Here is a 55,910-nt window from a genome sequence, read left to right as displayed (position 1 = left end):
GGGCCAGACCGGCGGCATGAACGTGCTGACCCTGGTCAAGGGCACGAAGAACGAGGCGCTGGCGCTGAAGTTCATCGATTACTGGCTGTCGCAGGAGGTGCAGACGAAGCTGGCCATGGACCTGGTCGACAGCCCGGCCAACACGTCGGTCGAGGTGCCGGCCGAGACGGCGGAGGCGCTGACCTACGGCGCCGAGACGGCGGCCAGCCTCAGCTTCATCAAGCCCGCGGCGATGCTGGAGAACCGTGAGGCCTGGGTCGCCGGCTGGAACGCCAAGGTCGCGCAGTAGGCCGGGGCCATGGACAGGCTCAAGCATAGGCGCTCCGAACAGGAGGCTTTCTCTCAGCTGTCATTGCCGGGCTTGACCCGGCAATCCAGAGGGTGTCGAGACCTTCTGGATGCCAGGGTCAAGCCCGGGCATGACAATCTTTTATTCAGTTTAGAGTTCTGAGCGCCGCATGTTCGAGAAGCGAGGCATCGGCCTGGCCTTGATGGCGCCCGCGGCGCTGTTCGTCGCGGCCGGCTTCCTGCTGCCGGTTGCGATCCTGCTGGCCGGCAGCTTCCACTCCGCCGCCGGCTGGGGGCTGGAGAACTTCACCGAGTTCTTCGCCAAGCCGCTGAACCGCGACGTGTTCTTCCGCACCTTCCGCCTGGCCCTGACGGTCACGGCGGTGGCGGCGGTGGTCGGCTATGCCGTGGCGCTGGTGATCGTCGACGCCTCGCCCGGGGTGAAGGGCAAGCTGGTCGGCCTGCTGGTGCTGCCGCTGATGATCTCGCCGGTGGCGCGCACCTATGCCTGGCTGGTGATCCTCGGCCGCACCGGCATCGTCAATGTGGCGCTGACCGGGCTCGGCCTGTCGGACGAGCCGATCCGCTTCCTGTTCAGCGAGACCGCGATCTTCATCGGCCTGATCCAGCTGTTCTTCCCGCTGATGGTACTGCCGCTGGTCAGCGCGCTGGAGAACCTGCCGGCCGACGTGGTGCCGGCGGCCCGGGTGCTCGGCGCCTCCTGGTGGACGGTGTTCCGGCGCATCCTGCTGCCGCTGACCCGCGAGGGGCTGGTGGTCGGCGGCACGCTGGTCTTCGTCGGCTCGCTCACCGCCTATGTCACCCCGGCGATCCTCGGCGGGTCCAAGGTGCTGATGCTGGAGACGCTGATGTACCAGCGCGTCTCGGTCGCCAACGACTATGCCGCCGCCGGGGTCATCGCCGTGATCCTGATCGGCATGAGCATCGTGACCCATAGCGGGCTGAAGCGGCTGGCCACGGGGCGGCGGAGGGCCGGCTGATGCGCCTCGCCGGCCACACCCTGCTCGCCGCCGTGATGGTGTTCCTGATCGGCCCGTTCCTGCTGATCTGCATCGCCGGCCTGTCCGCCGGCGAGACCCTGGCCTTCCCGCCGCAGGCCCTGTCGCTGCGCTGGGTCGAGAAGGTGTTCGAGGTCGAGAGCTTCCGCTCCTCGTTCGCCCTGTCGATGGCGCTCGGCCTCGGCGCCACCGGGGCGGCGCTTCTGCTCGGCATCCCCGCGGCTTACGCGCTGGAGCGCTACGATCTGCCGGGGCGCGAGGCGGTGCGCGGCGTGGTCACGGCGCCGATCATCGTGCCCGGCATCATCGTCGGCCTGGCGCTGCTGCGGCACCTGGTGATCCCGGCCGGCATCCCGGTCATGGCCGCGCTGTTCGTCGCCCACACGGCGCTGCTGGTGCCCTATGCCGTGCGCATCACCTCGGCCAGCCTGAAGAACCTGCGGGTCGACCTGGAGGAGGCGGCGGTGCTGCTCGGCGCCAGCCGGGCCGGGGCCTTCTTCCGGGTGGTGCTGCCGAACATCCGCAACGGCATCATGGCCGCCTTCGTCATCGGCTTCGTCACCTCCTTCAACCAGGTGCCGGTGTCGCTGTTCCTGTCCGGCCCTGGGGTCTCGACGCTGCCGATCGACATGATGTTCTACATGGAATTCAACTACGACCCGTCGGTGGCCGCGCTGTCGGGCCTGCTGGCCCTGATGTCGCTCGCCATCGTGCTGGTCGCCGAACGCCTGCTGGGGCTGTCCCGCTATGTCTGACGCCTTCCTCGATATCAACGGGCTGACGCTCGCCTATCACGGCCAGGTCGCGGTCGATCGGCTGACCGTGTCGATCCGGCGCGGCGAGCTGGTGGCGCTGCTTGGTCCCTCCGGCTGCGGCAAGACCACGACGATGCGCGCCATCGCCGGGCTGATGGCCCCGGCCGGCGGGCGGATCACCCTGGCCGGGCGCGACATCACCCGGGTGCCGGCCAACAAGCGCGGCGTCGGGCTGGTGTTCCAATCCTACGCGCTGTTCCCGCATCTGACGGTGGCCGAGAACGTCGCCTTCGGCCTGCGGCTGAAGAAGCTGCCGGAGAAGGAGATCGCCGCCCGGGTCGGCGCGGCCCTGGCCAATGTCGGCCTGTCCGGCTTCGCCCAGCGCCTGCCCAAGGCCCTGTCCGGTGGCCAGCAGCAGCGCGTCGCCCTGGCCCGGTCGATCGTGGTCGAGCCGCAACTGCTGCTCCTGGACGAGCCGCTGTCCAACCTCGACGCCCGGCTGCGGCTGGAGATGCGCAGCGAGCTGAGCCGGCTGCAGCGCGAGCTCGGCATCACCATGATCTACGTCACCCACGACCAGGCCGAGGCGCTGGCCCTGGCCGACCGGATCATCGTCATGCGCGCCGGCCAGATCGAGCAGATGGGCCGGCCGGACGAGATCTACGAGGCGCCGCGCTCGCCCTTCGTCGCCCGCTTCATGGGCTTCGAGAACACTTTTGCGGTGGAGGAGGGCAGGCTGGCCACTGCGGGCGGCAGCCTGGCGCCGGGCTTCGCCCTGCCGGCGGCGGCCAAGGCGCTGGGCTGGCGGCCGCAGGCGGTGGCTTTGGGCGCCGGGCCGCATCGCGGCCGGGTGCGCGGCGTCTCCTATCTCGGCCAGACCGTCGAATACCTGCTGGAGACGCCGGCGGGGCCGATCAAGGCCGAGGTGCCGGCGGCCGCGCCTCGGCACGAGGCCGGGGCCGAGATCGCCTTCGACCTGCCGCTGGCGACCGCTGCGGTGATGGAGCGGGCATGATGCGCCGGGTCTGGATCGACACCGATATGGGCTTCGACGATGCCGTCGCCATCGCCATGGTGGCGGACGCGCCGGATGTCGCGGTCGCCGGCCTGTCGCTGGTCGCCGGCAACGCCCCGCTCGACCGGGTGGCGCAGAACGCCCGCGACGCCGCCGCCTTCTTCGGCTGGGCCATGCCGATCCATCCTGGCCGCGACCGGCCGATGCTGGGCGACCTCGTCACCGCCGCCTATGCCCTCGGCGACGGCGCCATGCCCACGGTCGGGCGCACCCTGCCCGAGGCCGACACGCCGCTGTCCGGGGAGCCGGCGCTTTCGGCCCTGGTCCGGTACCTGGAGGAGGGCGGGTCCGAGATCCTGGCACTGGGGCCGCTGACCAACATCGCCGCCCTGGTGCTCGCCCGGCCCGATCTGGCGGCGCGGATCCGACTGGTCTGGATGGGCGGCAGCGCCGGCCCCGGCAATCACACCGCCGTCGCCGAGTTCAACGCCGCGGTCGACCCGGAGGCGATCCAAGCGGTGATCGATGCCGGGGTGCGCATTTCCATGGTTGGGCTCGACGCCTGCCGTCCGGTCACGGTCTCGGTCGCCGATGCCGACACGCTGCGCGCGATCGGCGGCGACCGCGCCACGGTGCTGGCCGACCTGCTGGAGGGTTATGCCTCCATCGGCCAGCCGGGGGTGCCGCATCCGCTCTACGACCCGGTGGCGGCGGCCGCCTGGATCGAGCCGCAGACGCTCGGTTTCCGCCCGGCCCGGCTGGACGCCGAGCTGTCCGGCCGGCTGACCCGCGGCATGACCGTCATCGAATGGCGGGTGCCGCGCAAGGCCGCCGCCAATGCCGACATCGCCACCGTGCCGGATGTCGAGCGCATCCGGGCGATGGCGCTCGGCGCGCTGGAACGCACCGCCCAACCCAAGGTCCAGCCATGACTCGCGAGCCCCACGACCTGGACGAACCCGGCCTGCGCGACCGCGCCGTGCGCGCCGCCCGCGGGATCGAGCCGTTTGACGTGCTGATCACCGGCGCCCGGCTGGTCGACGTCGCCACCTCGGAGATCCGCGCGGCCGATATCGGCCTGGTCGGGCCGCTGGTCGCCAGCGTGCACGCCCCGGGCAGCCGCGGCGATGCCGGCCGGGGGATCGATGCCGCCGGCCGCTTCGTCGCGCCCGGGCTGATCGACACGCATATGCATGTCGAAAGCTCGATGGTGACGCCGCGGCGCTATGCCGAGGTGGTGGTGCCGCAGGGCACGACCACGATCTGCTGGGACCCGCACGAGGTCGGCAACGTCGCCGGCCTGGCGGGGGTGCGCTGGGCGGTTGAGGCGGGGCAGGGGCTGCCGCTGCGGATCCTGACGCTGGCCCCGTCCTGCGTGCCCTCGGCGCCGGGGCTGGAGGTGGCGGGCGCGGAGTTCGGCGGCGGCGAGATGGCGGAGATGCTGCGCTGGCCCGAGATCGCCGGCGTCGCCGAGGTGATGAACATGCGCGGCGTGCTCGAGCGCAGCGAGCCGATGCAGGGCGTGGTCGTCGCCGGCCTCGCCAGCGGCAAGCTGGTCTGCGGCCATGCCCGCGGGCTGGAGGGCGCGTCGCTGCAAGGCTTCGCCGCCGCGGGCATCCAGTCGGACCACGAGATCACCTCGGGCGACGACCTGCTGGCCAAGCTGCGCGCCGGCTTCACGGTCGAGCTGCGCGGGTCGCACGACTACGTCCTGCCTGGCACGGTGCAGGCGCTGGCCACCCTGCCGCACCTGCCTCAGACCCTGACGATCTGCACCGACGACATCTTTCCGGACGACCTCGTCGCCGTCGGCGGCATCGCCGACGTGCTGCGGCGGCTGATCCGCTACGGCATGCGCCCGGTCGATGCGATCCGGGCGGCGACGCTGAACGCGGCGATGCGGCTCGGCCGCCGCGACCTCGGCCTGGTCGCGCCCGGCCGCCGCGCCGACCTGGTCGTGCTCGACGGGCTGAAGACGCTGGGCGTCGAGCGGGTCTTCGCCTCGGGCCGTGAGGTCGCGGCGGAGGGACGCCTGACCGCGGGGCCGCTCGGCCGCCCGGCCGATGCCTTCCACAACAGCGTGAAGGTGCCGCCGCTGACCGCCGAAGATTTCGTCCTCCGCCTGCCGGGCCGCGGCACGGCCGTGGTCAACTCGATCTTCCGGCCGCGCTTCACCGAATGGCGCGACCTCGCGGTCGAGGTGAGGGACGGCGCGGTGGTGCTGCCGGCTGACCGCATCCTGATGGCGGTGATCCACCGCCACGGCCGGCGCGCGGCCGTGCCGCAGATCGGCATCCTGGATGATTGGGGCCACTGGCGCGGCGCGCTGGCCACCACGATCTCCCACGACAGCCACAACCTGACCGTGTTCGGCCGCGATCCGGCCGACATGGCGGCGGCGGCCAATGCGGTGATCGCGGCCGGCGGCGGCATGGCGGTGGCCGAAGGCGGCGCCGTGACCGCGCTGGTGGCGCTGCCGGTCTGCGGCCTCTTGTCCGACGCGCCGGCGTTGGAGGTGGCCGCGGATTTCGCCGCGGTCAAGGCGGCGGCGGACCGCATCGTCGACTGGCAGCCGCCCTACCGCAGCTTCAAGGCAGTGGTCGGCGCCAGCCTGGCCTGCAACCCCGGGCCGCATGTCACCGATCTCGGCCTGACCGACGGCACCACCGGCGAGATCCGACCTCTGGTGGCAGCGGGCTGAGTCGCGAGAACATCTTGCGGATCAGGCGCCTCTATACCGGAGCGCATCGACGACGACCTCGAATGCAGGCGAGTTCTGGCGCCTGCTCGGGTAGTATATGTAGTATCCCTCGAAGCTCGGTGACCAGTCTTCGAGCAGTAGAATCAGCCGCCCATCGGCAACCTGCGGTGCCACGAGACTTTCGGGGACATAGGCGATCCCGTAGCCATTCAGGGCCGCATCGACCATGGGGTAGGAGCTGTTGAAGGTGAACTGCCCATCCACCCTGACCCGAAGATCCTTGCCGTCCTTGGCAAACTCCCATGCGTAGAGGCCTCCCGCCGTAGCCTGGCGCATGTTGATGCAATCGTGCGCGATCAGGTCTTGCGGATGGTTCGGCACGGGATGGGCCGCAAGATATCGGGGTGAAGCGACGGCGATCATGCGCCAGTCCGGCCCGACCCGGACCGCGATCATGTCCTTCTCGACGCTCTCGCCCAGCCGAATGCCGGCATCGAAGCCGTCCTCGACGATGTTGCGGAGCCCGTTGTCGATGCTCAGCTCGAGCTTGATGTCCGGGTAGGAGCTCAGGACCGGCCGCAGCTTCGGCCACACGACGCTCTCGAAGGCATGGTCCGACAGGGTTATCCTGACGGTCCCGGCCGGCTTGTCGCGAAACGCCATGAGCGCGGCGATTTCCGCCTCGATCTCGGCGACGCGCGGCGCCAGTGACTGCCGCAAGCGCTCTCCTGCCTCGGTCGGCGCGACGCTTCGCGTCGTCCGCGTCAGGAGCCGGATACCCATGCGCGATTCCAGGCCCTTTATGGTGTGGCTGAGGGTCGACTGGGCAATGCCGAGCTTCGCGGCTGCCCTGGTGAAGCTGCGCTCTTCGGCGACCGCCAGGAACCACAGCAGGTTGTTGAAGTCTTCCCTGGCCATCGGCGCTCCTTGCGATCATCGCACAGGATTTATAGCTCATATCGATAAATTCAAGCGAATTGTGGCCTCTAATCCATAGGATCCGCCACTGCTAGCTTCAGCGCGTACACGCGGGTGAAAGGCGCAACATGCAATCGACCTATGACGAGACGCTGGTGAGGCCGCGCGCAGCCTGGGGCGCGGTGACGTCCATGGCGCTCTGCGTCGCGGCCCTTATCGCGTCCGAGTTCATGCCGGTGAGCCTGCTGACGCCGATTGCGAACGATCTTGGGCTCGCCGAAGGCCAGGCCGGGCAGTCGATCTCGATCTCGGGCCTCTTCGCCGTGCTCACCAGCCTGTTCATCGCGGGGCTGACCCGGCGCATCGACCGCAAGATCGTCCTGGCGTCGTTCTCCGTGCTGCTGATCGCCTCCGGGACGATCGTGACCTTCGCCCCGGATTACCCGATCCTGATGCTCGGTCGCGCGCTCTTGGGCGTCGCGATCGGCGGGTTCTGGTCGATGTCCACCGCGATCGTCATGCGGCTGCTGCCGGAGGATGCGGTGCCCCGGGGCTTGGCGATGCTCAACGCCGGCAATGCCGTCGCGGCGACGATCTCGGCCCCGCTCGGGAGCTTTCTGGGGGCCTATATCGGCTGGCGGGGCGCCTTCTTCCTGGTGGTGCCGCTCACCTTGCTGGCGCTGATCTGGCAGTGGATAAGCATGCCGTCGCTGCCGCCCCGGCGGCGGGCCGGCCGGGGGAATGTGTTCCGGCTGCTGCGGCGCCGCCAGATCGCCCTGGGCATGACGTCGATCTTCCTGCTGTTCATGGGGCAGTTCGCGCTGTTCACCTATTTGCGGCCGTTCCTCGAATCCGTCTCCGGCTATTCGGTTTCGGCGCTGTCGCTGGCCCTCCTGCTGATGGGGCTTGCGGGTGTCGCGGGCACCTGGTGCATCAGCCGATTGCTTCGCACGCGCCTCTATTCGATCGTGATCGCGATTCCTCTGGTGATGGCCGGGATCGCGATCCTGCTGATCGCCATGGGCTCCATGCAGGTGCCGACGGCCCTCCTGCTGGTCGCGTGGGGCTTCTTCGGCACCGCTGCGCCGGTGGGCTGGGGAACCTGGCTGAGCCGCGTCCTGCGCGACGACGCCGAAGCCGGCGGAGGCCTGCAGGTCGCCATCATCCAGCTTGCGATCACGGTCGGCGCGGCAATCGGCGGCCTGCTGTTCGACTGGACAGGCTGGCGGAGCTCCTTCGCATTCGCGGCGGTCCTGCTGCTGGGATCGTCGCTGGCCGCGGTCGCGGCATGGTTCGAATGGGAGCTCTCGCATGAAGCCTGAACCTCGATCGTTCGGGCGCCGAGCCCTTCTCGCGGCCGCTCTCGTCGGCACCGTCATGCCATACGCGGTACCGGCTCAAACCGCGCCGCGCAACACGGCTGACCTGGGAGGAACCGAGATGAAGATACGGATTGCCTTCAACGGCCGCGACTTTACGGCCACCCTCGACGACACCCCGTCGGCCCGCGACCTTGCATCGATGCTGCCGCTCGATCTCACCATCGACGACTACTCGACCAACGAGAAGATCGCGTATCTGCCGCGAAAGCTCACCGAGGACGGCAGCGGGCCGTTCACGAACGAGGCCCCGGGCGACCTCTGCTATTACGTCCCGTGGGGCAACCTGGCGTTCTTCTACGCCGGCTACCGCTATTCGAAAGGGCTGATCCGGCTCGGCCGGCTGGACGGAGGCATCGAGCCGCTGCTGGTCCGCGGCGAACTCCCGCTCCGCGTCGAGGCCCTGTCCTGACCGTCACCGCCTGCCGATGGTCGAGGACAGCGCCGCGCGGACGATCTGCCAGGCGGCTTCGACCAGCCCGGCGGTGACCCGGCCGGCGGCCGGGGCGTCGCCGCGGCGGATGGCGTCGATCATCTGCTGGTTGGCCTCGATCGCGATCGCGGTCATCTCCACCGACACGCCATAGGCCAGGTGGCGGTAACGCAGCGCCGGCCTCTGCACGATGGCCAGCAGGCGCTGCAGCACGGCGTTGCCCGAGGCCTCGTGCAAGGCCTCGGTAAGCGCGACATTGGCGTCGAAGCAGCGCTCGACGTCGCCGGCCTCCAGCGCCGACCGCATCGCCGCGAGGGCGACTGACAGCTCGCCGGCGACCGCGACCGGGTTGGCCGACCGGGCCGCACCCTCCGCCGCCAGCGCCTCCAGCTTGACCCGGCAGGAATAGATCTGGTCGAGATCGGCCAGCGACATCGGCGCCACCCGCACGCCCTGGCGCGGCCGGCGGATCACCAGGCCGGTGCCCTCCAGCAGCCGCAGCGCCTCGCGCACCGGCGACCGGCTGATGCCGTAGCGCTCGCACAGTTCCTCCTCCACCAGCTTGGTGCCGGGAGGCAGCTCGCGCAGGATGATCTTGCGCTCGAGGAAGGCGAGCACCGTCTGCGACAGCACCGGCCGGCGCGGGACGCCGCTATCTTCGTCCGGGGTTTCCATGGTCGCGGGTCAGAACCTCTGGATCTTGAGGCCGAGCACCTTCTCGGTCACCACCACGACCAGCAGCGTCATGACGATGCTGATGGTGGAGACGGCCGCGGCCTCCGGCGTGAAGTTCAGGCGAAGATAGTCGAACAGCTGGATCGGCAGGGTCGAGGTTCCGACGTCCTTCAGCAGGAACGAGATCGCGAAGGTGTCGAAGGAGATGATGAAGGCGAACAGGCAGCCGCCGATCAGCCCCGGCTTGATCAGCGGCAGGGTGATGCGGACGAACACCCGCCACGGCCGAGCGCCGAGGCTGCGCGCCGCCAGCTCCCACGACCGGTCGAAGCCTTGCAGCGAGGCCGAGACGTTCATGAACACGAAGGGCAGGGTGATCAGCACATGGCCGGTCACCAGCGCCACCAGGTTCCGCGTGCCGATGCCGATCGCATAGAAGAAGAACAACAGTGCGATCGCCGTCAGCACCTCGGGCAGCAGCAGCGGCGCCAGCACGGCGATGCGGATCGCCTCCTTCGCCCGGCCGGCATGGCGGGCGTGGTAGAGGGCGGCGGCGGTGCCGATCGCGGCGGAGACCACGGTGGCGATGGTGGCGACCTGCAGCGAGGTCCAGATCGCCGTGACGAACACCTCGTTGGCGAAGAATGCTTCGTACCAGCGCAGCGACAGCCCCTGCGGCGGGAAGGCCAGGAAGGCGCCGGCGCTGAAGGAGGCGCCGACCACGACCAGAATCGGTGCCAGCAGGAAGGCATAGACCAGCCCGCAGAAGATCGGGAACAGGATCGGGCGGCGCTGCTTCATGCCGCCCACCGCATGCGCGTGGCCCGGGCGAACAGGACGACGCAGAGCCCGCCGGCGACGCTGAGCATCAGCGCCAGCGCCGAGCCCAGCGGCCATTGGAAGGCGTCGGTCAGGGTGTCGACCACGGTCAGAGTCATGGTCTTCACCCGCATGCCGCCGATCAGCACCGGGGTGACATAGGCGCTGAGCGCCAGCACGAAGACCAGGATGCAGCCGGACTGGATCCCGGGCAGGGCCAGCGGCAGCACGATGCGCCGGAACGTCACCCGCCTGGGGGCGCCGAGCGACCGGCCCGCCGCCTCCAGCGCCGGGTCGATGGTCTGCAGCGCCGCCATGACCGGCAGGATCATGAAGGGCAGGAAGACATGGGTCAGGGCGATGACGATGCCGAGCGTGTTGTACATCAGCGGCAGCGGCGCCAGGGTCAGGCCGAGCGACCGCACCGCCTTGTTGAGGACGCCGTTGTTGCCGAGCAGGATGGTCCAGCCGAAGCTGCGGACCACGATCCCGACCAGGAGCGGCGACAGCACGATGCCGTACAGCACCGGGCGCCAGCGCGACCGGCTGCGGGCCAGTTGCCACGCGACCGGGAAGCCGACCAGAAGCGTCGCCGCGGTGGTCAGCAGCGCGATCCACAGCGTGCTGCCGAGCTGGCCCAGGTAGTAGCCGTCGGCCAGGGCGCGCTGATAGTTTTCCAGCGTCAGCCCCGGCCCGTAGGGCGCGCCGATGGCGGGCGGCCGGAAGCTCATCAGCACGATGTTGAGATAGGGCACCAGGAGGAACACGCCGAGCAGCACCGCCGCCGGCGCGATCAGCAGCCAGGTCAAGGGCAGCCGTTTGCGGGTCATGGCGCCTCCGGGACGACCCAGAGCGGGGCGGCGGGCGGCCGCACCGCGACGCGCTGCCCCTCGGCGAAGCGGGTCTGGGTCAGGCTGTGGGCCTCGACATCGCTGCCGTCCGGCAGCCGGATGCGGTAGTTGACCATGGCTCCCAGATAATAGCGGCCCTCGACCACGCCCTCCGTGGCCGTGGTGCCGATGCCGGCGGGGGCGAGGGTGATCGCCTCCGGCCGCAGCAACGCCCTGACCGAAGCGCCCGGCGCGGCGCCGTCCAGCCCGTCGGCGGCGCAGTCGCCGAACACGGTGCGGATCTTGGCGTCGGCGCCGTTGGCCACGACGATGCCCGGCAACAGGTTGGCTTGGCCGACGAAGCTCGCCACCCTGGCATCGGCCGGCCGCTCGTAGATCGCCTCGGGCGCGCCGGCCTGGGCGATGCGGCCGCCGAACATCACCACGACGCGGTCGGACATCGTCATCGCCTCGGCCTGGTCATGGGTGACGTAGATGGTGGTGATGCCGACCCGCCGCTGCAGGTCGCGGATGAACACCCGCATCTCGTCGCGCAGCCGGGCGTCGAGATTGGCCAGGGGCTCGTCCAGCAGCAGGATGCTCGGCTCGATCACCAGCGCCCGGGCCAGGGCGACGCGCTGCTGCTGGCCGCCGCTGAGCTCGCGCGGATAGCGCTCGTCCATGCCGCGCAGCTGCACCATCTCCAGCACCCGGGCGACACGGGTTGCGATCTCGGCCCGGCCCACCTTCCGCATCTCCAGCCCGAAGGCCAGGTTGCGGGCCACGGTCATGTGCGGGAACAGGGCGTAGGACTGGAACACCATGCCGATGTCCCGCCGCTCCGGCGGCAGGGCCGAGACGTCGCGCCCGTCGAAGGCGATGCTGCCGTGCTCGGCCTCCTCGAAGCCGGCGATCAGCTTCAGCGTGGTGGTCTTGCCGCAGCCCGACGGGCCCAGCAGCGAGACGAACTCGCCGCTCGCGATCGACAGCGACAGCCGGTCGACCGCGCGGGCCGCGCCGAAGCTGCGGGTCAGCTCTGAAATGACGACTTCGGTCACTGGAAGGTCCGGTTCCAGCGTTCCGTCATCTCGGTGGCATTGGCGTTCACCCAATCCCAGTCCCAGGCGAGGATGCGGCTCATCTGCTCGCCATAGACCGGCACGTCGGCGCGCAGATCCTCCGGCACCTCGACATTGCGGTTGACCGGAGAGACGAAGAACTCCCGCGCCAGCATCAGCTGCGTCTCCGGCGACAGGATGAAATCGATGTATTTGTAAGCCAGCTCCCGCGCCGGGGCGTTGGCGCAGATGCTGAAGGTCTGGTCCCACATCAGCAGGCCTTCCTCCGGCACGATGCACTCGACCGGCAGCCCCTGGTGCTTCAGCCGTGCGATCTCGCCGAAGTCGTAGGGCGCGACCACGATCTCGCCGGTCGACATCAGGGTCGACATGTTGAAGTCGGTCTGCAGCACCGGGGCCAGCTCGCCCAGCTTCTCATAGGCCTTGTCCAGGTCCTGCGGGCCGCTGCCGAACAGCTTGCCGGTCAGCATGACCATCGCCTTGCCGGCCGAGTTGACGATGTTGTAGAGGCCGATGCGGCCCTGGAACTCCGGGTTGGTCCACAAATCCTTCCAGGATTTCGGCGGGGTCTGGACCAGGTCGGTGCGGTAGCCGAGGCCGAGCGGCGAGATCATGCCGACCGCGGCCCAGCCGTCGCCGGTCTGGGCGATCGGGTACAGATCCTTGTAGTGCGGCACCAGCGAGAGGTCGAACTTCTCGAAATACCCCTCCTTGCGCAGCAGCGAGGCGAAGACCTCGTTCATCATCACCATGGAATAGGGCGGCTGGTCCTTGCCGGCCGCGCGCAGGGTCGAGGTGAAGGTGCGGCCGAAGCCGATGTCGAGCTTGGTCCTGGCGCCGGTTGATGCCTCGAAGGCGGGCACCAGGCTCTTGCGCCAGAACGCCTCCCAGACCCCGCCATAGGTGGTGATCACCAGTTCCTGCGCCGCGGCCGCCAGGGCCGGGAACCGCAGCATGGCCGGGCCCATCAGGGCCGCGCATGCCATGACAACCTGCCGTCGAGTGGGCTGCATGTCCTTGTCTCCGCTGTTTGTGAACCGCCGACCGGGCGGCGCCTCCCCATGGGACCTCTGCCGGGGCCCTTGGCGTTCTCAGGACGCCTTCTTGCGGTACTCGTAGTTCTTGTTCAGCCGATCCAGGAGATAGTCGCCGTAGCGCACCGGCGGGTGGCGCGGCGCCTCACCTGTGGTCAGGATGGCGGCGGGGCAGTCGACCACCGAGTCCATCGACGGGTCGTAGAAGAAGGGCTGCGAATAGCGCTCGCGGCCGCTCAGGTTCAGCACCCGGTGCGGGGTCGAGGCGAAGCGGTCGTTCGACCAGCGCGCCAGGATGTCGCCGACATTCATCACGAAGGTGTTCGGGATCGGCGGCGCCGGGATCCAGTCGCCGGCGCGGTTGCGGACCTCGAGCCCACCGACCGAATCCTGCGCCAGCAGGGTGATGAAACCGTAATCGGTGTGCGGGGCCGATCCGAACAGCCCTTCCTCGCGCTGCTGCTCGGGATAGTGCAGCAGGCGCAGGAACAGCGTCGGGCGGTCGAAGTGCGGCAGGAAATAGGTCGGCGGCAGGCCCAGCGCCTCGGCGATCGCCACCGCCATGTCGCGGCCGAGGGCCGACATCGCCCGCATGTAGTCGAGCGCCGCCTGCCGCAGTTCCGGGATCTCCGCCGGCCACTGGTTCGGGCCCTGCAACGGCTCGCCCAGCGCCGGGTCGTCCGCGGCCAGGTCGTGCATCACCATCAGGGATTCGCTCTGATTCGGCTTGGTGACCGTGGCGACCGAGGAGGTGACGATGGTCGAGGTGCTGAACGGCATGTAGCCGCGATGCGCCCCGTTCATGCGGATGCGCAGCTTTGCCTCGGCCGGCAGGTCGTGGAACTGCACCGACAGCCGGTGCAGCCGCTCGCCCAGCTCCGGCGGCACGCCGTGATCGGCCAGGTAGACAAAGCCGATGGTCTCCAGCGTCCGGCGCAGCTCGGCCACCGTGCCGGCCCGGTCCTCCGGCCTGGCGGCGCCGCGCAGCGGCGACACGTCGAGCACCGGGATGTTCGAGAATTCTCCCCGACCCATGCGCAAGCTCCCCTGTTTGGGATATCTGTATACAGAAACTCATTTCTGTATACATTTTTCTTGCGAACGAGGAGGTGAGTTTGACCGAAGCCATCATCATCGACACCGATCCGGGGCAGGACGATGCCTTCGCCATCCTGCTGGCGCTGGCGTCGCCGGAGCTCGAGGTGCTCGGCCTCACCACCGTCGCCGGCAACGTCCCGGTCGCGGTCACCGCCGCGAATGCCCGGCGGGTGGTGGAGCTGGCCGGCCGGCCGGAGATCCCAGTACGGGCCGGCTGCGAGCGGCCGCTGCTGCGCCCCGCCCGCTTCGCCGAGGAGGTGCACGGCAAGACCGGCCTGGACGGCTGGGACTTCCCGGCCCCGGCGCGGCCGCCGGAGCCGGGCCACGCGGTCGACTGGATGGTCGAGACGCTGCTGGCCCGGCCGGACGACGCGACCACGCTGGTGCCGGTCGGCCCCCTGACCAACATCGCCATGGCGCTGCGCCGCTGCCCGGCGATCGCCCGCAAGATCCGCCGCATCGTGCTGATGGGCGGCGGCTTCTTCCAGGGCGGCAACATGTCCCCGGCGGCGGAGTTCAACATCCTGGTCGACCCCGACGCCGCCGCCATCGTGTTCGGCGCCGGCATCGACCTCGTCGCCGTGCCGATCGACTGCACCTATGCGGCACCAACGCCGGACAGCTGGATCGCCGACCTGGAGGCGCTGGGCACCCGCGTCGGCGCCGCCGGCGCCGGGATGATGCGGTTCTTCCAGCGCTTCGGGAACGAGAAATACGGCACCGCCACCCGGCCGCTGCACGACGCGCTGGCGGTCGGCTTTCTGCTGTGGCCGGAGCTGTTCACCGGCCGGCGCTGCAATGTCGAGATCGAGACGGCGTCGCCGCTGACCCTCGGCATGACCGTGGTCGACTGGTGGGGCATCTCCGGCCGCCCCGCCAATGGCCTGTGGCTGACCGGATGCGACGCTCCGGCCTTCTACGGGCGGATGCTGGAGCGGCTGGCCCGGCTGGGCTGATGCTACAGCGGCGGCGCGGCCAGCGCGTCCTGCAGCGCCGCGAGGAAGGCCTGCGCGGCGAGAGACAGCGGCCGGCGCTTCGGCACGATCAGGCCGATCGAGACCGGGATGCGCGGCGCGAACGGCCGGATCGCGATGCCCGGCGCCGCCGCCGCATCCCAGACCGAGAACTCATCGACCAGGGCCAGGCCGCGGCCGCGCTCGACCAGCCTGCGCACCACATGGCTGTGATTGGCCGAGAGCGGGTTGCGGATCTGCACGCCCTCATCGGCCAGGGTCTTGGCGATCGCGGCGCCGAAGGGCAGGGTCTTCGGATAGGTGATCAGCGGCAGGCCGGCCAGGTCGGACGCCTTGATCCCGGCCTGCCGCGCCAGCGGATGCGCCGGCGGCATGATGCAGACCATCGACCCGGTGCGCAGCGTCTGCGCCATCAAGTCCATCTCCTGGCTCGGATGATGGACCAGGCCGAGGTCGTAATTGCCGCGGCTGACGAAGGAATGGATCTTGTCGGAATCGAGGATGTCGATCTGGACGAACACCTCCGGATAGCGGGTGTTGAAGGCCTCGACCACCAGCGGCAGCAGGGCCACGCCGAAGGTGGCCAGCGTGGCGACCTGGACGAAGCCGCTCTTCAGCCGCGCCAGGTCGACCGACAAGGTCTCGAAGAAGGTCAGCTCCTCCATCAGCCGCGCCGCATGGGTGAACAGGATCTCGGCCTCCGGCGTCGGCTGCAGTCGGCCGCCGCTGCGCTGGAACAGCGAGATGCCGATCGAATCCTCCAGCTGCTTCAGCGATTTACTGGCGTTCGGTTGGGTCGTGCCCAGGGCCGCCGCGGCCTCGGTCACCGACCCGGTCTTCATGAACACCATCAGGGTCTCGAGGTGCCGGATCTTGATCTTATGCATGGCAGCCCCTGCTCATTCCGTTTCGGAATGGAAAACTCGAATAAATGAATTTTCCATGACGGCGCGAGGCTGTCTAGCATCGTTTCGCGATTGCCGGACGGTCCAGGCACCGTCGACCCACCCCGTTTCGCTACCCGCGCTTCGCCAAGGCCTCGCTGCGGGCTGCGGCCCAGGAGGCGCGCGATGGTCTTTCGTTCTTCGGTTTCGTGAGGTCACCTCGCATGGCTTGGCGCATTGGTGTGGATTCCGGGGGGACGTTCACCGACGTCTGCCTGTTCGACGATGCGAGCGGGCGGCTCGACGTCTGGAAGGTCTCCTCGACCCCGGACGACCCGTCCCGCGGCATCGTCCAGGGGGTGGAGGAGGGGGCGGCCCGGGTTGGCGCCGCGCCCGGCGAGATCGGCTATTTCGGGCACGGCACGACAGTCGGCACCAACGCGCTGATCCAGCATCGCGGCGTCCGCACCGGGCTGCTGACAACCGACGGCTTCCGCGACCTGCTGGAGATCGGCCGGCAGAAGCGCCCGGACCTCTACGACCTGCAGGCCGACAAGCCGGAGACGCTGGTCAGCCGCGACTTGCGCATCGACATCCCGGAGCGCATCCGCCACGACGGGACGGTCGAGACCCCGCTGGACGAGGCGGCGCTGCGCCGGGCGGTGCGGGAGCTGCGCGCGGCCGGGGTCGAGGCGGTGGCGGTCAGCTTCCTCTACGGCTTCGTCCGCAGCGAGCACGAGGAGACGGCGCTGCGCATCCTGGCCGAGGAGTTCCCGGAGGCCTTCGCCTGCGCCTCGCACGGCGTGGCGCCGGAGTTCCGCGAATATGAGCGGGTCTCGACCACCGTGGTGAACGCCTATCTCGGCCCGGTGATGCGCGGCTATATCGAGCGGCTGGGGCAACGGCTGGCGGAGATCGGGGTCAAGGCGGCGCCGCGGCTGACCCAGTCGAATGGCGGCGTCATCAGCTTCGAGACCGCGGCGCGGCTGCCGGTCCGCACGGTGCTGTCCGGCCCCAGCACCGGCGTGGTCGCGGCCCAGGCGATTGGGGCGATCGCCGGCTTCCCCGACCTGATCACCTTCGACATGGGCGGCACCAGCACCGATGTCGCGTTGCTGGCGGGCGGCCAATGCCGCCTGGCCGGCGAGGCTGTGGTACATGGCTACCCGATCAAGGCGCCGATGCTGGACATCCACACGGTGGGCGCCGGGGGCGGCTCGATCGCCTTCGTCGACAGCGGCAGGCTGCTCAAGGTCGGGCCGCGCAGCGCCGGCGCCTTCCCCGGGCCGGTCTGCTACGGCCACGGCAATGACGAGCCGACGGTGACCGACGCCAATGTCGTGCTGCAGACGCTGAATCCGGTGTCGCTGCTGGGCGGCCGCATGGCCGTGCGCCGCGATTTGGCCGAGGTCGCGATCGGCCGGCTGGCGCAGCGGCTGGGTCTCGGGCCGATGGAGACGGCGCAGGGCATCCTGACCGTGGTCACCGCCAACATGGCCAAGGCGATCCGCGTCATCAGCGTGCAGCGCGGCCACGATCCGCGGGACTACACGCTGATGGCCTTCGGCGGAGCCGGCCCGCTGCACGCCGCCCGCATGGCCAAGGAGCTCGACATCGGCCGCATCCTGGTGCCGCAGACTCCGGGAATCCTCTGCGCCATGGGCCTGCTGCTGACCGATCTGCGCGCGGATTTCGCCGCCACTCGCCTGACCACGCTGGACCCGGCGGCGCTGCCCGCGGTCGAGGCCGCCTTCGGCGGGCTGCTGGTCCGGGCCGAGGCGTGGTTCGCGCAGGAGGAGGTGCCGCAGGCCGCCCGGCGCATCACCCGCACCGTCGACATGCGCTATGCCGGCCAGAACTACGAGCTGCCGGTGGCGCTGCCCGACGGGCCGGTCGGGCCGGCGACGCTGGAAGCCCTGGCCGCCGGCTTCGCCAGGGCGCATGAGCGGCAATACGGCTTCGTCGCCGCCGGCGAGCCGGTGCAGCTGGTCACCTTCCGGGTCGAGGCCGCGGGCGTCGTCACCAAGGCGAGCTTCCAGCCGCAGCCCGATGCCGGGCCAGAGGCGGGCCACGCCGTCACCGGCGCGCGCGAGGTCTGGCTGCCGGAGGCGGGGGGCTGGGTGTCCTGCCCGGTCTATGACCGCGCCCAGCTCAAGCCCGGCAACTGCATCGCCGGTCCGGCCGTGGTCGAGCAGATGGACAGCACCACCATCATCCTTCCGGGCATGACGGCCCATGTCGAACCCTATCTCAACCTGGTCCTGGAGGTCCGATGAGCGTCGCCGTCCCGCAGCGGAGCGAGACCGCGCTCGACCCGATCACGGTCGAGGTCATCGGCAGCGCCTTCGCCTCGATCGCGGAGGAGATGGGGGAGGCGCTGGTCCGGGCCAGCTACTCGACCAACATCAAGGAGCGGCGCGACTGCTCCACCGCGCTGTTCGACCTGGCCGGCAACACCCTGTGCCAGGCCGAGCACATCCCGATGCATCTCGGCAGCTTCATCGGCATCATCCCACACATCTTGAAGCGCCACACGCTGGACCGGATGCGGCCGGGCGACGTGTTCATCGGCAACGACGCCTATGAGGGCGGCGGCACGCACCTGCCCGACATCGTGCTGGCCGAGCCGATCTTCGTCGACGGCCGGATGGTGGCCTGGGCGGTCAACACCGCCCACCACGCCGACTTCGCCGACCGCGGCCACGCCCATATCTACCAGGAGGGGATCCGGATCCCGCCGATCCGGCTGTACCGCGCCGGCGAGCTGCAGGCCGATGTGCAGGAGCTGGTGCTGCTGAACTGCCAGGTCCCGCGCGAGCGGCTGTCCGACCTGCGGGCGCAGATGGCGGCCAACCGCCTCGGCGTGCAGCGGATGACGGCGCTGTGCGGCAAATACGGCGTCGACGTGGTGCTCGCGGCCGGCGCCGCGCTGCAGGACTATGCCGAGCGCAAGATGCGCGCCGGCATCGCCGCGATCCCGGACGGCACCTACCGTTTCAACGACCGTTTCGACAACCCGGAGCTGGACGGCGAGCTCGACTTCGCGGTCGAGATCATCGTGGCCGGCGACGAGATGCGGCTGCATTTCGACAGCCCGCCGCAGGTCCGCGGCGGCCTCAACGTCGTCTACACGGCGCTGCTGTCGACGGTCTATTACGCGGTCAAGACCGTGGTCGACCCGACCATCCTGCCCAATGCCGGGCTGGCGCGGCCGCTGACGGTCACGGCGCCGGAGGGCACGGTGCTGAACTGCGTCCATCCGGCGGCGGTCAATGGCCGGGTGGCGACCTGCCAGCGCATCGCCGACCTGATTCACGGCGCCCTGGCCCAGGCGGTGCCGGAGCGGTTGACCGCGGCCAGCAACGGCTCCTGCGCCTCTGCCACCTTCATGGGGCGCGACCCGAAGACCGGCGGCCTGTGGGTCTATCTCGAGACCATCGGCGGCGGCAGCGGCGCCCGGGCGGGCAAGGACGGGCTCGACGGCGTCCATGTCCACATGACCAACACCTCGAACCTGCCGGCCGAGGCGCTGGAGCTGGAATATCCGCTGACCCTGCTGCGCTACGAGCTGGTCGACGGTTCCGGCGGCCCGGGCACGCAACGGGGCGGCATGGGGCTGCGCCGGGTCTACCGGGCCGAGGCCGACTGCCGGGTGCATATCGACGGCTCGCGCCTGCGCTCTTCCCCCTGGGGCCTGGAGGGCGGGCAGGAGGGTGGCCGCGGCGGCTTCGTCTTCGGACCCGGCGTTGCCCCGTTCGACCACGGCAATGGCGACCTGAAGTGCGGCGACGTGATCGAGATCATCACGCCGGGCGCCGGCGGCTACGGCCCGCCGGCCGGGCGTTCGGCCGAGGCGGTCCGGCGCGATCTCGCCGAAGGAAGGATCGACAGGGAGACGGCGCAGAGGGTGTACGGCACCGTGCTCTGACCACGACACCAAACAGGGAGAGGCCATCATGCTGTTGTCCCGTCGCACATTGCTTGCCACCGGGCTCGCCGCCGGCGCCGTGCTGCCGGTGCTGCGCCGGACGGCCTGGGGCCAGGCATCGCCGGACACGCTGCGTTTCGGCCTCTCCAGCTATCCGCCGAACCTGCAGCCCTGGATCAATTCCGGCGGCGCCGCGGGGTCGGTCGCGGCGCTGCTCCACCGTGGCCTCCTGTCCTACGCCGCCGACGGCAGCCTGCAGGGCGAGCTGGCCGAAAGCTGGCAGCCGGACGGCGACAAGGCCTGGGTCTTCCGTCTGCGCCAAGCCTTCTTCCACAATGGCGCCCCGGTCACCGCCGCCGACATCCAGTGGAACATCGAGCAGGTCGCCGGCGAGAAATCGACCGCCTATCTGCGCACCCAGCTGCAGGGGGTGGAGCGGGTCGAGACGCCGGACGACCGCACCGTGCGCCTGATCATGAAGCAGCCGACCGTCTGCGTGCCGCACTGGTTCGCCAACTACTACATGCCGATGGTGGCCAAGGGATCGACCGCCGAGGACCCGCTCGGCATCGGCGCCGGGCCCTTCGTGCTGCAGGGGCAGGAGCGTGGCGTGTCGCTCGACCTCGTCGCCTTCGACAAATACTACAAGCCGGGCCTGCCGAAGCTGAAGGCGGTCAAGGTCATCGCCTATCCGGACGAGACCCTGCGGGTGGCGGCGCTGCAGGCCGGCGATGTCGACCTGATCGACTATGTTCCCTGGCAGTCGATGCCGTCGATCGAGGCCGACCAGAACCTGAAGCTGGACAACCAGCTTGGGCCCTTCATGTACCTGACCTTCAACGGCAGGCCCGGCCCCTTCGCCGATCCGCGCATCCGCAGGGCGGTGGCCCTCGGCATCAAGCGCGACGAGATCGTGCAGGCCGCCTTCTTCGGCCGCGGCGCGCCGCTGGAAGGCCTGCCCTTCCCGCCGGAGACGCCCTTCTACGACGAGGCCGCGGCGCATGGCTGGCGCCATGATCTCGGCAAGGCCAAGGCCCTCCTGGCCGAGGCCGGTGTGGCCGACGGCTTCTCCTGCACCCTGCTGTCCACTGCCCAGTACGGCATGCACAAGAGCACGGCCGAGGTGATCCAGCAGAACCTGGCCGAGCTCGGCATCCAGGTCGAGCTCAACATGCCGGACTGGCCGACCCGGGTCAGCCTGGGCAACCGCGGCCAGTACGAGTTCGCGGTGATGGGCACGGCGATGGAGAGCCCGGATCCGGAAAGCCTGTCTTCCTTCGTCGATTCCTCGCTGTCGCCGTCCTACATCCGCAGCACCGGCATCACCGTGCGCGGGCTGAACGAGCTGCTGGCGGCGGGACGAGGGGAGTTCGACGCCGTGAAGCGCAAGGAGATCTACGCCAAGGCCGGCCAGCTGGTGCTGGACCAGGCGCCGATGGTGACGCTGGCCTACCGCGCCCAGGGCTTCGCCATGCGCAAGGCGCTGCAAGGCTTCCGCAACCTGCCGGGCGGCCTCAGCTTCTATTCCGCGACCACGCTGGACCAGTCCTCCTTCGGCTGAGGGGGCGATCACGCTCAGCGCGGTTGACCGCACAAATTCGTCACATGTCACTTGACTCTGTCCATAGTGGACGATCACAATCATAATCTCAGTTGCCAAGAAGCGATCTGTCTTGAGATCGGTCTCAAAACCGACCTTGTCTGATTGTGTGCTGTTGCATCAAGTTCTGGTGAAAAAGAAGGCATGATGCGCCTGCGATAGGCATTCTGCGTTCTCTCATCGGAATTGTGTCAGTTCTTCCAGGATGAGGAGGACATGATACACAAGACACCACTTGAGCCGTCGCTGTGGTTCGCCACGGCGGCCGCACCGCCGGAGACGACGGTGCTGGACGGCACGGTCGACGCGCCGGTCTGCGTGATCGGCGCCGGCTACACCGGCCTTTCGACCGCGCTGCATCTCGGCGACCGCGGCATCGGCGCGGTGGTGCTGGAGGCGGAGCAGATCGGCCATGGCGGCTCCGGCCGCAACGCCGGCCACTGCACCCCGACCTTCCATGTCCACGAGATCGCCACCGTCCGGCGCATCCTGGGCGAGCCCTTCGCCGAGCGGCTGATCGAGCGGCAGACCAACGCCGCCAACCTGGTGTTCGACATCATCCGCCGCTACGGCATCGACTGCGAGGCGGTGCAGACCGGCTACATCCACGCCGCCCACGCCACCGCCGCTTTGACGAAGCTGGAGCGGCGCTGCCGGGAATATGCCGCGGTCGGCAAGGCCAGCCGGATGCTGGACCGCGACGAGGCCCAGCGCCTGACCGGGTCGCCGCGCTTCTGCGGCGGCTGGATCCATCCGGAGGGCGGGCACCTCAACCCGCTCGGCTATGCCCGCGGCCTGGCGCGGGCGGCGATCTCGCGCGGCGCCCAGGTCTTTACCCGCTCGCCGGTCACCGCGATCCGGCCGCAGGGCGGGCGCTGGCGGGTCGAGACGCCGACGGGCGCCGTGGTCGCCGACAAGGTGGTGTGCGGCACCGGCGCCTACACCGACGGCTACTGGCCGGGGCTCGAGCAGAGCTTCGCCCGCCTCGGCGTCGCCGTGCTGGCGACCCAACCGCTCGGCGACAATGTCCGCCGCACCATCGCGCCGGACAACAACACCGTGGTCGACAGCCGGCGCGACATCTCGATCTGGAAATACGACAAGGACGGGCGGCTGGTGACCTCGCTGTTCGTCGAGGGAAAGCGCGGCACCGACCCGACCTATACCCAAGACCTGATGCGCCGGAAGCTGCAATGGCTGCTGCCGCAGCTCGGCGACATCGAGTTCCAGTACAGCTGGACGGGAGCGCTCGACATGCAGCCGCGCACCTTCCCGCGGCTGTACGGCCTGGCGCCGGGCGTGGTCGCCTCGCTCGGCTATTCCGGCCGCGGCGTGCCGACCGGCACGATGATGGGCACGGTGCTGGCCGACTGGGCGACGGGGACGCCGCCGCAGGACCTCGCTTTGCCGATCGAGACGCTGCAGCGTGTGCCCGCCTACATGCGCTTCATGCCCCGCGTCATGCTGGCCTGGTCGCGGATCCGCGACCAGCGCGCGGCAAGGCGCGACGGCCTCGACCCGCCGCCCTTCTGACCATGCGGACCCTCGACTTGAACCATCTCACCGAAACCAAGGACGGCTATGTCCGCCACGAGCGATGGCCGCGCCGGCCCGCGGCGCAATCCGCAGGTCCCGAAGACGATCGACTTCTCGGACATCGACTTCGACATCTTCACCGACCTGCTCAGCTTCTATGTCCGCACCGTCAACATGCTGGTCAGCCGCGACCTGGACGAGCAGATGGCGGCGCTGGAGGTGGCGGGCGGCACCGGCAAGATCTCGACGCTGCTGCTGGTCGGCCGCAACCCGGGCATCCGGCCTTCGGTGCTGGCGCATTTTATCCTGAAAGACCGTTCGGCCATGGGCCGGCTGCTCGACCAGCTGCAGCAGGCCGGGCTGGTCGAGCAGAAGGTCTCGCCGGAGGAGCGCCGGGCGCGCGAGCTGTACCTGACGCCGAAGGGGCAGCGTGTGGCCGAGCAGGTGCGCGCCGTCGCCCGCCGGCAATCCGCCGACTTCTTCTCGATCCTGAGCAGGGAGGAGCAGGCCGACCTGCTGCGCATCCTGCGCAAGGTCTATGTCGGCTATGTCGAGCAGGCGCCGGCGGGGGAGTGAACTCTCCAGATCTAGGCTCGCTTCCTTTTAGTCCCCCCTCCCCTTGCGGGAGGGGGCCAGGGGGAGGGGGCTGCGCGCGTCCGCGCGCGAATGCGTATGGAACCCGACCCGCCATCCAGACTGATCTGCAGTGGTCTGGGTCCGAGCTCACTGTGAGAGCCCCCTCCCCCTATCCCCCTCCCGCAAGGGGAGGGGGGACTCGTTTGGCTTTGGCTGAGGGGACGGAGCATCTGACCGCTGGCGTTGACGGAGGGCAGCTCCATGCCATCTGAGACGACCGCCCGCGTCGCCATGATCTCCGGGGCCGGCCGCGGCATCGGGGCCGAGATCGCGACAGCATTGGCCCGCACCGGCTGGCGGCTCAGCCTCGGCGCCCGGAACCCGGCGCAACTCACCCCGCCCGACGGCGCCCTGGTCCATCGCTTCGACGCCCGCGACCCGGGTTCAGAACGGCTCTGGGTCGAGGCCACGGCCGAGCGGTTCGGCCGGATCGACGCGGTCATCGCCAATGCCGGCATCATGATCCCGAAGACGGTGATCGCGGCCGACGATTCCGACCTCGACGACCTGATCCAGGTCAACGTCAAGTCGCCGCTGCGGCTGGTGCGGGCGGCCTGGCCGCATCTGGTCGCCTCCGGCCACGGCCGCGTCGTCACCATCGCCTCGCTGTCCGGCAAGCGGGTGAAGTCGGCGACCTCCGGCCTCTACGCCGTCAGCAAGTTCGCGGCGCTGGCGATGACCCATGCCATCCGCCATGCCGGCTGGGACGAGGGCGTGCGCGCCACCGCGATCTGCCCCGGCTTCGTCGCCACCGACATGGCCGCGGGCCTCGCCAACCGGCCGCCCGAGGCGATGACCCAGCCGCAGGACGTGGCGCGGATCGTCGCCTTCCTGCTGGACCTGCCCGACACGGCGAGCATTGCCGAGATCCCGATCAATTCGACCCTGGAGGACAGCTGGTGATGGGGCCGCAGGTCGAGAGTGTCGAGCCGGACGAAGCCCTGCCGCAGCGGGCCGACGTGGTCATCGTCGGCGGCGGCATCATCGGCACCAGCGCCGCTTTGGCCCTGGCGCAGCGCGGCGTCTCGGTGGCGCTGTGCGAGAAGGGCCACATCGCCGGCGAGCAGTCGAGCCGCAACTGGGGCTGGTGCCGCAAGACCCGGCGCGATCCGCGGGAGATCCCGCTGATCATCGAGAGCATGCGGCTGTGGGAGGGCATGAACCAGACGGTGGAGGCCGAGACCGGCTTCCGCCAGAGCGGCATCCTGTTCGCGGTCGAGACCGACCAGGAGATCGCGGAATACGAGGCCTGGCTGGAGCATGCGCGGCCCTACCAGCTCGACGCCCGGCTGATCTCCGCCGCCGAGTTCGACCGGCTGATGCCCGGCGCCGGCGGGCGCTGGAAGGCGGCGCTGTACTCCGCCTCCGACGGGCGGGCGGAGCCGCAACGAGCCGCCCCGGCCATCGCCCGCGCCGCGCGCCGGGCCGGCGCGGTGATCCTGACCGACTGCGCCGTCCGCGGCGTCGACCGGGCCGGCGGGCGCATCACCGGGGTGGTGACGGAGCGCGGCCGTATCGCCTGCAACAGCGTGATCGTCGCCGGCGGCGCCTGGTCGCGGCGCTTCCTCAAGGATCTCGGCCTGACCCTGCCGCAGCTCAAGGTCCGGGCCAGCGTGCAGCGGACCGCGCCGCTGGAGGGCGCGCCGGAGACGGCGATGTGGTCGAAGGAGTTCGCGCTGCGCAAGCGCCAGGACGGCGGCTACACCATCGCCAACGGCAACTCCAACATCGCCCCGCTGGTGCCGGACAGCGTCCGCTTCTTCAACGACTTCCTGCCGGCGCTGCGGATGGAATGGGCGGGGCTGAAGATCCGGTTGGACGATCGCTTCCTGCAGGAATGGCGGGAAGCGGCGCCGGTGCCGCTGGACCAGGTCTCGCCCTATGAGAAGGCCCGGGTGCTGGACCCGGAGCCGGACCGCGCCGCCAACCGCAAGGCCATGGCCGCCCTGGCCCGGCAGTTCCCGGCCTTCGCCGGGGCCAAGGTGGTGCAGGAATGGGCCGGGCTGATCGACGTCACCCCCGACGCGGTGCCGGTGATCTCGACGGTCGCGGAGGTGCCGGGCCTGGTGGTGGCGACCGGCTTCTCCGGCCACGGCTTCGGCATCGGCCCCGGCGCCGGGCACCTGGCCGCGGACCTGGCGACCGGCGCCCGCCCGATCGTCGACCCGAAGGATTTCCGCTTCTCGCGCTTCACCGATGGATCGAGACCCCGGCCGATGGCCGGGGTGTGAGACGGCCTGGTGGGGAGACGGGCGCAGACCCGGCCCCCGCCGGGCCTTGGAGGCAACGAATACGGGAGCTTCACCATGACCGACGACACCAGGGATCTTCCATTCGCCCAGACTTCGCGCCGCCGCCTGCTGGCCGCGGGGCTCGCCGCCGGCACGGCGGTCTGGCTCGGCCCAGGCCACGGCTGGGTCAAGGCCGCCCGCGCCGCCGGGCCGCCGGCCAAGGCGACCGGCCAGGCCGTGATCGGCCTGTCGCAGGAGCCGACGGTGTTCAACCCGCTGATGCTCCACATCGAGGTCGACGAGGGCGTCTATTTCAACCTGTTCAGCCCGCTGTGGCAGGTCGACCCCGAAGGCAAGTTCATCCCCGACCTGGCGGCCGAGGTGCCGACGCTGGAGAATGGCGGCGTCTCGGCCGACGGGCTGACCTGGCGCATCAAGCTGCGCGACAACGTCAAATGGCATGACGGCACGCCGTTCACCGCCGAGGACGTGAAGTTCTCGATCGACCTGATCAACAACCCGAAGTTCCGCGCCGCCCGCCGTGCCGGGCATGAGCTGGTGCGCGACCTGACGGTGGTCAGCCCGACCGAGCTGACCTGGAAGATGGAGAAGCCCTACGCGCCCTATCCGTCGATCCTGTCCTGGACCTTCATCGTGCCGAAGCACCTGATGGAAAAGGAGGCCGACCCGAACGCCTCGACCTTCGCCACCAAGCCGGTCGGCACCGGGCCGTTCAAATGGGTCGAGCGCGTGCCGGGCGACCACATCACCCTGGCGGCGCATGACGGCTACCACCTGGGCGGGCCCCATCTCGAGCGGCTGGTGATCAAGTACATCCCCGACCTGACCGTCCTGTTCACCCAGTTCACCACCGGCGACATCGACTATATCGGCCTGCAGGGCATCACCGCCGACCATTACGAAGAGGCCAAGGGCCTGGCCGACCGCGAGGTTTCGCCGGTGCCGCAGGCCTTCATCGAGAACATCGCTCTCAACCTCGGCATGCCGGTGTTCCAGGACCCGGCGGTGCGCGAGGCGCTGTACGCCGCGATGGACAAGCAGAGCATCATCGACAGCATCTATTACGGCCTGCCGACGCCATCCGAATCCTTCCTGCCGAAACAGTCCTGGGCCTTCAATCCGGATCTGCCGAAGCAGGCCTACGATCCCGACAAGGCCAAGCAGATCCTGGACGCGGCCGGCTGGGTGCCGGGCGGCGACGGCATCCGCGAGAAGAACGGCGTGCGCCTCGAATTCGTCAACTCGACCACCGCCGGCAACCATGTGCGCGAGCAGGCGCAGCAGCTGCTGCAGCAGAACTGGCTCGACATCGGCGTCAAGATGACCATCAACAATCTGCCCCCGGCGGTGATGTGGGGCGACTACTGGATGCAGTCGAAGTTCGAGACGGCGATGGTCGGGATCTACTTCATGGTCGGCCCGGACCCGGATGCGACAGACTACTTCTCCAGCCGCTCGATCGGCGCCAAGGGCGGCGGCGGCCAGAACACGACGCAGTATGAGAGCGCCGATGTCGACAAGCTGCTGGCCGAGGGCGCGTCGACGGTCGACCCGGCCAAGCGCAAGGCGGCCTATTTCAAGATGCAGGAGTTCACGCGCAAGGACCTGCCCTACCTGCCGATCTTCCAATACGCCATGGTCCAGGGCGTGAAGAAGGGCCTGACCGGCTTCACCCCCAACGTCAACGTCCAGGAGAACTGCTGGAACGCCCACACCTGGTACTGGGCGAGCTGAGGCGGCGGCCGCCCGGGGCAGAGGAGGCCAGATCATGGCGCAATTCCTGTTCGGCCGCGCGCTGCAGAGCCTGCTGCTGCTCTGGCTCGTGTCGATGATCGGCTTCGCCATCCTGCACCTGACCCCGGGCGGCCCGCTGTCGCAATTCGCCCTGGTCCCGGGCATGACCCAGGCGCGGCTGGCCGAGATCGCCCATGACATGGGCCTCGACCGCTCGCTGCCGGTGCAATACTGGGAATGGGCCAGCCGGCTCATGACCGGCGACTGGGGCCGGTCCTACCGCGACCAGTCGCCGGTGCTGGACGTCATCGGCTCGCACCTCTTCGCCACGCTCGAGCTGATGGCGACGGCGGTCCTGATCGCGGTGCTGCTCGGCGTCTGGATCGGCGTCATGGGGGCGGTGCGGCGCTACTCCTTCGCCGACATGCTGGCGACGGTCGGGGCCATGGTCGCACTGTCGATCCCGACCTTCTGGTTCGGCCTGGTCGTGATCTACATCTTCTCGGTCCGGCTGCAATGGCTGCCGGCCGGCAACATGTACACGGTCGGCGACGGGTCGCTGCTCGACTTCCTGCACCATCTGATCGCGCCGGCCCTGGTGCTGGCGCTGGTCGAGGTGGCGGTGTGGAGCCGCTACATGCGCGCCTCGATGATTGACGTGATCAACCAGGACTACATCCGCACCGCCCGCGCCAAGGGCCTGCCGGAGAAGCGGGTGCTGATCCGCCACGCGCTGCGCAACGCCCTCTTGCCGATGATCACCCTGGCCGGGCTGGAACTGCCGACGCTGCTGGGCGGCGCGCTGGTGACCGAGACGGTGTTCACCTGGCCCGGCATGGGCCGGCTGTTCCTCGATTCCCTCGGCTACCGCGACTATCCGGTGGTGATGGGCATCCTGATGGTCTCGGCCCTGCTGGTGCTGCTCGGCAACCTGCTGGCCGACATCCTCTGCGCGGTCGCCGACCCGCGCATCCGGCTGGATTGAGGGGAGGGACGATGACCGCGACCGTCGCCGATCCGAACACCGCCATCGCCCGCCGCACCGGCAACCGCGGCTGGCGCCGTTTCCGCCGGCACAAGCTGGCGATGATCGGCGTCGCCTGCATCCTGCTGCTGGTGCTGGCCTGCGTCGCCGGGCCGTGGCTGCTGCCCTTCGACGATCTGCGCATCGACATGCGCGCGCGCTTCGCCCCACCGTTGACCGGCTGGCATCTGTTCGGCACCGACCCGCTGGGCCGCGACCTCTGCGCCCGGCTTTTGATGGCCGGGCGGATCTCGCTGTCCGTCGCCTTCGCCGCGATGGTGATCAGCACGATCGTCGGCTCGGCGGTCGGGGTGGTGGCGGGCTATTACGGAAGGGCGGTCGGCGCCGTGCTGATGCGGCTGGTCGACGCCATGCTGTGCTTCCCCGCCGTGTTCCTGCTGCTGACCCTGGCGGCGCTGCTGAAGCCGGACCCGATCACCATCACCCTGATCATCGCCGCCACCAGCTGGATGGAGGTGGCCCGCGTGGTCGAAAGCCAGATCCGCACCCTGCGCGAGCGCGACTTCACCCTGGCGGCGGAGATGATGGGCGCGTCCGACGCCCGCATCATGGTCGACGAGCTGCTGCGCAACGCCGTCGGCCCGATCGTGGTCGCCGCCACCCTGACCGTCGCCCGCGCCATCCTGATGGAGGCCTATATCAGCTTCCTCGGCTACGGCATCCAGCCGCCGACGGCGAGCTGGGGCAACATGCTGAACAACGCCCAGCAATACCTGACCTCGGCCCCCTGGCTGGCTCTGGTCCCGGGCATCGCCATCACCCTGGCGGTGACCAGCTTCAACTTCATCGGCGACGGGCTGCGCGACGCGCTCGACGCCCGGCTGGAGTCGTGATGACCGACGCCCCGATCCTCGAGGTCCGCGACCTCGCCGTCACCTTCCGCGGCGAAGCCGGGGCGGTGACGGTGGTCAACGACGTCTCCTTTTCCGTCCGGCGGTGCGAGACCCTGGCGCTGGTTGGCGAATCCGGTTCGGGCAAGAGCGTCACCAGCCTGGCGGTGCTGCGGCTGCTGCCGCCGGCGCCGCGCTGCACGATTGCGGGGTCTGTCCGCTTCGCCGGGCGTGATGGCCAGGCCCGCGACCTGCTGCAGCTCGAACCCGAGGCGATGCGGGCGGTGCGCGGCGACGAGATCTCGATGATCTTCCAGGAGCCGATGACCTCGCTGAACCCGGTGCACCGGATCGGCGACCAGATCGCCGAGGCGGTGACCTGGCATCGCGGCCTCGGCCGCAGGCAGGCCCTGGCCCGGGCCGAGGAACTGCTGGAGCTGGTTGGCATCCCGGAGCCGCGGCGGCGGCTGGCCGCCTGGCCGCACCATCTGTCGGGCGGCATGCGCCAGCGGGTGATGATCGCCATGGCGCTGGCCTGCGACCCCAGCCTGCTGATCGCCGACGAGCCGACCACGGCGCTCGACGTCACCGTCCAGGCCGGGATCATCGATTTGCTGAAATCGCTGCAGGCGAAAACCGGCATGGCGATCATCTTCGTCACCCACAATCTCGGCGTGGTGGCCGAGATCGCCGACAGCGTCATGGTCATGTATGCCGGCCGCATCGTCGAGCGCGGCGACGCCGTCGGGCTGCTGCAGCGGCCGCGCATGCCCTACACCCAGGGGCTGCTGCGCTCGGTGCCGCGGATCGACCGGCTGGATTTTGGCGGCGGCGTGTTGCCGGCCATCCCCGGCAGCGTCCCGGACCCCGGCCGGCTGCCGCCCGGCTGCTCCTTCCATCCGCGCTGCTTCCATGCCCGGCCCGGCGCCTGCGACGCCGCGGTGCCGGCGCTGGAGGAGGCGGATGGCCGGGTGGTGCGCTGCCTGCGCTGGCGCGAGATCGAGGCGGGGGCGTGATGACCACGCTGCCGCCCATCCTCGAGCTGCAGGAGCTCAGCAAGTCCTTCCCGGTCGGCGGCTCGCTGTTCGGACGCGAGCGGCTGCAGGTGCGCGCGGTCGACCGCGTCTCCTTCACCGTGCAGCAGGGCGAGGTGCTGGGCCTGGTCGGCGAATCCGGCTCGGGCAAGAGCACGCTGGGCCGCACGCTCTTGCGGCTGATGCGGCCGACCGGCGGGCGGGTGCTGTTCGAGGGCACCGACATCACCGATCTCGGCCGCCGGCAGCTCAAGCCGATCCGGCCGCGGCTGCAATTCGTGTTCCAGGACCCGGCGGCGTCGCTGAACCCGCGCATGACCGTCGGCCGCATCGTCGCCATGCCGCTGCGGGTGCAGAAAGACGCGCCCCCCCCGGCGGCGGAGCGGGCGGCGAGGGTGGCGGCGGCGCTGGAGACGGTCGGCCTGTCCGCCAGCCATGCCGAGCGGTTCCCGCACGAGTTCTCCGGCGGCCAGCGCCAGCGCATCGGCATCGCCCGGGCGCTGGTGACCGAGCCGCGGCTGCTGGTGGCGGACGAGCCGGTCTCCGCCCTCGACGTCTCGGTCCAGGCCCAGATCATCAACCTCTTGATGGAGGTGAAGCGGCGGCTGGACCTGACCATCGTCTTCATCAGCCATGACCTGGCGGTGGTGGGCCAGATCTGCGACCGGGTGGCGGTGATGTATCTCGGCCGGATCATCGAGATCGCCCCGGCCCGGGCGCTGTTCGAGACGCCGCGCCACCCCTATACCGAGGCGCTGCTGTCGGCCGCGCCGATCCCGGACCCGACGCTGCGCCGCCCGCGCATCCTGCTGAAGGGCGAGCTGCCCAGCCCGCTGTCGCCGCCCTCCGGCTGCGCCTTTCGCACCCGCTGCCGCTACGCCCTGCCGGCCTGCGCCGAGGCCGTGCCGCCGCTGCAGGCGGTCGGCGACGGCCATCTCAGCGCCTGCATCCGGCCGGAGCTGGCCCTGGCCTCGCCGCTGCGACCGGACATCGCCTGCGCCGGCTGACCACATTCTGTGCAGTGTGCCCCACCTGGAGGCGGGGAAGGGAGGGTGGAGCCGGCGGTCTCGGGCACTTCCGCGGCTGGCACAGCCCTTGCTTCGAATTTGAGACGAAAGCGAGGTCCCGCCATGACCGACATCACCACCGTCAAGACCGAACGCAACATCCTGTTCCCGATCGTGCTGGCGCTGGTCGCCGGCGTCGCGACCGGCGTCCTGTGGTGCTACGCCAACCCGATCCAGCTTGTGCCCGGCGTCATCCAGTGGCGCATCTTCGCCTTCCTGCCGCCGCTGGTCGGCATCCTGTTCGGAATGCGCAGCGGCTTCATCTGCGGCTATGTCGGGTCGCTGGTCTGGTCGCTGCTGGCCGGCACCTTCATCCCGGCCCACACGCTGATCGTCGACGGCATCATGGTCGGGCTGACCGGTGCCGTGCCCGGCCTGCTGTTCGACCCGGCCCGCAAGCCGATCGACACCGCCGGACTGGCGAAGATCGCCGCCACCTGCCTGGTTGTCGGGCTGGCGATGGTGGCCGCGGTGGCGGCCAGCCTGGCCTTCCTCGGCATCTTCCCGTTCTGGTGGGGGCTGCTGTATCTCGGCCTGTCGGACATCGTGCCGATGATCATCGGCACGCCGCTGCTGGTGAAGCCGGCGCTGAAGATCCTGGCCGGGTCCGGCCTGACCTCCGGCATCACCCGGTTCTGAGGACCTGCGCCGGATCGTGCTGGAGATCGAAGCGCTGAGCGTGGGCTTCGCCCCGGCGAAGCCCACCATCCTGCCCACCTCGTTCCGGATCGAACCCGGCGGGCGGCTGCTGCTGTGCGGCGCCAACGGCTCCGGCAAGTCGACCCTGCTGGCCGCGGCCGCCGGGGTGATCCCGAAGCTGGCCCGGCCGCCGCTCCTGGCCGGCTCCGTCCGCCTCGGCGGCGCCGAACTGGGCGGCCTGCCGCGGACCGAGCTGTTCCGCCGCGTCGGCATCGTGTTCCAGAACCTCGACGACCAGCTCTGGGACCTCGGGGTCGAGGACCTGATCGCCTTCCCGCTCGAAAGCCGCGCCCTGCCGGCCTTGCGGGTGCGGGACCGGGTGCTGCAGCTGGTCTCGGCGCTGTCGCTCGAAGCGCTGCTCGGCCGCCGGGTGCTGACCCTGTCCGGCGGCGAGCGGCGCATGGTCGCCCTGGCCGCCGCCCTGGCGACGGGGCCGGAGCTGCTGGTGCTGGACGAGCCGACCACCGGCCTCGACCCGGCGGCACGGCGGCGCCTGGCCGGGCTGCTCGGCCGGCTGGGCGGGGATCTGCCCATGCTGCTGGCGGCGGAGCAGGATGCCGGCGCGCTGGCCAAGGTCGCTGATGCCGTGCTGCTGCAGAAGGACGGCGCCGTGGGCACGCCCCGGCCGATGGCCGAGGCCGCGGCCGACGACCGGCTGTGGCTTGATCACGGGCTGCTGCCGCTGCGGCGCCGGGCCGGCAGCCGCCGCCGGGGTGGCGGGGCCGGCCGAACCCTGGTCGAGGCGACCGGGCTGGTCAGCCGCCTGTGCCGCGGCGACGGCCGGCCGGTGCTGGACGATGTCGACCTCACCGTCCGGGCCGGCGAGGTGGCCGGGCTGATCGGGCCGAACGGCACCGGCAAGACCACGCTGTTCCAGTCGATCCTGGATCTGTCGCCGCTGACGGCCGGGCGTATCGCCTTGGGCGGCGAGGACGCCGGCGACTGGACCGTCGCGCGCCGCGCCCGCCGCATCGCCTATGTGCCGCAGAATGTCCGGCGCATCCTGTTCAACCTGACCGTGCTGGACGAGGCCGCCTTCGCCGTCTCCAGCAATCCGCGAGCGGTCGGCGGCGCCGAGGTCCGCGCCAAGGCGCAGGCGGCGCTGCTGCGCTTCGGCCTCGATCGCCGGGCGGGGGACAGCCCTTTCGCCCTGTCGGCCCGCGAGCAGGCGGCGCTGGGTCTCGCCTGCGCGGCGGCGGCGGAGGCCGAGCTGGTGATCCTCGACGAGCCGCTGCTCGCGCGCGATCTCGCCGGTCGGGCGCTGCTCGACCGTTTCCTCGCCGATCTGCGTGGGCGGGGCGGCGGCGCGCTGCTGGTCTCGCACGACCTGGAACTGGTCGACGACGTCGCCGACCGGCTGCTGATCATGGATGGCGGCAAGATCCGCTACGACGGGCCGCCGGAGGCGGGCTGGCGCTCCGCCGCCTTCGCCGCGCTGGGCTGGCCGGCGCCGCTGCCCCTACCTGCGGAGGCGGTGGCATGAGCCTGTTGCTGCGCCTGAACTTCTTCCTCAAGCTACTGGCGGCCGCCGTCGTTACGGCCGTCGCCTGGATCGTCGGCACGCCCCTGCCGGCGCTGCTGCTGATGGCCGCCGTCCTGGCCGTGCTGCTGGCGCTGCGGTTGCCGGGTCTGCGCGGCTATCTGAAGGGCGCCGCGATCCTGTTCGCCCTGGTCTTCGCCACCTGGCTGCTCAATCTCTGGCTGCAGGGCGCGCCGCCGGTGGAGGCGGCGGCCACCGCGCTGCGCATGGCGGCGCGGCTGGTAGCGACGACCGGCGCCTTCTTCTTCGTCATGGAGACGTCGAGCCCCGGCTCGATCCTGGCCGCAGCCAGCGCGCTGCGCCTGCCTTCCATGGCGACGCTGGTTCTGGCCCTGATCTTCGGCCTGATCCCGATGCTGCGCGACGAGTTCGAGCGCATCGGCGAGGCCCAGCGCGCCCGCGGCATGGAGCTGGACGACGTGCCGCTGTGGACCCGGCTGCGCTATGGTCTGGCTCGTGGCGTGCCGCTGCTGGTGCAGAGCATCCGCATGGCCCAGGCGATCGCGACCTCGCTGTCGGTCTATGGTTTCGATCCGGCGGTGCGGCGCACGAGCTGGCGCCGGGTCGGGGTGCTGGTGGAGGAGCGGCTGCCGGCCGCCGGGAAGAACGGAGACCACGGGAATTGACGGAGCAAACCAAGCCGACATGGCGCGTCGATGTGGCGGGGTTGCCCGTCGATCTGCCGATCGTACCGATCAAGCCGGACTTCGCCATCTCGCTGTTGATGGTGATCGACGCCGGCGTCGCCTTCGGCGCCCATATCGGCCGCGCCCTGGCGGAGCGGCTGGCGCCGCTCAAGCCCGACGTCGTGGTCGGCGCGGCCACCCTCGGCATTCCGGTCGCGATCGAGGTCAGCCGCCATCTCGGCCTCGACCGCTACGTCATCCTGCAGAAGTCGCCCAAGATCCATCTCGGCGACGCGCTGGTGCAGAGCATCACCTCGATCACCTCGAAAGGCGAGCAGCGGCTGCTGCTGGACCGGGCCGCGGTGCCGCTCCTGGCCGGCAAGCGGGTCGTGGTGGTGGACGACGTGGTGGCCACGGGCTCCAGCCTGGCCGGGTCGCTGGCGCTGGTGCGCGCCGCCGGCGCCGAGGTGGCCGGCATCGGCGTGATCCTGACCGAGGCGCATGACTGGGAGCCGGTGCTGGGCGCCGATGCCGCCCTGGTCACGGCGCTCGGCCACATCCCGCAATTCCGCCCGGGCGCGCAGGGCTGGGAGCCGATCCCCGGGACGGTGTGATGTCGGCGGTCGGTTAGAACCTGAAAGCGCTGGTCCTCTCACTCGATACAGCTCCCGGAAAAGAACCGTCATGGCGAGCCCCGCGGGGCGTGGCCATCCAGCAGGCACCGGCCCCGACATTGCGACGACGATTCAGCTCAGTGCGATTCTGCTGGCTTATTTGTTCTTCTTTTGTTCTAATGGAGGAATGGTCGATACCAGCACAGCCGAGACTCCCTCCACCGCTTCACCGTCCACGGACGAGCGGGAGACCGAGGTGCTGTCCGGGCTGACGAAGCTCGCGGAAGATCTGGCCCGCGGCTTTCACGCCCTGGCCCTCGCCGCCCTCGCGGCCGGCGATCTCGACCGCGCCGGGACTGCGGAGACCCGCTTCAGCAGCCTGTTCCTCGGCATCCGCCGCGCCATCGCGCGCAAGGCCAGGCTGCGGCAGCAGCGGGAGCAGGCACGGCGCGAGGCCGAAGCCCGGCGCAAGGCCCGGCAGGACGAGACGGACGGCCGGCGCCAGGCCGCCGCCCAGGGCGTCGCCGCCGCCATCGCCGTGGCCCCCGGCACCGACGCCGAGGCCCAGGAGCGGTTGACCGCCGAGCTTTGGGAAAAGCTGACGGAAGACGAGCGCATCGACGTCGACCTCGCCGACACCGCCTTGCCGATCGAGGCTCTGATCGCCAGCCTGTGCCGGGCTCTCGGCCTCCCGCCCCACGGCACTCCTCCGGCCGGCGGACCTGCCGGCGCGGCGAAATCCGGGGCTGATAATGCCGGCGCTGGCCCGAAGGGCCAAGCCTCCGGCTCGACACGGCGCCGAGCCGCCTCCAGCCACGATCGCACCATCCCGGCCGAAGAATTCGGCAGGTCCGAGGGCGAGCGCGGCATCCACATCGCCGCCACCGGCGAGATCTTCATCCAGGACCGGGAGCATGCTCCGGCGCTGTCCGGGGACGACCGGCCGCCCCCCAGTACCGGGCCGCCCGCCCCAGTGCCGCCGCCCGATCCGGCTCTGCCCCAAAACCGGCACGGCTGACCGGAGGATCGGTCGCCGTGGCCGGAGGCATACGCGTGGTGTTTTCCGCAGGCGGGAGCGAGACCTTTTCAGAACTCAGCCGTTCGACTCGATCTATGCCTTTCCTCCTCCTCCCGCAAGGGGAGGGGGAGGATAAAAAGTCTATACCGGATGGATGGAGATATTCCGAAAGGGTCTCGCAAGCGGGAGAGGCAACGCGAGATTTGGGAATACCGTCGCTTCGATCCCGCGGCTCACGCCAAATCGCCGCCATCGATGCCGATGACGTGGCCGCTGACATAGGAGGCGGCGTCGCTGGCCAGGAACACCACGACGGCCGCGACCTCCTCGGGCGTGCCGGCCCGGCGCGCCGGATAGGGCGCCACCAGCTGCTCGGTCGTCACCTTCCAATCGCGCCGCACCCGCTCCAGCATCGGCGTCTCGATGGCGCCGGGGGCCAGGGCATTGATGCGCACGTCGCGGCCGTATTCCTGGGCCGCCGCCCGGGTCATGTGGATCACTGCGGCCTTGGTGGCGCCATAGGCGACGATATTCGGGAAGGCATGACGGCCGCCGATCGACGCCATGTTGATCATCGCGCCCTTGGCCTGCACCAGATGCGGCAGCTCGTATTTCATCGCGACGAAGACGCCGCGCAGGTTGGTCGCGACCTGGTCGTCGAAGCCGGCGATGTCGGTGTCGGCGATCGGCGCCGGCGGCAGGTCGATGCCGGCATTGTTGAAGGCGATGTCCAGCCGGCCCCAGCGCACCACCGTCTCGGCGACGAAGCGCTCCATCTGCGCCGCGTCGCGGACATCGGCGCGGGTATAGGCGGCGTCGCCGCCCTCCCGGCGAATGCGCGCCTCGACCTCGCGGCCCAGCGCCTCGCGCCGGCCGTTGAACGCGACCTTGGCACCGGCGCGGGCTAATGCGGCCACGGTCACGGCGCCGATGCCGGAGGTGCCGCCGGTGACGATCGCGACCTTGCCGGCCAGCACGCCCGGCGTCTCGGCGGCCGATGCTGTGCCGGAAAGAGCGGCGGCCCCGCCGGCGGCGATCGCGCCGGCCAGGACGGTGCGGCGTGGCAGTGTGGTCGGATTGGTCTCTTCCATGGTCGCCCCCTGCTGGTTGTGCAGGAGAGCCTATCGTTGACGATTAGCACAAAAAATCGGTGCTGGATTTTTGAGCTTTTAAGTTCCGGTTTATAATCGGCGCATGACCGCGTCCGATCCCTTCACCGGCCTGTCCGCCTTCCTCGCCGTGGCCGAGGCCGGCGGCTTCACGGGGGCGGCGGCGCGGCTCGGCGTGTCGCCGGCGGCGGTGAGCCAGGCGGTCAAGGCGCTGGAGGGCCGGCTCGGCACGCTGCTGTTTGTCCGGACCACGCGCCGGGTCGGGCTGACCGAGGCCGGCGCCGCGCTGCTGGCGCGGGTCGGGCCGGCGACGGCGGAGATTGTCTCGGCTATCGAGGTGGCCGGGGCGATGGGTACGGTGCCGACAGGCCTGCTGCGCCTGACCGTGCCGCGCATGGCGGTGCCGCTGGTGGTCGAGCCGGTGGTGGCGGCGCTGCGCCGCAGCCATCCGCGGGTCGCGGTCGAGATCGCGGTCGACGATGCCACAGTCGATCTCACCGCCCGCGGCTACGACGCCGGCATCCGCATCGGCGAGTACGTGGAACTCGACATGGCGGCGGTGCGGCTGACCCGCGACATCGCCTGGTCCGTGGTCGGCAGCCCGGCCTATCTCGATGCCCGGGGCCGGCCTGAGCGGCCGGAGGACCTGACCCGGCACGAGGCGATCCGCTACCGCTTCCCGACCTCCGGCGCGATCTATCGCTGGGAATTCGAGCGCGAAGGGCGCGCTCTCACGGTCGACCCGCCGGGCAGCCTGATCGTCAACGATGGCGGGCTGCTGTCCTCCTTCGCCCGGGCCGGTCTCGGGCTCTCCTATATCGCCGATATCGCGGTCGCGGTGGAACTCGCCTCCGGGGAACTGGAACAGGTGCTGCAGCCCTTCCTGCCGCGCACGCCCGGCCTGTTCCTGTACTTCCCGCGGCGGGCCCAGGACCAGCCGAAGCTGCGTGCCTTCATCGACGTGGCGCGATCCGTGCTGCGGCCGGGGCGCTGATACGAGGCGGGCTGTACCGCTTCGCTTCGTTGTCATCGTTTCGCCTCCGGCTCGAATGATCGTGAATAGTTTAAATTGTTCTTTGTTTCTGCGGTGGATGCGACCTTATTGCAGTTGAGGTCTATGAATAAATCTTCTATCGCCGATCAGGCTATGCTTGCCGTATCTGTCGGGTCTTTGTCGAATATTTTAACGAAAATGGCGTCGATCGCGGGTGTTCATGGTCGACAGGGAGGATGCGTTCCGGTTTCCACTGTCAAAGGACCCTTGGATCCGCGATGAACGAATCCAGCCCCCTGCGTTCCGACCACGTGCTGGTGGTCGAGGACGATCCCGGCACCCGATCCCTGATCGTGCGCATCCTGCGCGAGAACGGGCTGCGCGCCACCGGCGTCGGCGACGGCCGCGAGATGTGGGATTCGATCGAGACGGCGCCGGTCGACCTGCTGATCCTCGATGTCATGCTGCCGGGCGCCGACGGGCTCGACCTCTGCCGCGCCCTCCGGGCCCGGAGCCCGGTGCCGATCATCATGGTCAGCGCCCGCGGCGAGGAGATGGACCGGGTGGTCGGCCTCGAGGTCGGGGCCGACGACTACATCAGCAAGCCCTTCGGCCGGCGCGAACTGCTGGCCCGGGTGCGCGCGGCACTGCGCCGGGGCGCGGCGCTGGAGCCGTTCCCCGGCCGCTCCGCCCGCGAGGTGCTGCGCTTCGCCGGATGGGTGCTCGACCGGCGCCGCCACCGGCTGGTCGACCCCGGCGGAGCGGAGGTCGAACTGTCCGGCGCCGAGCATGACCTGCTGGTCAGCTTCCTGGAGCATTCGCAGCGCGTGATCGGGCGCGAGCGGCTGCTGGAGCTGTCGCGCTCGCGCCTCGGCAGCCCGTCGGACCGCAGCGTCGACGTGCTGGTCAGCCGGCTGCGCCGCAAGCTCGGCTCCGGCGGCACGGAGGGCGCCCTGATCCGCACCATCCGCGGCGTCGGCTACATGTTCACGGCGGATGTGGAGCACCGGTGATCCGCCGCGTCGTCTGGCCGCGCGGCCTGCTGGGCCGCCTCACTTTGCTCGTCCTGTCCGCCGTGCTGCTGCAGTTCCTCGGCGCTGCGGTGCTGCAGGAGCTGGCCGAGCGGTACAAGGCCGGCAATGTCCATGCCGACCACCTGGCCGAACGGCTCGCGATCGGCGAGCGGGCGCTGTCAAGCGTTCCGCCCGGGCAGCGGCCGCGGCTGGCGCAGGCGCTGTCCACTGCCGACCTCGCCCTGAGCTGGTCGGAGCGTCCGGCCGGAGCCGAGGAAGGCGTCGCATCACCCTGGCTGCGCGACCTGGAGGCGCGGCTGCAGAAGCGCGATTCCGGTCTGGCCGGGCGTGGCCTGATCCTGGATCGGGGAAGCGGGGAGGGGGAGCCGCATCGGGTCCGGGGCGAGCTTCGCCTCGCCGACGGCTCCGTGCTCGGCTTCGACGTGACCCGGCTGCAGCACGGCCTGCCCGACCTGCTGCGCAGTCTGCTCTCCACCGCGCTGCTGGCCAGCTGCCTGCTGATGGCGGCGCCGCTGCTGGTCCGCGCGCTCGGGGCGCCGCTGCGCCAGCTGGTGCGGGCGGCGGATGCGATCGGCCGGGGCCGGCCGGTCCCGGTCGCGGTCGAAGGGCCGATGGAGGTGCGCCGCCTGGCCCGGGCCCTCAACGCCATGCAGGATCGGCTGGCCCGGCTGATCGCCGACCAGACCCAGGCCCTGGCCGCCGTGTCACACGATTTGCGCACGCCGATCGGCCGGCTGCGCCTGCGCACCGACCTGCTGGAGGACCGGCCGGTCCAGGCCGAGATGCAGGCCGATCTCGACGAGATGGAGCAGATGGTCGGCTCGGTGCTGGCCTATCTCAAGGGTGACGCCGACCCGGAGCCGCCGCGCGCGGTCGACCTCGTGGCATTGCTGACCACGCTGGTCGACGCCGCCGCCGATGCCGGGCAGGACGTCGTCTATCAAGGGCCGGATCGCGCCGTGCTGCACGCCCGGCCGCTGGGGTTGAAGCGCGCCTTCGCCAACCTGATCGACAATGCGGTCGCCTATGGCGGCGCGGCGCGGGTCGTGTTGCGTTGCAGCGAAATCGATATGGCGATCGCCGTCTCGGATGACGGCCCTGGCATCCCAGAGGCCGAGCTGGCGCGGGTGCTGGAGCCGTTCCAGCGCATCGAAGGATCGCGCAGCCGCGCGACCGGCGGCGTCGGACTCGGCCTGGCCATTGCCGTTCAGGTGGTGGAGCGCGAGGGCGGACGGCTGTCGCTGATCAACCGGCCGGGCGGCGGGCTGACCGCGGAGGTCACCCTGCCGAGGCGCTGAAACACTTTGTCACGAGCCGTTCGCACATGCGAAAAACAGGAATCCCATCCTCTCGGTGCAAGACCCTCGCTCATGCATTGGAGGCCAAGGATGGACGACCTCTTCCTCGGGATGGCGCGGTTCCGCGCCGAGATCTTCCCGCAGCAGCAGCCGCTCTACCGCAAGCTCGCGACCGACGGCCAGCAGCCCCAGGCGCTGGTGATCTCCTGCGCCGATTCCCGGGTGGTGCCGGAGCTGATCACCCAGAGCGGCCCGGGCCAGATCTTCTGCTGCCGCAACGCCGGCAACATCGTACCGCCCTTCTCCCAGGCCAATGGCGGCGTGTCCTCGGCGATCGAATACGCGGTGGTGGCGCTCGGCGTCCGCGACATCGTGGTCTGCGGCCATTCCGACTGCGGCGCGATGAAGGCCCTGCTGCACCCCGAGGTGCTGCAGGACATGCCGAACGTCGCCGCCTGGCTGCGCCACAGCCACGCCGCCCACCGGGTGGTGTGCGAGGCCTATCCGCCGGACCGCGGCGAACCCGAGACGCTGCGCGCGCTGGCGCTGGAGAATGTGGTGGCGCAGTTGAACCACCTGCGCACCCATCCCTCGGTCGCGGCCAGGATCGCCCAGGGGCGGCTGCGCCTGCACGGCTGGTTCTTCGAGCTCGAGACCGGCGAAACCCTGGCCTATGACGGCGCCGCCGGCCGCTTCGGCCGGCTCGACGACACGGGCGGCCTGCCGGTCGCGCTGCCGCCGATGCCGCGCCTGGCGGCGGAGTAGGCGGCATGGCGCGTTTCCTTCCATCCTCGCTGGCGCGCGACCTGCCGGCTTCGATCGTCGTCGTCCTGGTCGCCCTGCCGCTGTGCATGGGCATCGCCGTCGCCTCCGGCGTGCCGGCGGAGAAGGGGCTGGTGACCGGCATCATCGGCGGCCTCGTCGTCGGCTTGCTGGCCGGATCGCCGCTGCAGGTCAGCGGCCCGGCCGCGGGTCTCGCGGTGATCGTGTTCCAGCTGGTGCAGGATTTCGGGCTGGCGATGCTGGGCCCGATCCTGGTGCTGGCCGGGCTGCTGCAGCTCGGCGCCGGCGTGCTGCGCCTGGGCAAGTGGTTCCGCGCCATCTCGCCCGCGGTGGTGCACGGCATGCTGGCCGGCATCGGCGTGCTGATCGTGGCGGCGCAGCTGCAGGTGCTGTTCGGCCGGGCGCCGCTGCCGGACGGGCTGCAGAACCTGGCGGCGATCCCGGCGGCGTTGCTCAGCCTGCTGCCGCTGCAATGGTCGTCCGCAACCGCGGCGGTGCTGGCCGGCGGCGCCACCATCCTGGCGATGGTGCTGTGGGAAAAGCTGCGGCCGCAATCGCTCCGCCTCATCCCCGGTGCCCTGGTCGGCGTCGTCGCCGGGACCGTCCTCACCGTGGCCCTGTCACTGCCGGTCCAGCGGGTGGACGTACCCGATGCGATCCTCACCAGCATCTCGGTCCCGACCATGGCCGACCTGTCGCGGCTGGGCGAAAGCGGCATCCTGGCCGCCGCACTGGTCATCGCCGTGATCGCCAGCGCCGAGACGCTGCTCTCCGCCGCCGCGGTCGACCGGATGCACGACGGCGTGCGCACGAACTACGACCGCGAGCTGTCGGCCCAGGGCGTCGGCAACCTGCTGTGCGGCCTGGCCGGCGCCCTGCCGATGACCGGGGTGATCGTGCGCAGCTCGGCCAATGTCCAGGCCGGCGCCGCCACGCGGCTGTCGACGATCCTGCACGGCGCCTGGATCCTGGCCGCCGTCGCCCTGCTGCCCTGGCTGCTGCGCGAGGTGCCGATGGCGTCGCTGGCCGGCGTGCTGGTGGTCACCGGCTGGCGGCTGGTCAGCCTGAAGCATGTGCGCGAGCTGCTGCATCGGCACGGCGTGCTGCCGGCGGCGATCTGGGCGGCCACGGTGGTCATGGTGGTGGCGACCGATCTGCTGACCGGCGTCCTGGTCGGGCTGGCGCTGTCGCTGCTGGAGGTGCTGCCGCATCTGCGCCGCATGCCGCTGCGCATCCGGCGCCGGGACCTGCCCTCCGGCGAGGCCGAGCTGCGGCTGGAGGGGGCGGCCACCTTCCTGCAGCTGCCGGCCCTCTTGCGGGCGCTGGAGGCCCTGCCGCCCGGCGCGACGGTCCGGCTCGATGCCGGCGGGCTGGCCCAGATCGACCACACCAGCATGGAGATGATCGCCGACTGGGCCGAGCGTCGGGCCGCGCCGGTCGAGCTGCAGGCGCCGCCGGCCCAGCCGCACGGCCAGCGCCTGGCGGCGGCGCTCAGGGCCTGAGGCTCTTACCGCCGTGCGATGAGGTCCTTCAGCCCGTTGGCGATCTGCTGCTGCAGGAACGGCTTGGTCCACACCGGGCGGCCGCGATGCAGCAGCTCGATCTCCGACTCAGACCGGCCGGTGACGAAGGCGAAGGGGATGCCGCGCTCATCGAGGACGTCGGCAGCGGCATAGACCTCCGTGCGGCCGAGGCCGATATCGAGGATTGCTGCATCCAGCCGCTCCGAACTGGCGATCCGGACCGCCTCGCGCAGCGTGCTGACCGGACCGACGACCTCGAGGCCGGCAGACAGTGCGATGTCCTCGAGCATCGCCGCGATCCAGGTGTCGTCCTCGACGATCAGCACCCGGGGCGGGGGCTCACGGCTCTCCATGCCACCTCCACTGGCCTGTGGTTTTCATCTCATCAACAGCAGATGATGAGAAACATATCCACAGGAAGGGCAATGGATGAGCCGGAGCCCGGCTCTCCGCCCGTTACGACATGATCAGGCCGCCGTCGACATTGATGGTCTGGCCGGTGATGTAGGCGGCGTCGTCGCTGGCCAGGAAGGCGACCAGACCGGCCACGTCCTCGCCGCTGCCGGCGCGGCCCATCGGGATGCCGCGGACCCATTCCGCCATCAGCTCGCCCGGCTTGTAATCGCCTAGCAGCCTGCCCCAGGCGGCGTCATTGTAAGCCCACATATCGGTGTCGATGATGCCGGGGCAGAAGGCGTTCACGGTGATGCCCTCCTTCGCCACCTCCTTGGCCAGGCTCTGGGTCACGCCGACCACGCCGAACTTCGAGGCGGCGTAATGCGGCGTGAAGACGAAGCCCTGCCGCGCCTGGCCGGAAGCGGTGTTGATCAGCCGGCCGCCGCTGCCATGCTTGCGGATCCGGCGGATCGCCTCCTGGCAGCACAGGAAGACGCCCTTGGTGTTGACCGCCAGCACCTTGTCCCATTCCGCCTCGGTCATGTCCTCGATCCGGGCGATGGTGATCACCCCGGCGTTCTGGATCGAGATGTCGACCTTGCCGAACTGCCGCTCCGCCTCGTCATAGAGGGCCGCGACCTGGGTCGGGTCGGTGACGTCGGCGACGAAGGACGCTGTGCGGCCGCCCTCCTGCGCGATCCGGGCCGCGGCGTCGGCGACGCTCGGCTCATTGGCCACCAGCAGCACGGAGGCGCCCTCGGCGGCGAAGCGGCGGGCGATGGCGGCGCCGATGCCGCGGCTGGCGCCGGTGATGACGACGGTCTTGTCGGTGAAGCGGGGCATGGGGTCTCTCCCGGATGTGTTTCTAGCGGGCGAAGTCGTTGTCGGACTGGGCCAGCAGCTTCTCCGCCGTGAAGCGGTCGGTGATCAGGGTGTTGATATGGCGGCCCAGCAGGGCGCCGCGGATCGCCGCCACCTTGCGGGCGCCGCCGGCGACGCCGACGATGCGGGGGACGGTGCCGATCTCGTCGAGCGACATCGAGATCACCCGCTCGTCCAGCGGCGTCTGGACCGGGGCGCCATAGGCGCCGAAGAAGCGCAGGCAGATGTCGCCGACGCCGCCGGCCTGGGCCACCGCCTCCAGCTCCTCGCCGGTGAAGACGTTGCCGCTGTTGGCCAGCATCTTCGACGGCTCGACTGCGCCGATGCCGACCAGCGCCAGGGTGATGCGCCGCCACTGCTCGATCGTCGCCCGGACATAAGGATCGGCCAAGAGAGCGCGTTTCGCCGAGGCCGACCCGGCGACGCCGGGGGCGGGGAGGAGCTGGGGTTGCGACCCGGTCAGCTGGGCCAGGCGGGTGGTCAGGTGGGTGGCGTGGCCCTGCACCGCGGGGTTGCCCATGCCGCCCAGCATCTGCACCACCCGCTCGGCCGTAATCCGTTTCAGCGGGTTGATGGCATCGACCATGCGCAGCAGCGACGCGCTCCAGGACGAGATGCCGATCACCTCGCCGGGGTCCAGCGTGGTCTCCAGGAAATGCGCCGCGGCGTCGCCGATGCCGGCCAGGATCGATTCCTCGCGGTCCTCGCCGCATTCGGCGACGATCGCCTCGGTCAGGCCGAAGCGCTCGCGCAGTCCCGTCTCCAGGTCGACATAGGTGCCGCGCGGCGCGTTGATGGTGATGCGGACGATGGATTCGTCCTCGGCCCGCTTCAGCAGCCGCGAGATCGTGGCCTGCGAGATGTGCAGCCGCTGCGAGATGTCGGACTGCTTCAGCCGGTCGACATAGTACATCTGCGCCACCCGGGTGATCAGGCGAAGCTCGTTGGTGCGGCTCATCGGCAGGCGGCCTCGATCGTCTGGTGCCGGTTCGGCTGAATCGAATTTTTATGCATCACGAATTTATTATTCAGACGCTAACTGATGCCCGGTCAAGCGGAAAGCTGCGCGTCCTAGCCAAGCCTATCCGCGAATTTTCTCCTATTTCCGTCCTTTGGGCGGACCGTTGGACTGAGCGGCTTGACGCAGTTTCGACTCATGGATAGCATGAATTTAAATCTGAGTATGAATAATTATTCAATCCGGAGGAGCGGTGCTCGACCCCAAGCCCCCATTCGTTCCCGACACGGTCCTCGACGTGGCACGCATCGCCGCGGCGGACGGGGCCGGGCGGGCGCGCCTCCTGGCCGGGGCGGCGGCGGAGATCCGCGGCTCTGTCCTGCGCATGATCGGGCAGGCCGGCCTCGGCCATGTCGGCGGCGACCTGTCGGTGACCGACATCCTGGCGACGCTGTTCTTCGGCGTGCTCGACCTCGATCCCGCCAACCCGACGCGGCCCGACCGCGACCGCTTCATCCTCAGCAAGGGCCACTGCGCCGCGGCGCTGTACAGCACGCTGGCGCTGCGCGGCTTCATCCCGACGGATCTGCTGGGCAGCTTCATGAAGCCTCTGTCGGTGCTGAACGGCCATCCGAACCGGCGCAAGGTGCCGGGGGTGGAGGCGAACACCGGCCCCCTCGGCCACGGCCTGCCGATCGGCGTCGGCAGCGCCATCGCGGCGCGGCTGAGCGGGTCCGAGTGGCGGACCTTCGTCGTGCTCGGCGACGGCGAGCTGCAGGAGGGCAGCAACTGGGAGGCGGCGATGTCCGCCGGCCATCGCGGGCTGGACAACCTGACCGCCATCGTCGACCGCAACCGGCTGCAGCAGGGCGCCCGCACCGAGGACACCAGCCGGCTGGAGCCGCTGGCCGACAAGTGGCGCGCCTTCGGCTGGGAGGTGATCGAGCTGGACGGCCACGACCACGCCGCGCTGTGGGCCGCCTTCACCGCCGCGCCGGCCAGCAAACCGCGCTGCGTCATCGCCCGCACGATCAAGGGGAAGGGCGTGTCCTTCATGGAAGACCGGGTGGAGTGGCACCACAAGGTGCCGTCGCCGGCGCAGATCGAGCAGGCCCTGGCGGAGGTTGCGCGATGAGCGCCGATGTCGTCGCCAAGGCCGGCACCTTCGACTGCCGCAAGGCCTTCGCCGAGACCCTGACCGAGCTGGCGCGGACCGACCGGCGGATCGTCGCCGTGTGCAACGACTCCGTCGGCTCCAGCAACCTGACCGGCTTCGCGGCCGAGTTCCCCGACCGGCTGGTCAATGTCGGCATCGCCGAGCAGGCCATGGTCGGGGTCGCCGCCGGCCTGGCCAATGGCGGGTTCGTGCCCTTCGTCTGCGCCGCCTCGCCCTTCCTGACCGGCCGGGCGCTGGAGCAGATCAAGGCCGACGCGGCCTACAGCTACCACCCGATCGTGCTGTGCGGCATGAGCCCGGGCATGGCCTATGGCGAGCTGGGGCCGACCCATCACTCGATCGAGGACCTGGCCTGGACTAGGGCGATCCCGGACCTGACCGTGATGGTGCCGGCCGACCCGGCCCAGACCCGCGCCGCAGTGCGCTGGGCCGCGGATGCCGGCCGCCCGGTGTTCCTGCGCATCGGCCGCTTCCCGGTGCCGGAGGTGACGCCGGCCGGGTCCAGCTTCGACGGCGGCGCGACGCAGCAGCTGCGCGACGGCGGCGACGTCACGCTGGTGGCGACCGGCACCATGGTGTCGCGGGCGCTGGAGGCGGCGGAGCTTCTGGCCGGCGAAGGGGTTCAAGCCCGTGTGCTGAACGTCGCCACCCTCAAGCCGCTCGACCCCGAGCCGCTGCTGCGCGCCGCAGCCGAGACCGGCCGCATCGTCACCGTCGAGGAGGCGGTGGTGCAGGGCGGCCTCGGCGGCGCGGTGGCCGAGATCGTGGTGCAGGGCCGGCCGGTGCCGATGCGCATCCTTGGCGTCACCGGCTTCGCCCCGACCGGCAGCGCCGCCTTCCTGCTGGATCATTTCGGGCTCAACGCGGTCGGCATCGCCGCCGCCGCCCGTGAGCTGGTGGGCTGACCATGACGTACGTCCTCGCCATCGACCAGGGCACCAGCTCCACCAAGGCGCTGCTGATCGATGCCGCGGGCGCGGTGGTGGCGCGGGGGGGCGCGCCGTTGGGCGAGACGCATCCGAAGCCGGGCTGGGTCGAGCAGGACCCGATGGCGATCTGGGACAGCGTGCGCGCCGCCGTGGCCGCCTGCCTGCAGGGGCAAGACCCGCGCTCGGTCGCGGCGGTCGGCTTCAGCACCCAGCGCGAATCCCTGCTGATGTGGGACCGCCGCACCGGCGCGGCGCTGTCGCCGCTGATCAGCTGGCAGGACCAGCGCACCGGCGCGCTGTGCGAGGCGCTGCGCTCGCCCGACACCGAGCGTCTGGCGCGCGAGCGCAGCGGCCTGCCGCTCGACCCGATGTTCTCGGCGGCCAAGGCGAAGTGGCTGCTCGACACGCTCGACCCGGACCGTGTCCGGGCGAAGGCCGGCACGATCTGCCTCGGCACGGTCGATGCCTGGCTGCTCAGCCGTTTCGGCGGCGAGGCGGTGACCGAGGCCGGCAACGCCTCGCGCACCCAACTGCTGGACGTCCGCCGCGCCGCCTGGGATGCCGACCTGATGGCCCTGTTTGGTGTGCCGGAGGCGGCGCTGCCGCGGGTGGCGTCATCGACCGGCCCGTTCCCCGCCGTCCGCGGCCTCGACCCGCTGCCGGACGGGGTGCCGGTGGCGGCGGTGCTGGGCGATTCCCATGCGGCGCTGTTCGCCCATGGCGCCTTCGCCCCGGGCCAGATCAAGGCGACGATGGGCACCGGCTCCTCCGTCATGGGGCTGATCGACCGGGCCGACGCGCTGGACCCCGGGCTGTGCCTGACCATCGCCTGGTCGGTCGACAGCCCGGCGCTGGCGGCGGAAGGCAATATCCGCTCGGCCGGGTCGACCCTGCGCTGGGTGGCGGAACTGCTGGGCCTGTCGACGCAAGCGCTGGCAGATCTGGCGGCCGATGCTTCGAGCGACGGCGTCTACCTGGTGCCCGGCTTCAACGGGCTCGGCGCGCCGTGGTGGGACCTGAACGCCGTCGGCCTTCTGGCCGGCTTCACCCTCGGCACCGGCCGGGCCGCTGTCGCCCGGGCAGCGCTGGAATCGATCCCGCACCAGATCGCCGATGTGGTGGAGGCGATCGACCGCAGCGTCGGCCAGGTGCGGGCGCTGCATGTCGATGGCGGGCCGACCCGCAACCCGGTGCTGATGCAGGCCCTGGCCGACCTCGCCGGCTGCGAGGTGCTGCGGTCGGACACGGCCGAGCTGTCGGCCCTCGGCGCGGCACATCTGGCCGGGCTGGGCGCCGGAATCTGGGACTGGGACGGCCTGGCGGCGCTGCCGCGCGACCGCCACGGCTTCGCCCCGGCGATGCCGGTGGACCGGCGCCGGGCCGAACGGGACGGCTGGCGGCGGGCGGTGGGACGCGCCTCGGGCCTGCCGCCGGAGGCGGCCGGGGGGCGCGGTGCCGCCGGAGACGGCGGGGCGCTGAACTGCCCCGCCTGGTGACACGAAGAGGATGTAGGGAATGGAAGCGCGCATCGACCGACCGAGGACGATCCTGCCAAGGGTCAGCCTGACCAGCGGCGCCCAGGGCCCGCTGATCGGCCTGATCCTGCTGTGCGTGATCTTCTCCTTCACCTCCGACCATTTCCTGTCGATCCGCAACGGCCTCAACGTGCTCGACCAGGTCACCGTGCTCGGCATCCTCGCCATCGGCATGACCGCGGTGATCGTGATCGGCGGCATCGACCTGTCGGTCGGCTCGGTCCTGGCGCTGTCGATGATGGTGATGGGCTGGCTGGCGCGCGACATGGAGCTGCCGATGGCGCTGGCCATCCTGCTCGGCATCGGCGCCGGCGCGGTCTGCGGCCTGGCCTCCGGTCTGCTGATCACCATGGCGCGGCTGCCCGCCTTCATCGCCACGCTGACGATGATGTCGGTGGCGCGCGGCCTGGCCAACATCCTGACCGACGGCACCCAGATCGTCGGCTATCCGGACTGGTTCACCGCGCTGGCCACCGTGCGCAACTTCGGCTTCCTGTCGCTGACCGTGGCGCTGTTCCTGGTGCTGGTCGTGGTCAGCTGGCTGTACCTGACCTTCCGGCCCAGCGGCCGCAACCTCTACGCCATCGGCGGCAGCCGCGAGGTCGCCCGCCTGGCCGGCATCCATGTCGGCCGGGTGACGATCGCGGTCTATGCCGCGGCCGGCGCGCTGGCCGGCGTCGCCGGCATGGCGCTGGCCTCGCGCCTCGACTCCTCCCAGCCCAGCGCCGGCCTCGGCTACGAGCTCGACACCATCGCCGCGGTCGTGATCGGCGGCGCCAGCCTGTCCGGCGGCGTCGGCAGCATCGGCGGCACGGTGGTCGGCGTCCTGATCATCGGCGTGCTGCGCAACGGGCTGAACCTGCTCGGCGTCTCGCCCTTCGTGCAGCAGGTGGTGATCGGCCTCGTGATCGCCGCCGCCGTCACCTTCGACACCCTCGGCCGGCGGAATCGCTGATCGGGACAAAGACGGAAAGACCGTCGCAACAGGAGAGGAAAGACCCATGAAGACCCGTATCGCCATCGCCGCGCTGGCGCTGTTGGCCGGCACCGCCCTCGGCTCCCCGGCCTGGGCCAAGGACAAGGTGATCGGCCTGGCCGTCGCCAACCTGCAGGCCGACTTCTTCAACCAGATCAAGCAGTCGGTCGAGGCCTCGGCCAAGGAGCAGGGCATCAAGGTCGTCACCGTCGACGCCAAGGGCGATTCCGCCACCCAGGTCAGCCAGATCCAGGACCTGATCACCCAGCAGATCGACGCGCTGATCTACATCCCGGCCGGCGCCACCGCCGCCAGCGTCCCGGTCAAAGCGGCCAAGGCGGCCGGCATTCCGGTGGTCGCGGTCGACCGCAACCCGGCCGACGCGCCGGGCGACACCTTCATCGCCACCGACAGCGTCGCCGCGGCCCGTACTCTCGGCGAGTACGTCTGCAAGGTCACCGGCGGCAAGGGCAACGTCGCCGTCATCCAGGGCCAGATCGGCACCACGCCGGAGCAGGATCGCGACAAGGGCTTCACCGAGGCGCTGGCGAAATGCCCGGGCCTGACGGTCAGCGCCAAGCAGGCCAGCACCGCCTGGATGCAGGACGAAGGCTTCAACATCGCCCAGGACATGCTGCAGCGCGACCCGACCATCTCGGTGTTCTTCGGCCGGGCCGACGCGCTGGCGCTGGGTGCGGCCCAGGCAGTCAAGGTGGCCAATCTCGACCACAAGACCTGGATCTTCGGCTTCGACGGCGACGTCGCCGGGCTGAAGGCCGTGCAGTCCGGCACGCTGGACGCGACCATGACCCAGACCACCCAGCAGATGGGCCGGCTGGCGCTGCAGTCGGCGCTGGAGCTGGCCGACGGCAAGACCGTGCCGGCCGAACAACTGCAGGCGGCGACGCTGACGACCAAGGACAACGTCGCCGGCTTCATCGAGAAGCACCCCTGATGGCGGTCCCGGCGACCGTGCGCGCCGCCGTGGCGGAGAGCCCCCAGGGGCTCTCCATCCGCGGCATCGGCAAGGCCTATGGCGGCATCACCGTGCTGGAGGGCGTCGACCTCGACATCCGTCCGGGCGAGGTGCTGGCCCTGCTGGGCGAGAACGGCGCCGGCAAGTCCACCCTGTCCTCGGTCGTCTCCGGCCTGGTGCCGCCCAGCACGGGCCACATGACCTGGCAGGGCGAACCCTATGCTCCGACGCGGCCCGGGGAGGCGATCGCCGCCGGCATCGGCCTGATCCACCAGGAGATGAAGCTGCTGCCGGACCTCACGATCGCGGAGAACGTGTTCGTCGGCCGGCTGCCGACCAAGGGCGGCCGGATCGACCGGGCGGAGATGAACCGCCGCGCCGGCGAGCAGCTGCAGCGCCTGGGCCTCGACATCGCTCCGACCAGGCTGGTGCGCGAGCTGCGGGTGGCGGCGCAGCAGCAGGTCGAGATCGCCAAGGCCCTGACCCTGAACTCCCGCCTGCTGATCCTGGACGAGCCGACCGCGGCGCTGGGCGGCGAGGAGACGGAGCGGCTGTTCCAGCAGATCGACCGGCTGAAGCGCGACGGCGTCTCCTTCATCTATATCAGCCACCGGCTGGACGAGATCGCCCGCATTGCCGACCGGGTCGCGGTGCTGCGCGACGGCCGCCTGGTCGCGACGCATGAGACGGCGCAGGTGCCGGTCAAGGCGCTGGTCGAACAGATGGTCGGCCGCAGCGTCGACCGGATGTTCCCGTCCGTCTCGGTGCCAGAGCAGCAGGCGCGGCTGGAGGTCTCGAGCCTCACCGCGGCCGACGGCGCCTTCCGCGACATCAGCTTCACCGTGCGGGCGGGCGAGGTGTTCGGCATCGCCGGCATCGTCGGCGCGGGGCGCACCGAGCTGGTGCGCGGCGTGGTCGGCGCCGATCCCGTGGCGTCCGGCCGGGTCACCGTGGACGGAAAGCCGGTCGACCTGCGCGGCCCGTCCGACGCCATCCGCGCCGGAATCATGCTGGTGCCGGAGGACCGCAAGCTGCAGGGCGTGGTGCTGGACCACTCCATCGCCGACAACATCGCCTATGCCAATTTCGACCGTATCGCCCCGGGCGGCTGGATCAGCCCGACCCGGGTGCGCGGCTTCGCCGCCGACCTGATCGCCCGGATGGGGGTGAAGGGCACGCCGGGCCAGCGGGCCGGCAACCTATCCGGCGGCAACCAGCAGAAGGTCGTGATCGCGAAATGGATCGCGCGCGACCCCAAGGTGTTCATCCTGGACGAGCCGACCCGCGGCATCGATGTCGGCGCCCGGGCCGCGATCTACGACGTGATCGCCGGCCTCGCCGCGTCCGGCATGGCGGTGGTGGTGGTCAGCTCCGACCTCGACGAGGTGCTGGGCCTGTCGCACCGGATCATGGTGCTGGCCCGCGGCCGCAACCAGGGCATCCTCGATCGCGACCAGGCCAGCCGCGTCGCGGTGATGGAACTCGCAACCCGCTGACTCAAGGGAATATCCGACCGTGCAGATCTTCCGGCTCGATGATCAGATCGCTTTCGTCACCGGCGCCGGCAGCGGCATCGGCCAGCGCATCGCGGTCGGCCTGGCCGAGGCCGGCGCCGATGTCGCCTGCTTCGACCTGCCGGCATCTGAGGCCGGCCTCGCCGACACCGCCGGCCGCATCCGGGCGCTGGGTCGGCGGGCGCTGACGCTGACCGGCGACGTGACCCGGGCGGCCGACCTGGCCGCGGCGGTCGACGCGGTCGAGGCCCAGCTCGGCGCGCTGACCGTCGCGGTGAACTGCGCCGGCATCGCCAACGCCACGGCGGCGGAGGACCTGCCGCAGGCGCAATGGCAGCGCACGATCGACGTCAACCTGACCGGGGTCTTTCTGTCCGCCCAGGCCGAAGCCCGCGTGATGCTGCCGCGGCAGCGCGGGTCGATCGTCAACATCGCCTCGATGTCGGGGTCGATCGTCAATCGCGGCCTGCTGCAGGCGCATTACAACACCTCCAAGGCCGGGGTGATCCACCTGACCAAGAGCCTGGCGATGGAATGGGCCGACCGCGGCCTGCGGGTGAACGCGATCAGCCCCGGCTACACGCTGACGCCGATGAACCTGCGGCCCGAGGTGGCGGAGCAGCGCAAGATCTTCGAGCGCGACACGCCGATGGGCCGGATGGCGTCGGTGGACGAGTTGGTGGGCCCGGCCGTGTTCCTGGCCAGCGCCGCGTCGTCCTTCTGCACCGGCGTCGACCTGATCGTCGACGGCGGCTTCGTCTGCTGGTGAGGGGAGGGGGAGCGGACAGCTCCCCTATTTCACTGCGCCGGCGGTCAGGCCGCGGATGATGTAGCGCTCGAGGAAGATGCCGATGGCGGCGAGCGGCGCGATCGCCGCGGTCGACAGCGCCGCCATCGACCACCAGTTGATGCCCTGCGACCCGGTCTGGCTGGCCACCATCACCGGCAGGGTCTTGGCGTCGCTGCTGGTCAGCAGGGCGGCGAAGAAATACTCGTTCCAGCACAGCACGACCGACAGGATGAAGGCCGCCACCATGCCGGGCAGGGCCAGCGGCAGCACGATGCGCAGGAAGGTTTCCCACACCGTGGCGCCGTCGACCCGCGCCGCCTCCTCCAGCTCGATCGGAATGGTGGAGAACTGGTCGCGCATGATCCAGATCACGATCGGCAGCACCGTCAGCGCATAGACCAGGATCAGCCCGATCCGGGTGTCCAGCAGCGCCAGCTCCTTGTACAGGACCAGGAACGGCATCGCCAGAACCACCGGCGGCAGGATCAGCTGCGACAGGAACCAGAACGAGATATCCTTGTTCCGCCACGGCCCGAACTTGTAACGGAAGCGGCTGAGGCCGTAGGCGGCGAGCGAACCGATCACGACCGCCAGCAGCGAGGCGCCGACCGAGGCGACGACGCTGTTCTCGAAGCGCAGCAGGAACTCCTCCCGCACCGTCGAGGTCGCGCCGATGGTGTCCGGCGACAGGCCCAGCGAGCGCCAGCCGCGCCAGTCCGGCTGGTAGTCGATGAAGGGGATCAGGTGGCCCTGGGTGACGTCGACCGCGGTCTTGAACGAGGTCGTCACCGTCCAGTAGATCGGGAACAACGAGATGAAGGCCCACAGCAGCGCCGCGGCGTAGAGCAGCGTGCGGCCGGAGAGGCGCTTCACGCGCCAGGTCGCCGCGCCGCTCATGTCAGCCGCCGCATCCAGCGGCTGACCAGGCTCAACAGGCCGGTCACGAAGACGATGATCATGATGAAATAAACCTGCGCCAGCATGGTGCCGTAGCCGACATTGGATCGGTCGCGGTACTCGCGATAGATGAAGCTCGACACCGTGTCGGTCGCGCCGCCGGGCCCGCCCGACGTGACGTTGATGACGATGTCGGCCAGCTTGAGCTCGAAGATGATCCTGAGGATGACCGCGGTGACGCTGACCGGCAGCATCAGCGGGAAGGTGATCTTCCAGAACGACTGCCAGGCCTTGGCGCCGTCGATCCGTGCCGCCTCCAGGATGTCGTTCGGTATGGCCTGCAGCCCGGCCAGCAGCAGGATCATGATGAAGGGGATCGAGACCCAGCCATCCATCGCCATGATGCTGATCCGCGCCATCCAGGGCGAGGCGAAGAAGGCCGGGTTCTCCCAGCCCAGGAACCGGGCCAGCGACGCCGCCGGGCCGAAGCGGTATTCCATGATCGACTTGCCGATCATCCAGCTGACCGCGACGGGGCTCAGCATGAACGGCATCAGGAAGGCGACGCGGAAGAATTTGCGGGCGCGGATCTCGGCGTTCAGCAGCAGGGCCAGGCAGAAGGCGATGGCGTATTGCACCAGCACCGCCAGTACGTACCAGACCATGTTGCCGAGCGCGTTCCAGTAGTACGGATCGGCCCAGAGGGTGCGCAGGTTGTCGAGGCCGTTGAGCTGCCGGCCGGCGAAGGAACTGAGGTTCCAGTCGGTGAAGGCGATGTAGAGCCCGAAGACGGTCGGGAAGATCACCATCGACACGGTGAACAGCACCGCCGGCAGCAGGAACAGCGCCCGGTGCCCGGCCTCGCCCCGGATCATCACCTGCCCGGCGCCGAGCGCCACCGCCCAGGCCAGATAGGTGTAGAGCAGGGGCCGCCAGGTTTCGAAGCCGATGGCGACGATTTCGGCCGAATCCAGCACCTGCAGCAGCAGCATCGCCGCCAAGCCGAGGCTGGCCAACCCGATCAGCCAGCGCCCCGCGGTCCGGCGGCCGGCCGGGATGTGGGATGAGACGGGCTTGATGCTGTGGTCGCCGCCAAGGGCGCCGATCTCCGCTTCGCTCATGCTGGTCCGGACTGCAAATGGATGCCGTGTGGCGGAAAGGCGCTTCCCCTCCCGCTTGCGGGACCTCCGATCACATGGACCGACCCACGCTTTCCACACTCCCCCTCCCCCCGCGGGAGGGGGTAGGGGGAGGGGGTGTCGATGATGGGAGCCGGCCAGGAATCAGTCGGGATCTCCACGAGGCCAGTGGTGACGCCCAACATCCATTCCATCGGCGCCAAACCCCTCCCCCTAGCCCCCTCCCGCAAGGGGAGGGGGGACAAGGAAGGAAGCGGTCCGGGCACTATCCCGATGATCCCGGCTCTCACAACCCGAGCGATGCCTTGTACAGGGCGATCTGCTTTTCCCGGCCGATCTGGTCGGTGATCTTCTCCCAGGCGGCGGCGATGGCGTCGGCGCCGGACTGGGCGGTGCCCTGGCCGGCGAAGACCTTGGCCAGCTCGTCCTCGGCCACGCTGTAGTACTGGAAGATGCCGGGGATGCGCGGCTCGATCGCTGCATTCGGGTGGTTGTAGGAGTCCGAATTGGCGCTCAGGTAGGATTTGATGAAGGCCTCGTCATAGCCGGCGGCGACCCATTCCGGGATGTTGAAATGGCTGTTCCGGTAGGGCTGGAAGCCGGACGGGTAGGCCGAGGTCCACAGCGACAGGTCCTTGCCGCCGAGATGGGCCGCGGCGCTCCAGGCCGCCTTGTGCTTCTGCGGATCGCTGTCGACCCGGGCCATGACATAGACGCCCCAGCCCAGATAGGCCATGTTCGGCGCATAGTTCGGGCCGCCCGGCAGCTTGTCCCAGGCGCTGGACTTGGCGTTGTAGACGTCGTCCGACCCCGGCAGGATGCTGAAGCCGCAGGTGTCGCCGATGACCGAGGAATCGCTGGTCTTGGCGTTCGACCCGACATCGCCCCACCACGACACCATCGACCCGGTCCCGGCCAGGAACTGCTGGAAGGCGGTGGT

Annotated in this window: 53 protein-coding genes (2 of these 53 running past the window's edge); 38 read left to right on the top strand and 15 right to left on the bottom strand. The window is 70.1% G+C overall.

Annotated features, from left to right (window positions below; all coding sequences use genetic code 11):
• From QFZ27_RS32765 to QFZ27_RS32740, 6 genes are all read left to right on the top strand, one after another.
• Nucleotides 1-289 carry the 3' end of an ABC transporter substrate-binding protein gene (locus tag QFZ27_RS32765; protein ID WP_429230651.1) on the top strand. It extends 737 nt beyond the left edge of the window, so the window shows 289 of its 1,026 coding nt (coding positions 738-1,026); the start codon falls outside the window, past its left edge; its stop codon occupies nt 287-289.
• Nucleotides 290-458: 169 nt separating this feature from the next.
• On the top strand, nt 459-1,289 hold the full coding sequence (locus QFZ27_RS32760) for an ABC transporter permease (RefSeq protein ID WP_429230650.1): 831 nt from the start codon (nt 459-461) through the stop codon (nt 1,287-1,289).
• Nucleotides 1,289-2,062, top strand: a complete 774-nt coding sequence (locus QFZ27_RS32755) for an ABC transporter permease (RefSeq protein WP_429230649.1) — start codon at nt 1,289-1,291, stop codon at nt 2,060-2,062. Before QFZ27_RS32760 ends, QFZ27_RS32755 begins: the two co-directional genes overlap by 1 nt.
• Entirely contained in the window at nt 2,055-3,077 is a 1,023-nt protein-coding gene (locus QFZ27_RS32750) for an ABC transporter ATP-binding protein (RefSeq protein ID WP_429230648.1), read from the top strand. Before QFZ27_RS32755 ends, QFZ27_RS32750 begins: the two co-directional genes overlap by 8 nt.
• Nucleotides 3,074-4,009, top strand: a complete 936-nt coding sequence (locus QFZ27_RS32745; RefSeq protein WP_429230647.1) for a nucleoside hydrolase — start codon at nt 3,074-3,076, stop codon at nt 4,007-4,009. The genes QFZ27_RS32750 and QFZ27_RS32745 overlap by 4 nt, the downstream gene beginning before the upstream one ends.
• Nucleotides 4,006-5,778: an adenine deaminase gene (locus QFZ27_RS32740; RefSeq protein WP_429230646.1), complete on the top strand. Its 1,773-nt coding sequence runs from the start codon at nt 4,006-4,008 to the stop codon at nt 5,776-5,778. Before QFZ27_RS32745 ends, QFZ27_RS32740 begins: the two co-directional genes overlap by 4 nt.
• 21 nt (nt 5,779-5,799) lie before the next feature.
• Here QFZ27_RS32740 and QFZ27_RS32735 read toward each other — a convergent pair whose 3' ends face one another.
• The gene (locus QFZ27_RS32735; RefSeq protein WP_429230645.1) at nt 5,800-6,696 is read right to left on the bottom strand and encodes a LysR family transcriptional regulator; all 897 of its coding nucleotides are present in this window, start codon (nt 6,694-6,696) and stop codon (nt 5,800-5,802) included.
• Nucleotides 6,697-6,824: 128 nt separating this feature from the next.
• Between QFZ27_RS32735 and QFZ27_RS32730 the strand changes: the two genes are divergently transcribed.
• Both QFZ27_RS32730 and QFZ27_RS32725 read left to right on the top strand, forming a co-directional pair.
• On the top strand, nt 6,825-8,018 hold the full coding sequence (locus QFZ27_RS32730) for an MFS transporter (RefSeq protein ID WP_429230644.1): 1,194 nt from the start codon (nt 6,825-6,827) through the stop codon (nt 8,016-8,018).
• Between the two features lie 118 nt (nt 8,019-8,136).
• Entirely contained in the window at nt 8,137-8,487 is a 351-nt protein-coding gene (locus tag QFZ27_RS32725; RefSeq protein ID WP_429230643.1) for a cyclophilin-like fold protein, read from the top strand.
• A gap of 3 nt (nt 8,488-8,490) precedes the next feature.
• Here the strand turns inward: QFZ27_RS32725 and QFZ27_RS32720 are convergent, their stop codons facing one another.
• The 6 genes from QFZ27_RS32720 to QFZ27_RS32695 all read right to left on the bottom strand — a co-directional run bounded on the left by QFZ27_RS32720 (nt 8,491) and on the right by QFZ27_RS32695 (nt 13,980).
• Nucleotides 8,491-9,183, bottom strand: coding sequence for a GntR family transcriptional regulator (locus tag QFZ27_RS32720; RefSeq protein ID WP_429230642.1), 693 nt, complete (start codon nt 9,181-9,183; stop codon nt 8,491-8,493).
• Nucleotides 9,184-9,192: 9 nt separating this feature from the next.
• Nucleotides 9,193-9,984: an ABC transporter permease gene (locus QFZ27_RS32715; RefSeq protein ID WP_429230641.1), complete on the bottom strand. Its 792-nt coding sequence runs from the start codon at nt 9,982-9,984 to the stop codon at nt 9,193-9,195.
• A complete protein-coding gene (locus QFZ27_RS32710) occupies nt 9,981-10,832 on the bottom strand; it encodes an ABC transporter permease (protein ID WP_429230640.1) in 852 nt (283 codons plus the stop codon). Before QFZ27_RS32710 ends, QFZ27_RS32715 begins: the two co-directional genes overlap by 4 nt.
• On the bottom strand, nt 10,829-11,890 hold the full coding sequence (locus QFZ27_RS32705; RefSeq protein WP_429230639.1) for an ABC transporter ATP-binding protein: 1,062 nt from the start codon (nt 11,888-11,890) through the stop codon (nt 10,829-10,831). Before QFZ27_RS32705 ends, QFZ27_RS32710 begins: the two co-directional genes overlap by 4 nt.
• Complete coding sequence (locus QFZ27_RS32700; protein WP_429230638.1) at nt 11,887-12,897, bottom strand: ABC transporter substrate-binding protein; 1,011 nt, start codon at nt 12,895-12,897, stop codon at nt 11,887-11,889. Before QFZ27_RS32700 ends, QFZ27_RS32705 begins: the two co-directional genes overlap by 4 nt.
• A gap of 105 nt (nt 12,898-13,002) precedes the next feature.
• Nucleotides 13,003-13,980, bottom strand: coding sequence for an isopenicillin N synthase family dioxygenase (locus tag QFZ27_RS32695; protein WP_429230637.1), 978 nt, complete (start codon nt 13,978-13,980; stop codon nt 13,003-13,005).
• Between the two features lie 80 nt (nt 13,981-14,060).
• Here QFZ27_RS32695 and QFZ27_RS32690 point away from each other — a divergent pair, with 80 nt between their 5' ends.
• A complete protein-coding gene (locus QFZ27_RS32690; RefSeq protein WP_429230636.1) occupies nt 14,061-14,999 on the top strand; it encodes a nucleoside hydrolase in 939 nt (312 codons plus the stop codon).
• A gap of 2 nt (nt 15,000-15,001) precedes the next feature.
• Here QFZ27_RS32690 and QFZ27_RS32685 read toward each other — a convergent pair whose 3' ends face one another.
• Nucleotides 15,002-15,904 carry a LysR family transcriptional regulator gene (locus tag QFZ27_RS32685; protein WP_429230635.1) on the bottom strand — a complete coding sequence of 301 codons (903 nt, stop codon included), beginning with the start codon at nt 15,902-15,904 and terminating at the stop codon, nt 15,002-15,004.
• 221 nt (nt 15,905-16,125) lie between these two features.
• Here QFZ27_RS32685 and QFZ27_RS32680 point away from each other — a divergent pair, with 221 nt between their 5' ends.
• The 17 genes from QFZ27_RS32680 (at nt 16,126) to QFZ27_RS32600 (ending at nt 36,060) form a co-directional block, all read left to right on the top strand.
• Entirely contained in the window at nt 16,126-18,177 is a 2,052-nt protein-coding gene (locus tag QFZ27_RS32680) for a hydantoinase/oxoprolinase family protein (RefSeq protein ID WP_429230634.1), read from the top strand.
• Complete coding sequence (locus tag QFZ27_RS32675; RefSeq protein ID WP_429230633.1) at nt 18,174-19,829, top strand: hydantoinase B/oxoprolinase family protein; 1,656 nt, start codon at nt 18,174-18,176, stop codon at nt 19,827-19,829. The genes QFZ27_RS32680 and QFZ27_RS32675 overlap by 4 nt, the downstream gene beginning before the upstream one ends.
• 28 nt (nt 19,830-19,857) lie before the next feature.
• Complete coding sequence (locus tag QFZ27_RS32670; protein ID WP_429230632.1) at nt 19,858-21,390, top strand: ABC transporter substrate-binding protein; 1,533 nt, start codon at nt 19,858-19,860, stop codon at nt 21,388-21,390.
• Between the two features lie 255 nt (nt 21,391-21,645).
• A complete protein-coding gene (locus QFZ27_RS32665; RefSeq protein WP_429230631.1) occupies nt 21,646-22,962 on the top strand; it encodes an NAD(P)/FAD-dependent oxidoreductase in 1,317 nt (438 codons plus the stop codon).
• A gap of 48 nt (nt 22,963-23,010) precedes the next feature.
• Complete coding sequence (locus QFZ27_RS32660; protein WP_429230630.1) at nt 23,011-23,541, top strand: MarR family winged helix-turn-helix transcriptional regulator; 531 nt, start codon at nt 23,011-23,013, stop codon at nt 23,539-23,541.
• Between the two features lie 261 nt (nt 23,542-23,802).
• Nucleotides 23,803-24,504: an SDR family NAD(P)-dependent oxidoreductase gene (locus QFZ27_RS32655; protein ID WP_429230629.1), complete on the top strand. Its 702-nt coding sequence runs from the start codon at nt 23,803-23,805 to the stop codon at nt 24,502-24,504.
• Nucleotides 24,504-25,832: an NAD(P)/FAD-dependent oxidoreductase gene (locus QFZ27_RS32650; RefSeq protein ID WP_429232518.1), complete on the top strand. Its 1,329-nt coding sequence runs from the start codon at nt 24,504-24,506 to the stop codon at nt 25,830-25,832. Before QFZ27_RS32655 ends, QFZ27_RS32650 begins: the two co-directional genes overlap by 1 nt.
• Nucleotides 25,833-25,907: 75 nt before the next feature.
• Nucleotides 25,908-27,587: a peptide ABC transporter substrate-binding protein gene (locus tag QFZ27_RS32645; RefSeq protein WP_429230628.1), complete on the top strand. Its 1,680-nt coding sequence runs from the start codon at nt 25,908-25,910 to the stop codon at nt 27,585-27,587.
• Nucleotides 27,588-27,621: 34 nt separating this feature from the next.
• Complete coding sequence (locus tag QFZ27_RS32640) at nt 27,622-28,572, top strand: ABC transporter permease (protein ID WP_429230627.1); 951 nt, start codon at nt 27,622-27,624, stop codon at nt 28,570-28,572.
• 11 nt (nt 28,573-28,583) lie between these two features.
• A complete protein-coding gene (locus tag QFZ27_RS32635; protein WP_429230626.1) occupies nt 28,584-29,465 on the top strand; it encodes an ABC transporter permease in 882 nt (293 codons plus the stop codon).
• Entirely contained in the window at nt 29,465-30,478 is a 1,014-nt protein-coding gene (locus QFZ27_RS32630; RefSeq protein WP_429230625.1) for an ABC transporter ATP-binding protein, read from the top strand. Before QFZ27_RS32635 ends, QFZ27_RS32630 begins: the two co-directional genes overlap by 1 nt.
• Nucleotides 30,478-31,503 (top strand): ABC transporter ATP-binding protein, encoded by a 1,026-nt coding sequence (locus QFZ27_RS32625; protein WP_429230624.1) that lies wholly within the window; start codon nt 30,478-30,480, stop codon nt 31,501-31,503. Before QFZ27_RS32630 ends, QFZ27_RS32625 begins: the two co-directional genes overlap by 1 nt.
• A 123-nt stretch (nt 31,504-31,626) precedes the next feature.
• Nucleotides 31,627-32,202: a hypothetical protein gene (locus QFZ27_RS32620; RefSeq protein ID WP_429230623.1), complete on the top strand. Its 576-nt coding sequence runs from the start codon at nt 31,627-31,629 to the stop codon at nt 32,200-32,202.
• 16 nt (nt 32,203-32,218) lie between these two features.
• Nucleotides 32,219-33,745: an ABC transporter ATP-binding protein gene (locus QFZ27_RS32615; RefSeq protein WP_429230622.1), complete on the top strand. Its 1,527-nt coding sequence runs from the start codon at nt 32,219-32,221 to the stop codon at nt 33,743-33,745.
• Nucleotides 33,742-34,428 carry an energy-coupling factor transporter transmembrane component T family protein gene (locus QFZ27_RS32610; RefSeq protein WP_429230621.1) on the top strand — a complete coding sequence of 229 codons (687 nt, stop codon included), beginning with the start codon at nt 33,742-33,744 and terminating at the stop codon, nt 34,426-34,428. The genes QFZ27_RS32615 and QFZ27_RS32610 overlap by 4 nt, the downstream gene beginning before the upstream one ends.
• Entirely contained in the window at nt 34,425-35,042 is a 618-nt protein-coding gene (locus tag QFZ27_RS32605; RefSeq protein ID WP_429230620.1) for a phosphoribosyltransferase family protein, read from the top strand. The genes QFZ27_RS32610 and QFZ27_RS32605 overlap by 4 nt, the downstream gene beginning before the upstream one ends.
• A gap of 70 nt (nt 35,043-35,112) precedes the next feature.
• Entirely contained in the window at nt 35,113-36,060 is a 948-nt protein-coding gene (locus QFZ27_RS32600) for a hypothetical protein (protein WP_429230619.1), read from the top strand.
• 233 nt (nt 36,061-36,293) lie between these two features.
• Here the strand turns inward: QFZ27_RS32600 and QFZ27_RS32595 are convergent, their stop codons facing one another.
• Nucleotides 36,294-37,151 (bottom strand): SDR family NAD(P)-dependent oxidoreductase, encoded by an 858-nt coding sequence (locus tag QFZ27_RS32595; protein ID WP_429230618.1) that lies wholly within the window; start codon nt 37,149-37,151, stop codon nt 36,294-36,296.
• Between the two features lie 103 nt (nt 37,152-37,254).
• Between QFZ27_RS32595 and QFZ27_RS32590 the strand changes: the two genes are divergently transcribed.
• The 5 genes from QFZ27_RS32590 to QFZ27_RS32570 all read left to right on the top strand — a co-directional run bounded on the left by QFZ27_RS32590 (nt 37,255) and on the right by QFZ27_RS32570 (nt 42,780).
• Nucleotides 37,255-38,163, top strand: coding sequence for a LysR family transcriptional regulator (locus QFZ27_RS32590; RefSeq protein ID WP_429230617.1), 909 nt, complete (start codon nt 37,255-37,257; stop codon nt 38,161-38,163).
• Between the two features lie 278 nt (nt 38,164-38,441).
• Nucleotides 38,442-39,176: a response regulator transcription factor gene (locus tag QFZ27_RS32585; RefSeq protein WP_429230616.1), complete on the top strand. Its 735-nt coding sequence runs from the start codon at nt 38,442-38,444 to the stop codon at nt 39,174-39,176.
• A complete protein-coding gene (locus tag QFZ27_RS32580; protein WP_429230615.1) occupies nt 39,173-40,495 on the top strand; it encodes an ATP-binding protein in 1,323 nt (440 codons plus the stop codon). Before QFZ27_RS32585 ends, QFZ27_RS32580 begins: the two co-directional genes overlap by 4 nt.
• Nucleotides 40,496-40,585: 90 nt before the next feature.
• Nucleotides 40,586-41,260: a carbonic anhydrase gene (locus QFZ27_RS32575; protein WP_429230614.1), complete on the top strand. Its 675-nt coding sequence runs from the start codon at nt 40,586-40,588 to the stop codon at nt 41,258-41,260.
• A gap of 5 nt (nt 41,261-41,265) precedes the next feature.
• Nucleotides 41,266-42,780, top strand: coding sequence for a SulP family inorganic anion transporter (locus QFZ27_RS32570; protein WP_429230613.1), 1,515 nt, complete (start codon nt 41,266-41,268; stop codon nt 42,778-42,780).
• 5 nt (nt 42,781-42,785) lie between these two features.
• Here QFZ27_RS32570 and QFZ27_RS32565 read toward each other — a convergent pair whose 3' ends face one another.
• The 3 genes from QFZ27_RS32565 to QFZ27_RS32555 all read right to left on the bottom strand — a co-directional run bounded on the left by QFZ27_RS32565 (nt 42,786) and on the right by QFZ27_RS32555 (nt 45,037).
• A complete protein-coding gene (locus tag QFZ27_RS32565) occupies nt 42,786-43,154 on the bottom strand; it encodes a response regulator (RefSeq protein WP_429230612.1) in 369 nt (122 codons plus the stop codon).
• 103 nt (nt 43,155-43,257) lie between these two features.
• Nucleotides 43,258-44,040 carry an SDR family oxidoreductase gene (locus QFZ27_RS32560; RefSeq protein WP_429230611.1) on the bottom strand — a complete coding sequence of 261 codons (783 nt, stop codon included), beginning with the start codon at nt 44,038-44,040 and terminating at the stop codon, nt 43,258-43,260.
• A 22-nt stretch (nt 44,041-44,062) separates the two neighbouring features.
• Nucleotides 44,063-45,037, bottom strand: a complete 975-nt coding sequence (locus QFZ27_RS32555; RefSeq protein ID WP_429230610.1) for a sugar-binding transcriptional regulator — start codon at nt 45,035-45,037, stop codon at nt 44,063-44,065.
• Nucleotides 45,038-45,290: 253 nt separating this feature from the next.
• Between QFZ27_RS32555 and QFZ27_RS32550 the strand changes: the two genes are divergently transcribed.
• The 7 genes from QFZ27_RS32550 to QFZ27_RS32520 are packed head-to-tail and all read left to right on the top strand — an operon-like array spanning nt 45,291 to nt 52,913.
• Nucleotides 45,291-46,172: a transketolase gene (locus QFZ27_RS32550; RefSeq protein WP_429230609.1), complete on the top strand. Its 882-nt coding sequence runs from the start codon at nt 45,291-45,293 to the stop codon at nt 46,170-46,172.
• Nucleotides 46,169-47,119 (top strand): transketolase family protein, encoded by a 951-nt coding sequence (locus tag QFZ27_RS32545; protein ID WP_429230608.1) that lies wholly within the window; start codon nt 46,169-46,171, stop codon nt 47,117-47,119. Before QFZ27_RS32550 ends, QFZ27_RS32545 begins: the two co-directional genes overlap by 4 nt.
• A gap of 2 nt (nt 47,120-47,121) precedes the next feature.
• The gene (locus QFZ27_RS32540) at nt 47,122-48,639 is read left to right on the top strand and encodes an FGGY-family carbohydrate kinase (protein ID WP_429230607.1); all 1,518 of its coding nucleotides are present in this window, start codon (nt 47,122-47,124) and stop codon (nt 48,637-48,639) included.
• 19 nt (nt 48,640-48,658) lie between these two features.
• A complete protein-coding gene (locus tag QFZ27_RS32535) occupies nt 48,659-49,633 on the top strand; it encodes an ABC transporter permease (RefSeq protein WP_429230606.1) in 975 nt (324 codons plus the stop codon).
• A gap of 46 nt (nt 49,634-49,679) precedes the next feature.
• Nucleotides 49,680-50,609: a sugar ABC transporter substrate-binding protein gene (locus tag QFZ27_RS32530; RefSeq protein ID WP_429230605.1), complete on the top strand. Its 930-nt coding sequence runs from the start codon at nt 49,680-49,682 to the stop codon at nt 50,607-50,609.
• Nucleotides 50,609-52,126, top strand: a complete 1,518-nt coding sequence (locus QFZ27_RS32525; protein WP_429230604.1) for a sugar ABC transporter ATP-binding protein — start codon at nt 50,609-50,611, stop codon at nt 52,124-52,126. Before QFZ27_RS32530 ends, QFZ27_RS32525 begins: the two co-directional genes overlap by 1 nt.
• Nucleotides 52,127-52,145: 19 nt before the next feature.
• Complete coding sequence (locus tag QFZ27_RS32520) at nt 52,146-52,913, top strand: SDR family oxidoreductase (protein ID WP_429230603.1); 768 nt, start codon at nt 52,146-52,148, stop codon at nt 52,911-52,913.
• Nucleotides 52,914-52,937: 24 nt separating this feature from the next.
• Here the strand turns inward: QFZ27_RS32520 and QFZ27_RS32515 are convergent, their stop codons facing one another.
• From QFZ27_RS32515 to QFZ27_RS32505, 3 genes are all read right to left on the bottom strand, one after another.
• Nucleotides 52,938-53,831: a carbohydrate ABC transporter permease gene (locus QFZ27_RS32515; RefSeq protein WP_429230602.1), complete on the bottom strand. Its 894-nt coding sequence runs from the start codon at nt 53,829-53,831 to the stop codon at nt 52,938-52,940.
• Nucleotides 53,828-54,952: a carbohydrate ABC transporter permease gene (locus tag QFZ27_RS32510; protein WP_429230601.1), complete on the bottom strand. Its 1,125-nt coding sequence runs from the start codon at nt 54,950-54,952 to the stop codon at nt 53,828-53,830. Before QFZ27_RS32510 ends, QFZ27_RS32515 begins: the two co-directional genes overlap by 4 nt.
• 304 nt (nt 54,953-55,256) lie before the next feature.
• Nucleotides 55,257-55,910: the end of a type 2 periplasmic-binding domain-containing protein gene (locus QFZ27_RS32505; protein ID WP_429230600.1), read on the bottom strand. It continues 1,008 nt past the right edge of the window; the window shows 654 of its 1,662 coding nt (coding positions 1,009-1,662); its start codon lies off the right edge, out of view; it ends in the stop codon at nt 55,257-55,259.

Source organism: Inquilinus ginsengisoli, assembly GCF_050434925.1.
GTDB lineage: Bacteria > Pseudomonadota > Alphaproteobacteria > DSM-16000 > Inquilinaceae > Inquilinus > Inquilinus ginsengisoli_B.
The sequence above is the reverse complement of the archived record's forward strand: the minus strand, read 5'-3'. Positions and strand labels throughout refer to the sequence as shown.

What these genes read in the sequence shown, in the direction of transcription:
- QFZ27_RS32510 (WP_429230601.1), bottom strand. Translation starts at nt 54,952, where the DNA reads ATGAGCGAAGCGGAGATCGGCGCCCTTGGCGGCGACCACAGCATCAAG.
- QFZ27_RS32575 (WP_429230614.1), top strand. Translation starts at nt 40,586, where the DNA reads ATGGACGACCTCTTCCTCGGGATGGCGCGGTTCCGCGCCGAGATCTTC.
- QFZ27_RS32715 (WP_429230641.1), bottom strand. Translation starts at nt 9,984, where the DNA reads ATGAAGCAGCGCCGCCCGATCCTGTTCCCGATCTTCTGCGGGCTGGTC.
- QFZ27_RS32515 (WP_429230602.1), bottom strand. Translation starts at nt 53,831, where the DNA reads ATGAGCGGCGCGGCGACCTGGCGCGTGAAGCGCCTCTCCGGCCGCACG.
- QFZ27_RS32670 (WP_429230632.1), top strand. Translation starts at nt 19,858, where the DNA reads ATGCTGTTGTCCCGTCGCACATTGCTTGCCACCGGGCTCGCCGCCGGC.
- QFZ27_RS32560 (WP_429230611.1), bottom strand. Translation starts at nt 44,040, where the DNA reads ATGCCCCGCTTCACCGACAAGACCGTCGTCATCACCGGCGCCAGCCGC.
- QFZ27_RS32730 (WP_429230644.1), top strand. Translation starts at nt 6,825, where the DNA reads ATGCAATCGACCTATGACGAGACGCTGGTGAGGCCGCGCGCAGCCTGG.
- QFZ27_RS32685 (WP_429230635.1), bottom strand. Translation starts at nt 15,904, where the DNA reads ATGCATAAGATCAAGATCCGGCACCTCGAGACCCTGATGGTGTTCATG.
- QFZ27_RS32750 (WP_429230648.1), top strand. Translation starts at nt 2,055, where the DNA reads ATGTCTGACGCCTTCCTCGATATCAACGGGCTGACGCTCGCCTATCAC.
- QFZ27_RS32535 (WP_429230606.1), top strand. Translation starts at nt 48,659, where the DNA reads ATGGAAGCGCGCATCGACCGACCGAGGACGATCCTGCCAAGGGTCAGC.
- QFZ27_RS32565 (WP_429230612.1), bottom strand. Translation starts at nt 43,154, where the DNA reads ATGGAGAGCCGTGAGCCCCCGCCCCGGGTGCTGATCGTCGAGGACGAC.
- QFZ27_RS32570 (WP_429230613.1), top strand. Translation starts at nt 41,266, where the DNA reads ATGGCGCGTTTCCTTCCATCCTCGCTGGCGCGCGACCTGCCGGCTTCG.
- QFZ27_RS32650 (WP_429232518.1), top strand. Translation starts at nt 24,504, where the DNA reads ATGGGGCCGCAGGTCGAGAGTGTCGAGCCGGACGAAGCCCTGCCGCAG.
- QFZ27_RS32725 (WP_429230643.1), top strand. Translation starts at nt 8,137, where the DNA reads ATGAAGATACGGATTGCCTTCAACGGCCGCGACTTTACGGCCACCCTC.
- QFZ27_RS32545 (WP_429230608.1), top strand. Translation starts at nt 46,169, where the DNA reads ATGAGCGCCGATGTCGTCGCCAAGGCCGGCACCTTCGACTGCCGCAAG.
- QFZ27_RS32760 (WP_429230650.1), top strand. Translation starts at nt 459, where the DNA reads ATGTTCGAGAAGCGAGGCATCGGCCTGGCCTTGATGGCGCCCGCGGCG.
- QFZ27_RS32525 (WP_429230604.1), top strand. Translation starts at nt 50,609, where the DNA reads ATGGCGGTCCCGGCGACCGTGCGCGCCGCCGTGGCGGAGAGCCCCCAG.
- QFZ27_RS32640 (WP_429230627.1), top strand. Translation starts at nt 27,622, where the DNA reads ATGGCGCAATTCCTGTTCGGCCGCGCGCTGCAGAGCCTGCTGCTGCTC.
- QFZ27_RS32665 (WP_429230631.1), top strand. Translation starts at nt 21,646, where the DNA reads ATGATACACAAGACACCACTTGAGCCGTCGCTGTGGTTCGCCACGGCG.
- QFZ27_RS32745 (WP_429230647.1), top strand. Translation starts at nt 3,074, where the DNA reads ATGATGCGCCGGGTCTGGATCGACACCGATATGGGCTTCGACGATGCC.
- QFZ27_RS32755 (WP_429230649.1), top strand. Translation starts at nt 1,289, where the DNA reads ATGCGCCTCGCCGGCCACACCCTGCTCGCCGCCGTGATGGTGTTCCTG.
- QFZ27_RS32700 (WP_429230638.1), bottom strand. Translation starts at nt 12,897, where the DNA reads ATGGCATGCGCGGCCCTGATGGGCCCGGCCATGCTGCGGTTCCCGGCC.
- QFZ27_RS32595 (WP_429230618.1), bottom strand. Translation starts at nt 37,151, where the DNA reads ATGGAAGAGACCAATCCGACCACACTGCCACGCCGCACCGTCCTGGCC.
- QFZ27_RS32620 (WP_429230623.1), top strand. Translation starts at nt 31,627, where the DNA reads ATGACCGACATCACCACCGTCAAGACCGAACGCAACATCCTGTTCCCG.
- QFZ27_RS32680 (WP_429230634.1), top strand. Translation starts at nt 16,126, where the DNA reads ATGGCTTGGCGCATTGGTGTGGATTCCGGGGGGACGTTCACCGACGTC.
- QFZ27_RS32635 (WP_429230626.1), top strand. Translation starts at nt 28,584, where the DNA reads ATGACCGCGACCGTCGCCGATCCGAACACCGCCATCGCCCGCCGCACC.
- QFZ27_RS32600 (WP_429230619.1), top strand. Translation starts at nt 35,113, where the DNA reads ATGGCGAGCCCCGCGGGGCGTGGCCATCCAGCAGGCACCGGCCCCGAC.
- QFZ27_RS32710 (WP_429230640.1), bottom strand. Translation starts at nt 10,832, where the DNA reads ATGACCCGCAAACGGCTGCCCTTGACCTGGCTGCTGATCGCGCCGGCG.
- QFZ27_RS32645 (WP_429230628.1), top strand. Translation starts at nt 25,908, where the DNA reads ATGACCGACGACACCAGGGATCTTCCATTCGCCCAGACTTCGCGCCGC.
- QFZ27_RS32590 (WP_429230617.1), top strand. Translation starts at nt 37,255, where the DNA reads ATGACCGCGTCCGATCCCTTCACCGGCCTGTCCGCCTTCCTCGCCGTG.
- QFZ27_RS32630 (WP_429230625.1), top strand. Translation starts at nt 29,465, where the DNA reads ATGACCGACGCCCCGATCCTCGAGGTCCGCGACCTCGCCGTCACCTTC.
- QFZ27_RS32530 (WP_429230605.1), top strand. Translation starts at nt 49,680, where the DNA reads ATGAAGACCCGTATCGCCATCGCCGCGCTGGCGCTGTTGGCCGGCACC.
- QFZ27_RS32625 (WP_429230624.1), top strand. Translation starts at nt 30,478, where the DNA reads ATGACCACGCTGCCGCCCATCCTCGAGCTGCAGGAGCTCAGCAAGTCC.
- QFZ27_RS32740 (WP_429230646.1), top strand. Translation starts at nt 4,006, where the DNA reads ATGACTCGCGAGCCCCACGACCTGGACGAACCCGGCCTGCGCGACCGC.
- QFZ27_RS32675 (WP_429230633.1), top strand. Translation starts at nt 18,174, where the DNA reads ATGAGCGTCGCCGTCCCGCAGCGGAGCGAGACCGCGCTCGACCCGATC.
- QFZ27_RS32540 (WP_429230607.1), top strand. Translation starts at nt 47,122, where the DNA reads ATGACGTACGTCCTCGCCATCGACCAGGGCACCAGCTCCACCAAGGCG.
- QFZ27_RS32555 (WP_429230610.1), bottom strand. Translation starts at nt 45,037, where the DNA reads ATGAGCCGCACCAACGAGCTTCGCCTGATCACCCGGGTGGCGCAGATG.
- QFZ27_RS32585 (WP_429230616.1), top strand. Translation starts at nt 38,442, where the DNA reads ATGAACGAATCCAGCCCCCTGCGTTCCGACCACGTGCTGGTGGTCGAG.
- QFZ27_RS32720 (WP_429230642.1), bottom strand. Translation starts at nt 9,183, where the DNA reads ATGGAAACCCCGGACGAAGATAGCGGCGTCCCGCGCCGGCCGGTGCTG.
- QFZ27_RS32735 (WP_429230645.1), bottom strand. Translation starts at nt 6,696, where the DNA reads ATGGCCAGGGAAGACTTCAACAACCTGCTGTGGTTCCTGGCGGTCGCC.
- QFZ27_RS32610 (WP_429230621.1), top strand. Translation starts at nt 33,742, where the DNA reads ATGAGCCTGTTGCTGCGCCTGAACTTCTTCCTCAAGCTACTGGCGGCC.
- QFZ27_RS32695 (WP_429230637.1), bottom strand. Translation starts at nt 13,980, where the DNA reads ATGGGTCGGGGAGAATTCTCGAACATCCCGGTGCTCGACGTGTCGCCG.
- QFZ27_RS32660 (WP_429230630.1), top strand. Translation starts at nt 23,011, where the DNA reads ATGTCCGCCACGAGCGATGGCCGCGCCGGCCCGCGGCGCAATCCGCAG.
- QFZ27_RS32655 (WP_429230629.1), top strand. Translation starts at nt 23,803, where the DNA reads ATGCCATCTGAGACGACCGCCCGCGTCGCCATGATCTCCGGGGCCGGC.